Here is a 47,806-nt window from a genome sequence, read left to right on the forward strand (position 1 = left end):
GGCGACCGCGGCCATCCGGGCCGGCCTGGACTTCGAACTGACCCTTCCGGCACCGGACGGTGCGGTGTTCCTGCCGTCCCTGGGCCGGGCCCGCTGCGGCGGCATCGGCCCGGTGACCGTTTCCCGGTCGGGAGACCGGGTGTGGGTGGGGTCGGTGGAGGTTCCCGCGCCCGACGAGGACCTACCGGCGGGCGCCGGTGTCGACCGCGACGGGTGGTCCGGCCTGCACCGGCTGACCAGCAGCGCCGACGGTCTCGGGGTCGAACTCTGGCTCGACGACCTCGACCCGTACCGCGACTGTCACCGGCTCTGCGCGACCGGACGGCTGGACGCGGCCGTGGTCGGGCGGTGGCAGCGGATGCTCGACGACGCCTGGCCGATCCTGGTCCGGCACCATCGTGGGCATGCGGAGGCGATCTCCGAGGGGTTGCGGACCGTGGTGCCGTTGCAGGCGGACTCGGCCAGCGCCGGGGTGAACGTCACAAGCATGGACGCGTTCGGTGCGGTCTCGATGACCCCGCCGGCCGACGGTACGGCGCTGGCCCTCGGCCTGCTGCACGAGTTCCAGCACGCGAAGCTCGGTGCCACCATCGACATCGAGCCGCTGCACCACGCCGAGGACCGGCGGTACTACTACGCGCCCTGGCGGGACGATCCCCGTCCGCTCGGTGCCGCGCTGCACGGGGTGTACGCCTTCGTCGCGGTGACCGAGTTCTGGCGTACCCAACGGGCGGTGCTCCCGCCCGGCCGGAGCCGACTGGCCGAGGTGGAGTTCGCTCGTTGGCGGGACCGGGTCGCCCGGACCTGCGCCGACATTCGGGCGTACGGGCCGCTGACGGCGGCCGGTCGCCGGTTCATGGCCGGGCTGGGTGAGGTGATCGACGGCTGGCGGGACGAGGGGGTGCCGGCCGAGGCCGCCGCGCTGGCCCGGGAGGCGGCCGACGATCACTGGACGGTGTGGCGGCTGCGTAACCGGCGGCCGGAGGCACGGCTGGTGCGCCGGCTCGCCGAGGCGTGGCGGACGGGCGCGGTCTGCCCGACGATCACCGTTCCGGTCGCGGTGCGCCCGGCCGACGGCAGGTGGCTGAGCCGCAGCCCACGACTGGATCTGGTCCGGCTGCGGTTGGCCGATCCGGCGCGCTTCGAGCGGCTGCGCAGCGGTGCCGAACGCCTCGCCGACGCGCTCCCGGAAGCCTCGGACGGCGACCTGGCGTTGGCCGCCGGTGACCACCTCACCGCGCGCGACTGGTACCGGCGGCAACTGCGGCAGCAGCCGGACCAGGTGGCGGCCTGGGTCGGCCTGACGCTCGCCGACGCTCGGCTGCCCGACGCGGACGCGGAGATGCGCGCCGACCCGGAGTTGTGCCGGGCGGTGCTGTGCGCGGTCGCGGAGTCCGGGGCGGTACCGGACCCGCTTGAGCTGTCCCGCTGGCTGGCCCCGGTGACGTGTGCGTCCGCTGCGGACGCCCCGTCACCAGATGAGTCGGTACCGGGCGACCCGCCGCTGGGCGAAGGGTTCCCGGGCGTGGCGTCGGGGACGGCTCGGCAGGGCGGACCGCAGTCGGCTGGACCGGCGCCGGTCAGGTCGGTGGCGGCTCAAGGTCGCAGTTGAGCCGGTTCGCCTCGACGAGGGCGATGGTGTTCGGGTGCTCCTCGCCGAGCACCCGACGGAACAGCGGCATGACCTGCTCCCGTAGCGACCGGGCAGCGCCGTGGTCCCCGGTGACGCTCAGGCTGGTGGCGAGATTGTTCGCCACCGCCAGCGTGTCCGGGTGCCCGGGCCCGAGAATCCGCCGACTGCGTTCGTACGCCTCCCGGTCGCTGGTGAGGGCCTCGGCGAACTGCCGGCGACCGAACCGGCAGTTCGCCAGATTGATGTTGGCCGCCAGGGTGTATGGATGATCCGCCCCGATCCGCTCGCTGAACCGGGCGACCACCTCCTCCGAGACGTCGAAGGCGGCCTCCGCGTCGCCCGCCTTGCGCAGGAAGATCGCCAGATTGTTGGCGTACGCGAGGGTGAACAGGTGGTCCTCACCCATGTTGTCGCGGTACCAGCGGTGCACCGGCCGGGCCCGGCGCAGCGCACCCACGTCGTCGCCGATCGCCGACTCGTCGCAGGCCAGGTTCATCGCGCTGGCCTGCACGTCCGGGTGGTCCGGGCCGTGCCGTCGGCGGGAACGCACCAGCACGTCCGCGCTCAGCGTGTGTGCCCGCTCCAACTCGCCGAGCTTGCGCAGGGTCACCGCGTAGTTCTTCAACGCCCGCAGCGTCTCCGGGTCCTCCTCGCCGAGTACCAGCCGGTTCGCCTCGACCGCCGCCTCCAGCACCCGACGGGACTCGACCAGGTCGCCGGTGTCGCGCAGGTCGCGGCCGTACTGGCCGGCGGAGAAGAGAGTGAACGGGTGCATCGGGCCGAGCGTCTCGCGACGCCGGGCCAGGGTGCGCTCGTTGCGGCTCAGCGCACCGCGCAGGTCACCGACCAGGCGTAGCGAGATGGCCAGGTTGTGCGCCGCGATCAGTGCGCGGGGATGGTCCTCACCGAACACCTCCCGGGCCAGTTCCTCGGTACGGGTGTCCAACTCGCGGGCCCGTTCGAAGAATCCGAGCGCGCGCAGGTCGGCGGCGAGGCTGCCGGCCGCGATCACGGTGTACTCGTGCTCCTCGCCGAGGCTGCGGCGGAGCCGGTCGTAGACGTCGCGGTCGATGTCGTAGGCGTCCTGGTAACGGGCCTCCAGGCGCAGGGCGTTGGCCAGCTGGAACCGCATCATCAGCGTCTGCGGATCGTCCGGGCCGTACCGCCGGTGCCACAGCGCGATCGCCTGTTCGGCGAGCTCGGCGCAGGTGGCGAAGCCCACCCGGATCCACATGTAGCGGGCCACGTCGAGCAGCAGCTGCCGGACCTCCGGCTGGTCCGAGGTGAGGGTTCGCGACGGCAGCAGGTGCGGCCACAGCTCCGCGTAGATCGGCCAGTTCTCGGGCTTGTCGGGGTCCTTGGGGTTGGCGGCGGCCAGAATGGCGTGCACGTGCTGGCGGTTCTCGTCCTTCTCCTGCTCGGAGAGGGACTCCCGAATCAGCTCCTGCACCAGCGGGTGCATGCGCAGGCTGGTCTGGCCGGCCTCGTCGGCGCGCCCTCGGCCGCCGCCACGCACGGTGTCGATGCGGGCCAGCGCGTACCGGCCGATGTCGCGCAGCGTCCGCCCCATCAGCAGCGGATCGCGCAACGACCCGTCGTAGGAGAGCAGCACGTTGATGAACCGCTCTCCGTTGATCAGCGACATCGGGATCGGTTCGCTGGCGAAGAAGGCGCAGACCTCCAGCAGCTTCGCCGCCGCCGGATTGCGCTCCCGCAGGCTGTCCAGCGAGACCAGCCACGGCTGGGCGCCGGTCTGCTGGTAGTCGGCCGGCAGCTCGTCGGCGAGCATGTCCGGCAGGTAGCGCCGGACCCGGGTGAGGTACTGCGCGGGTGTCTCGCCGGTGGTGGCCAGCCACGCGCCGGCCTGTTCGATGGCCAGCGGCAGGTCACCGAGCCGGTCGGCGATCAGGTCGGCGTCGCCGTCCGGCAGATGCCGGGCCCGCCGCCGCAGCAGGGCGAGGCTCTCCTCCCGGTCGAAGGCACCCACCTCCAGCATCCGGGCCGACCGGGCCCAGGCGTGGTTGCGGGTGGTGACCAGGATGTGCCCGGGCCCCTGCGGGATCAGGTCGAGCAGTTCCGAGGGCTCGTCGGCGTTGTCGAGGACGAGCAGCCAACGCCGGAACGGCACGCCACGGCGCAGCACGTCGAGGACCCAGCTGACCCGCTCGCTGACGCTGCCGCTGAGCGGGGCGTCGAGTTCGGCGGCGAGCCGGTCGGCGAGCGCGCCCAGGGCGAGCCGCAGGACGCTCGGTTGCTGCGCCGAGATCCACCAGACGATGTCGTACTCGGCGCGGAACCGGTAGGCGTACTCCAGTGCGATCTGGCTCTTGCCGACGCCGCCGAGACCGTGCAGCGCCAACGGCACATGCCCGGCCTCCGAACCGGACAGCCAGTCGCGCATCTCCTCCAGCAACGGACCCCGACCGACGAACTGGACGTTGCGGGGTAGCGGCACCCGCCAGACCGGCGGCTCGTTGCCTGGGAAGCGGCGGCGTCGCTGGGCGTCCTCCGGATCGGGGGCGGGGCGGGCGGGATGGCCCAGCGCCTCCAGCAACCGGGCCGTCGCCTCCTGCTCGTTGATGCCCACCAGGTCGACCGGTATGCGTTCCAGGAACAGCCCGGGAGCGCGGGAATTGTCCAGCCGCACCGGCACCAGGTAGCTGGTGCCGGTGGTGGGATCGTGGGCGGTGGCCTGGTTCCACAACTCGGCCGCGTTCGGCGACTGCATGTACTCCTGGGACAGCAGCACGACCAGCCGGGCGGCGTCGTTCAGACCGACGGTGGCCCGGTCACCGCCGGACGGGTTGGCGGGGAAGTCGACCTCCCGCATGACCGCCCGCAGGCCGGCGGCGCGAAGCTCGTCGCAGATCCACTCCGCCCAGGCCCGGTCCAGCGCCGCGTAGCTGACGAAGACGTCGGGGGCGGCACCGACGAGCCGCTGCCGCTCGAACTTGGCCAGCCAGGTCCGGCGGAGCCGGTCGTCCAACGGGGGCAGGTCCTCGACCTCGCCGTCGGTGATCGCGCGGGTCAACCGCTCGTACGCGGCGAGCAGGGTCGCCTCGTGGTGAGCCCGGTCCCCGAACGTGGCCAGGATCTCCTCGTAGGCGTAGTAGGGCTGGTAGGGGATCTCGATCTCACCCCAGTACCGGTCAGTCTCCTCGGGCGAGAGCCGGGGCAGCAGCGGGGTGAACCGCCGACGTGCCTGATCCCGGCCGGCCTCCAGCTTGAGCTGCTCGGCGTTGTCGACGCGCATCGGCACCGGCAGGATCCGCACCGGCCGGTCGCCGCGTTGCCGGACGATCGACCGGGCCACCGCGGCGGCGCCGTCGATGCTCTGCTCGTTGAGGGTGAACGAGGTGACGACCGCGTCGGGCAGCCGCACCGTGCAGATGCCGGCGCCGTCGCTGACCCCGGTACGGCTGTCGATCAGCACGTAGTCGTAGTTCGCCCGCATGCTGGCCGCCAGCGCATCCAGGAAGCTGTTGCCGCCGAGCTTCTCGAAGAACGCCTGCCAGTCGAAGGTGCTGACCGCCTTCGTGTACGACGGGTCCTGCCGCCCGGCGGGGAGCAGGTCCAGGAATCCCGGCCGGACGGGGCGGGCACCGCCGGTGACGTCGCGGTGCGGTGTCGGGAAGCGCCACTCCAGCGACACCGCGTGCCGCAGCACGTCGGCCGCCGTGCCGATCCAGTCCGGGTCCTCCGTCTCGTCCATCGGGCGTACGGCGGCGTCGGCGTAGTCCCGGGCCATGTCGATCACCCCGCGCGAGGTGCGCAGGTCCTTGTCGAGCAGGAACGGGTGGAAGTAGCGGTGCAGGCCGGGGGATTCCAGGTCCCAGTCCACGGCGAGCACCCGGTGACCGTTCGCGGCGAGGATCCAGGCCACGTTCGCCAGCGCCATGGTGCGTCCGGTGCCGCCCTTGTACGAGTAGAACGTGATGATCCGGCCTTCCCTGTCGGTGGCCGCCGTGACCGGGTCGCTGCTCGTCACGCTGCTCCTCCCGTTCCACGCTGGTCGTCGTCGCGCGCCCACGGGCCGTCCAGCCGTGGTGGCGAGGTGTCCGTCGACGGGGCCGGCGGCCGGTGCACCGAACCTCGGCTGAAGACCCGGTTCCGGGCGACCTCCAGCACCTCCGGAAGCTCGTCCTCGAAGGCCCGGTGGGTGATGATGTTCGACCGGTAGAGTTCGTCGTCCGAGGTGAACTCGTTGAAGATCTCCCGGCAGGCCCGGGAGAGGGTCTGCCAGTGTTCGCGGGTCTCCGGGTCGTCGCGACTGCTGGGGATGAGGACCGCGGTGGCGGCACGGTGGTCGCCCAGCGCCGCCGAGGCGTGCTCGACCAGGGCCTGCCGCCGTTGCGGCAGGCGGGTCATCCAGGCGTCGACGATCAGCACCAGGATCTGGTTGTAGCGGGCGGCCAACTCGGCACTGTGCGGCAGCCGGTCGATCTCCACCACTGTGGACTGGTAGCTGTGGTCGGCCGCGATCTCCCGGGCGTAGTCGACGAGCGGCTCCGGCATCGGCGGCCGGTACGGCGCCCACTGCAACGGGTCGTCGCCGTACACCGTGACGTGCTGGCGTATCCCGCGCATCTCGTCGCGGTTGGAGGCGGCCACCACGAAATGCACAAGCATCGGGTTGGTGGCGTCCCCGCCGGTGCCGGTGACCCGGTCGGTGCCGTTCGTGGTCTCCTCCGGGTGGAAGGCGCTGTCCACGGCCTGAAGGTCGACCGGGCGGTGCTGTTCCGGCAGGGGATTGGCCTCCACACTGGCCACGATCTGGCTGGCGAGCTCGAACAGGAAGGTGCGGTAGTCGTCGCTGTGCCGCTGTAGCCGCATCAGCTGCCGCACGCCGAGGCGCTGGTAGAGGTCACCGAGACTGTCGGAGGTGTACTGCAACGGATGGGCCACCGGGTGGATCCGCCCCGGCTGCGCGGGAATCCACATCAGCGGTTTGAGCAGCGAGGTGTCCACCCGCCGCTGGCTCTCGAACCGGGCGGTGCGCTCGGCGAAGAGCTGCCACTCCTGCCCGCACACCCGGCTCTGGAAATACCGTGGTGTCATCAGCGCGAGAAAGGACCGGCAGCTGCCGAGCGCCTCGACCAGCCGCTGCGGCCACCGTTCGCCGAGCAGGATGGTCCGGTCGACGAACCCGACCCGTTCGTCCCGGGACAGACCGGCGATCAGCCGCACCTCTGCACTGAGATCCTCGTAGAACTTCTGGACGAGTGCGTCCTCGTCGCCTCTGGCGTAGCTGAGGAAGAAGTACAGCACCGCACCTCCGCGCCTGGGACTCTGGCCATGGGGTGGCTGGGTCGTGGCTGTCGCCGGTGGGCCAGGTGCCAGCGGCCGTGGCGGCGGGAGCTTCACCGCGAGTATAGGTGTGGAAGCGGGGCGTGGCAGCCCGCTGAACTGTCGTATCCCAGGTGGCGGTGACCGGCCGACGGGGCACCGGCATCATGGGGCGATGGATTTCCCGGCGCCGCTGCGTCCGTTGGTCGCCGGCTCCACCTGGCGGCGCGGCGTGTTCCTGTTGCTCGGCGGAGTGCTCGCGCTGCCGTACGCGTTGCTCCTGGTGGCTTTCGGGCAGATGTTCGCCACGTCCGGGGTGCCCCGGCCGCTGGTCCTGGTGCTGCTGGTGCCGGCGGCCACCATCGCCGTCGTACCGATCTTCCTCGGCGGTAGCCGCGCGCTGGAGATAGCCGCGGTCCGTGGGCTGCTCGGGGTCGACCTGCCCGAGCCGCTGCCCGGTCACCGGCTTGACCGGGAGACCCGGCTGCGCGCCGCGCTCTGGATCGGACTGCACCTGACCAGCGGCGCGCTGGTGGTGACCGCGCTGTTCAGTGCGGTGCCGATGGCGCTGGCGTTCATCGCCGCCCAGGCCGGTGTGGACGTCGGGATCACCGGTGCCGAGCGGTTCGGGCCGTTCGACGGTCGGGACAGCGGCTGGTTGACGCTCCTCGGAGTGCTCGTGCTGGTCGCGCTCGGCTACGTCGTGGCCGGGCTCGGTGCGCTTGCCGCGTCGATGGCACCGGCGCTGCTGGGACCGGCGTCGGCCGAGCGGATCGCGGCGCTGGAGGCCCGGGCCGCCCGGCTGGCCGAACGCAACCGGCTGGCCCGGGAACTGCACGACTCGGTCGGCCACGCGCTTACCGTCGCCACCCTCCAGGCCGGCGCCGCCCGCGAGGTGCTCGACGGCGACCCGGAGTTCGTTCGCCGGGCGCTGGCCGCCATCGAGGAGACCGGTCGGCGGGCGATGGACGATCTCGACCACGTGCTCGGGCTGCTCCGGGAGACCGGGGAACCATCAGTCGTCGCGCCCCAGCGGACCCTGTCCGACCTGGCGGAACTGATCGCCGACACCCGGGCGGCCGGCACGTCGGTACGCAGCCGCAGCCGCGGGTCGCTGGACGCCCTGCCGGCGGCGGTGTCCCGGGAGGGCTATCGGATCGTGCAGGAGGGGTTGACAAACGCCGCCCGGCACGGCCACGGGCCGGTGACCTTGCGGGTGGACGTGTCGCCGGACGGTCTGGAGATCGAGTTGGTAAACCCGGTGGCTCGGCCGACGTCGGATGGTGCGGCGGTGCCGGGTGGTGGGCGGGGGCTGATCGGCATGCGGGAACGGGTGCTGCTGCTCGGTGGTCGGATCACCACCGGAGTGGACGGAGAACGATGGCGGGTACGGGTGCGGCTGCCGATCGGGGCGGACGGATGAGCGTGGACGTGCTGCTCGTCGACGACGACGAACTGGTCCGGATCGGGCTGCGGACCATCCTCGACGCCCAGCCGGACCTGCGGGTCGTCGCCGAGGCAGCGGACGGGTCGGAGGTGCCGCCGCTGGTCGCCCGGCACCGCCCGCAGGTGGTGCTGATGGACGTGCGGATGCCCGGGATCGACGGCATTCAGGCCACCCGGCGCCTGCTGGCCACCTCCGCCGAGCCGCCCCGGGTGCTGGTCATCACCACCTTCGCCAACGACGAGTACGTCTACGAGGCGCTGCGCGCCGGAGCCAGCGGTTTCCTGCTCAAGCGGGCCCGGCCGGCCGAAGTGGTGGAGGCGGTACGGGTGGTGGCGCGCGGCGAGTCGCTGCTCTTCCCGGCCGCGATCCGCCGGCTGGTCGGGGCGTACGGGCGGCGGACCGCCGACGGGCTGCGGGCGGCCCGGCTCACCGAACGGGAGGCGGAGGTGTTGCGGCTGATGGCCGCCGGACTGTCCAACCCGGAGATCGCCGCCCGACTCGTGGTGGGTGTCGAGACGGTGAAGACGCACGTCGGCAACGTGCTGACGAAGCTCGGGGTGCGTGACCGCACCCAGGCGGTGATCGCCGCGTACGAGTCGGGGTTCGTCACGCCCGCCGGTTGACGTGTCCCCCACGAGGGGGAGACGGTTCACCGCCGTACGGGAGGGCAGGGCGGGCGCCCCGGCCGAGGCTGGGGTCATGACCAACGTAGCCCTACCCGAACACCGCGAGACGACCCGTCGTCCCGGCCTGCTCGCCCCACTCGCCGCCGGTTGGCTCGGGCTGTGGGGCCTGCTCGCCCTGGTGGCGGCCCGCACCGGCACCGGCTATCCGTTCGGCGCCGACGACCCGCACCGGGACTCGACCCTGCTCCGGCTGCTCCCCTCGGAGGCCGGGCCACCGTTCTTCGCCGGGATGCTGCTCACCGCCGCCGCACTGGTCCTGGTCAGTCGCAGGAGCACGTTGACCGGCCCGCTGCGGGTGCTGCTGCTCGGCTACGGCTGGGCCGTCGCGTTCGTGCTGGCCGTGGTGGTGCCCGGAGTGCACGTGCTGGCCCTGGTCGGGTACGCACCGATGCTGCTGATCGGTGCGCCCTTCGGCTGGCCGCCGGTGGACTACGCCGACGTGTTCACCTGGGCGCTGACCGCCCGCGTCGCCGCGCTGGCCGGCGGTGTGCTGTTGAGCGGGGTGCTGCTGGGGTGGCAGCGGCGTACGGCCGGTTGCTGCGTGGGGTGTGGCCGCGACGGCACCGACCGGGGTTGGACCACCCCGGCGGCCGCCGCCCGCTGGGGCCGGTGGGCCGTCTGGATCGCGGCGGTGATCCCCGTCGGGTACGCGCTGACCCGGTTCGCCTGGCTGGCCGGCATCCCGCTCGGCCTCTCCGGGGAGGAACTCGCCGAGTTGCGGGAGAGCGGCGGCGTCTGGGCGGGGTTCGGGCTGGGTGCCTTCGCCACCGTCGGCTCGGTGCTCACCCTGGGGCTGGTGCAGCGGTGGGGTGAGCGGTTCCCGCGCTGGATGGTGGGGCTGGCGGGTCGGCGGGTGCCGGTGCGGCTGGCCGTGATCCCCGCGACGGCGGTGGCGGTCCTGGCCACCGCGGCCGGCCTGAACGCGCTGAGCGTCCCCGAGTTCTGGGAGTCGGGCCGCGGGCTCAGTGCGGCCGGCGCCCCGCTGATGTTCTTTCCGCTGTGGGGGCTCGCGCTCGGCGCCGCGACGTACGCGTACCACCTGCGTCGTCGGGGTGTCTGCGGTCGCTGCCACCTGGGGTGACCGCGGGGTCCGGTCCGTCGTCCGGCACGGGGGCGGGCGGCGGACCGGACTGTCACGGCAGGTCGCGGGCGTAGCAGACGGAGAGCGGCTCGCCCCGGTACGGCCCGAAGTTGTCGATGCGCCGGTAGCCCTCCCGTTCGTAGAAGCGCATGGCATCGGGCTGGGCGGTGCCGGTCTCCAGCAGCAGGGTGCGTACCCCGGCGTCGCGGGCGGCCTGTTCCAGGGCGCGCAGGATGGCCGTCGCGACGCCGGTGCCCCGGGCCGGCGGGCTGACGTACATCCGTTTGATCTCGGCGGAACCGGCGACGAGGAAGCGCAGGCCGCCGCAGCCGACGGCGGTGCCGTCGGGGTCTCGGGCGATCAGGAAGACGCTCACCGTCTCGGCCGTGGGTTCCTCGCCCGGCTCGTGGTCGTCGCAGCCGTAGCGGGCGTCGAGTTCGGCCCGCTGAGCGGCGCGCAGCCGGGTGGCGTCGGTCGACTCCCAGGGTTCGCGATCGATGGAGAGCACCACGGCCCCTCCTCCTCACCGGCAGAGTTCATGATCATGCCAGGTTGGTGGGGGTCGACGCAGGCGGGTGCGCGCTAGCGTGGGCGGGGTGAGTGAGTCTTCGTCTGTTTCGCCGCTCCCACCGGCCGACCTGCCCGCCACGCTCGGCGCGCTGCGCGCCGCCGGGTACCGGTACCGCACCGTCAAGCAGGAGCTACGCGACAACCTGCGGGCCCGGATGCGCGACGGCGCTGCGCGGTTCGCCGGCATCGTCGGGTACGACGACACCGTGCTGCCGGAGGTGGAGCGGGCGCTGCTCGCCGGGCACGACATGGTGCTGCTCGGTGAGCGGGGCCAGGGCAAGACCAGGCTGATCCGGTCGCTTGTGACGCTGCTGGACGAGTGGACGCCGGTGATCGTCGGCTCGGTGCTCAACGAGCACCCGCTGCACCCGGTCACCCCGGCCTCGCGGGCGCTGCTCGCCGAGGCCGGCGACGACCTGCCGGTGGGCTGGCTGCACCGCTCGATGCGCTACGGGGAGAAGCTGGCCACCCCGGACACCAGCGTCGGTGACCTGATCGGCGACGTCGACCCGGTCCGGCTGGCCGAGGGGCGCACGCTCGGCGACCCCGAGACGATCCACTTCGGGCTGGTGCCGCGCACCAACCGGGGCATCTTCGCGGTCAACGAGCTGCCCGACCTGGCCGAGCGGATCCAGGTGGCGCTGCTCAACGTGCTGGAGGAGCGGGACATCCAGGTACGCGGCTACCAACTGCGGCTGCCGCTGGACCTGCTGCTGGTGGCAAGCGCCAACCCGGAGGACTACACCAACCGGGGCCGGATCATCACGCCGCTCAAGGACCGCTTCGGCGCGGAGATCCGCACCCACTACCCGACCGACCTGGAGCTGGAGCTGGCCCTGATCCGGCAGGAGGCCGACCTGGTCGCCGAGGTGCCGGAGCACGTGCTGGAGGTGCTGGCCCGATTCGCCCGGGCGGTACGCGATTCGCCGTCGGTGGACCCACGCTCGGGTGTCTCCGCCCGGTTCGCCATCGCCGCCGCGGAGACCGTCGCCGCCGCCGCGCTGCGCCGGGCCTGCCTGCTGGGCGCCGACTCGGAGCTGCCGTCGTCCGAGGCGGTGGCGCGGGTGGGGGACGCGGTGTCGGTGACGTCGACGCTGCGCGGCAAGGTGGAGTTCGAGAGCGGCGAGGAGGGCCGGGAGGTCGAGCTTCTCGGCCACCTGCTGCGTACCGCCACCGCCGAGACGTTCCGGGCCCGGCTGGCCGGGCTGGACCTGTCCGGCTTCACCGCGCTGGTGGAGGAGGGACAGGCGGTCGAGACCGGGGAGTTGGTGTCGGCGGCTGACCTGCTGCGTCAGGTGGGCACGGTGCCGGGGTTGGCGAAGGTGCTCGACCGGCTCGGTATCGGCGACGCGCCGAGCACCGGGCAGGCCGCGGCGGCCGTCGAGTTCGTGCTCGAAGGGCTGTATCTGAGCCGCCGGCTGGGCAAGGACGTCACCGACGGCGGGCGGACCCGCTACGGCGGCCGGGACTGAGATGGCCGGCAACCGGTTCCGGTACGGGCAGTGGCGCGGCGGCCCCGATCCGCTCGCGCCCCCGTACGACGTGCAGGCCGCGGTGGACCAGGTCGGCGCGGAGGTGCTTGCCGGCGGCAGTCTCCGGGACGCGCTGCGGGACCTGCTGCGCCGGGGCCCGCAGGGGCGTGGTGGGCTGGACGGGCTGACCGCCCGCGCCCGTCGGCTGCGCCGCGAGGCGTTGCGCCGGGGTGAGCTGGACGGGGCGGTGACCCGGGCGCGGGCGCTGCTCGATCAGGCGCTGGCCGCCGAGCGGGACGAGTTGGCCCGCCGCGACGACGAGGCGGCCCGGTTCGCCGAGACGATGCTTGACGATCTGCCCCGCTCGACCGCGCAGGCGGTGCGGGACCTGTCCGACTACCGGTGGGCCAGCGACGAGGCCCGGCAGACCTACCAGCGGATCCTCGACGGGCTGCGCGACGACGTGCTCGGCCAGCGCTTCGCCGGGCTGCGCGACTCGGCCCGGCTCGCCGGTGACCCGGCGGTGCAGGAGCAGGTCGCCGAGATGATGCGGGACCTCAACGCCCTGCTGGCCCGGCACGCCCGCGCCGAGGACACCGCCGACGCGTTCGCCGAGTTCATGCGCCGGCACGGCGACTTCTTCCCGGAACGCCCGCGCGACGTGGACGAACTGATCGACCTGCTGGCCCGCCGATCGGCGGCCGGCCAGCGGCTGATGAACTCGCTGTCGGAGCGGCAGCGGGAGGAACTGGCCGGGCTGATGCGCGAGTCCCTCGGTGACCGGCTCGCCGGTGAGTTGGCCGCGTTGGAGGGGAACCTGCGGGCGCTCCGGCCCGACCTGCGCTGGGGGCGGGGTGAGCGGACGCAGGGCGGCCGGCCGCTGGGCTACGGCGAGGCGACCGGGGCACTCGACGAGATCGCCGAACTGGACGACCTGCTCGACCAGTTGGGCCAGGCGCACCCCGGGGCGACCCTTGACGACATCGACGTCGACGCGGTGGCCCGGACACTGGGCCGCGACGCGGCCGACGACGTACGGCGGCTGCGGGAACTGGAGCGGGAACTGCGCCGCCAGGGCTGGGTGACCCGCGACGCCGACGGTCTGACGCTGAGTCCGAAGGCACTGCGCCGCCTCGGCGGCACCGCGCTGCGCCAGGTCTTCGCCGAGCTGACCGCCGGCGCGCGAGGCCAGCACGACCTGCGCTCGGCCGGGGCGGCCGGCGAGGTGACCGGGGCGTCGCGGCCCTGGGAGTACGGCGACGAGCAGCCGCTTGACGTGGTGCGGACGCTGACCCGGGCGGTCCGCCGAGCCGGCCCCGGAGTGCCGGTGCAACTGGCCGTCGAGGACTTCGAGGTCGTCGAGACCGAACGGCGAGCGTCGGCGGCGGTGGCGCTCTGCGTCGACCTGTCGTACTCGATGATCTCGCAGGGGCGGTGGGGGCCGATGAAGCAGACCGGGTTGGCCCTGGCGCACCTGATGGCGACTCGGTTTCCGCAGGACGCGTTGCAGATCATCGGGTTCGGCCGGCGGGCGGAGACGCTGACCCAGCAGGAACTGGCCGCCGTCGAGCCGGACATGATGCAGGGGACCAACCTGCAACACGCGTTGCGGCTGGCCGGCCGGCACCTGCGGCGCCATCCGGACGCCGAGCCGGTGGTGCTGGTGGTCACCGACGGTGAACCGACCGCCCACCTGGATCCGGACGACGGTGAGGCGCTGTTCGCGTGGCCGTCCTCACCGGAGACGATCGAGGCGACAATCCGGGAGGTGGACCGGCTCGGCCGCTTCGGGGCCACCCTGAACCTCTTCATGCTGGGCGACGATCCCGGGCTGCGCCGCTTCGTCGACGCGGTGGCCCGGCGCAGCGGCGGCCGGGTGTTCACCCCGGACGCCGACGACCTCGGTGAGTACGTGGTCAGCGACTACCTGCGGGCCCGCCGCGGCCGCCGCTAGGCTCGGCGGGTGGAGGTCGACGGGCTGCGACGGGCGTACGACGCGGTGCTGACCGAGGTCGAGTCGGGCGGGTTCGAGTCGCCCCCGCCCGACCGGTACAGCGCCGAGCAGATCGTGGCGCACCTGATCGCCAGCGACGAGCTGATGCGCGAGGCCACCGAGGCGGTGCTGGCCGGCTCGCCGTACGCCTTCTACGACCTGGACGAGGTCCACCGCCCGGAACTGGACGAACTGGCCGCCGAGTGCGGCGGCCTCGACGGACTCGCCGTCCGGCTGCGCGCCACCAGTGACCGGCTGGTCGCGTTGGTGGCTCAGCTCGGTGCGGCAGCGGACACCCCGGTGGAGACACACCTCCGCGAGGGGTTCGAACTCGTCATCGACGAGCCGCTGCCGTGGGGCCGCACGATCGACCTGCACGCCCGCGTGCACCTGCCCCGCCATCTGAACGAGCTACGCGCCCTGCGCCGCGGGCCCTGACCGGGTACGGCTTGCTGGGCGCCTCCCCGGGGAGGCAAGCGCTTGAGCACTCGGCTACTGAAGCGTCCAGCGCTGGGCCGGGTTGCCGTCGCAGGGCGCCTGGACGATGTCGGTGCCGGCGTCGGCGCCGCCGTCGCGGGCCTGGGCGCACTTGCCGCTGTGTACGGCCACCAGCACGGTGGCGCCGCCGTCGACAGGTTGCAGCCGCCACTGCTGGTTGCCCTCACCGTGGCAGCCGAACTGCTGCAACCGGGCACCGTCGTCACCGCTGACGCCCTCGACGTCGAGGCACTGGTTGTGGGCGGCGTTGGTAAGTGTCACCGTGTCCGGGCCGAAGGTGTTGACCACCCACTGCTGCTCCGGCCCGCCGCTGCAATCGGCCAGCTTGGCGGCGGCCCGCTCGCCGTCACCGTCGAGACCGAGACAGAGATGGGATCCGACCCCACGGAACACCTTCGGCCCGGCGATCGCGTCCGGATCCTCGCTGGGGCTCGGTGTGGGGGACGGCTCGGGCCTGGTCGGGCTCGGTTCCGGTTCGCTCCCGGTGGGGCTGGGCTGCACCGTGCTCGGGCTGGGGGCGGCCACCGTCGGTGCCGCCTCCGGCTCGCCGCCGCCGAGCACGCCGGTGGCGAACAGCACCCCCAGCAGTACGCCGACCAGCCCGACCGCCAGTGCCGTGACAAGCAGCGGATCGCGGGGCGGTCCGGCTCGGCGGGTGCCGTAGACGCTGCCCGACCCATCGGTGTGCGACATGCCGGCATCCTGTCCCACCGCGCGAGGTCCCGGCCAGCCGCCCCCGGTGCCCAGCCTGATCTGGGCGAGAAACGCCTCCGATGGACATCCCGCCAGCCCGCCCCCATGACGCGTAAAGTGATCCCATGCACGCCGTGCGTGATCATGACCAGGCGGTGGCCCAGCTACGACGGTCGTACGCGGCGGTGCCACACGGCCAGCCGGTGCGGTTGGCCAAGCGCACCTCCAACCTGTTCCGTCCGCGCAACGCCCCCGTCTCCGGTCTGGACGTCAGCGGTCTCGGCGGGGTGCTGGGCGTCGACCCGGTCGCCCGCACCGCCGATGTGCAGGGCATGTGCACCTACGAACGGCTGGTCGCCGCGACCCTGCCGTACGGCCTGATGCCACTGGTGGTGCCGCAGCTGCGCACCATCACCCTCGGCGGGGCGGTGACCGGGCTGGGTATCGAGTCGACGTCGTTCCGCAACGGACTGCCGCACGAGTCGGTGACCGAGCTGGACGTGCTCACCGGCACCGGTGAGGTGGTCACCGCCCGGCCCGACGGCCCACACGCCGACCTGTACGCCGCCTTCCCCAACTCGTTGGGCAGTCTCGGATACGCCACCCGGCTGCGGATCGAGCTGCAACCGGTCCGCCGGTACGTGGCCCTGCGCAACCTGCGGTTCACCAACCTGACCGCGTTGACCGAGGCGATGGGCGAGATCGCCGCGACCCGCCGTTGGGCCGGTGAGAGCGTCGACGCGATGGACGGGGTGATGTTCAGCCCCGGTGAGGCGTACCTCGTGCTGGGCAGCTTCACCGACGACGTGCCGGCGGTTTCCGACTACACCGGCCAGGAGATCTACTACCGCTCGCTGCGCCAGCGCCCGCACGACGCGCTGACCGTCCACGACTACCTGTGGCGCTGGGACACCGACTGGTTCTGGTGCTCGGCGGCGTTCGGCGCGCAGCATCCGGTGGTGCGGCGGTTGTGGCCGGCGCGGTGGCGGCGCAGCGACGTCTACCACCGCATCGTGCGTCTGGAGCACCGGCACCGGGTGGCCGCCCGGATCGACAGGTGGCGCGGCCAGCCGGCCCGGGAGCGGGTCGTGCAGGACGTGGAGATCCCGCTGGACCGCACGGCCGAGTTCCTGCACTGGTTCGCCACCGGCGTCGGGATGACGCCGGTGTGGTTGTGCCCGCTGCGGCTGCGGGAGCCGGCGGGTCCGGGATCGGCCCGGTCCTGGCCGCTGTATCCGCTACGGCCGGGGCAGGACTACGTAAACATCGGGTTCTGGGGGAGCGTGCCGATCGCCGAGGGCGCCGCCGACGGCGACGTCAACCGGGAGATCGAGCGCGCGGTGTCGGAGGCGGGCGGGCACAAGTCGCTCTACTCCGACGCGTACTACGACCGGGATTCGTTTGACCGGCTCTACGGCGGCGGGACATGGCGCGCCGTGCGGGACCGGTACGACCCGGAGCACCGGCTCACCGGACTGTACGAAAAGGCGGTAGCACGCGCATGAGTCTCACCGACCGTAGCCAGGGAGCGGCAGGCGCTCCCGCCCCGCCGCCCCCGGGGGGCCGGCGGCGTGGGTCGACCGTGGCGGACATCGTCCGGGCGGTGACCTCGGGCCCCCTGCCGGTACGCGTCACCGCGTACGACGGCAGCTCCATCGGCCCGGCCGACGCCGGGATCACCCTGTCGATCCGCTCCGAGCGAGGGCTGTCGTACCTGCTCACCGCGCCGGGAGATCTGGGCATGGCGCGTGCCTACGTCAGCGGCGACCTGAGCCTGGAGGGAGTGCACCCGGGCGACCCGTACGAGGCGTTGCGGGTGCTCAGTGGGCTGCGGATGCGGGCCCCGGCACTGGCCGACGGGCTGGCCCTGGTGCGTGAGCTGGGCTGGGAGCGGCTGCTGCCGCCGCCGGCTCCGCCGCAGGAGGCCCGGCCCCGTTGGAAGCGGATCGTGGGTGGCCTGCGGCATTCGCGGACCCGCGACGACAGCGCCATCTCGCATCACTACGACGTGTCGAACGCGTTCTACGAGAGGGTGCTCGGCTCGTCGATGACGTACACCTGCGCGGTGTACCGCAGCCCGGACGACACGTTGGAACAGGCGCAGGCGAACAAGTACGACCTGGTCGCTGGCAAGCTCGCGCTGCGGCCGGGGATGCGGCTGTTGGATGTGGGCTGCGGTTGGGGCGGCATGGTCCGGCACGCGGCCCGGGAGTACGGCGTCAAGGCGATCGGGGTGACGCTGTCGCGGGCGCAGGCGCAGTGGGCTCAGGCGGCGATCGAGCGGGAGGGGCTGACCGGGTTGGCGCAGGTGCGGCACCTGGACTACCGCGACGCGCCGCGCGAACAGTTCGACGCGGTCTCCTCGATCGGCCTGACCGAGCACATCGGAGTCCGCAACTATCCGGCCTACTTCGGGTTCCTGCGTGACCGGCTGCGCCCGGGGGCCCGGCTGCTCAACCACTGCATCACCCGGGCGGACAACCGGGCGCCGCACCGTTCCGGGGCGTTCATCGACCGGTACGTCTTCCCGGACGGCGAGTTGGCCGGCCCGGGTCGGGTAATCAGCGAGATCCACGATGCCGGGCTGGAGGTGCATCACGAGGAGAACCTGCGCCAGCACTACGCGCTGACCCTCGCTGCCTGGTGCCGCAACCTGGTGGAGCACTGGGATTTCTGCGTCGCCGAGGTGGGTGCGGGTACGGCCCGGGTGTGGGGGCTCTACATGGCCGGTTCACGGCTGGCGTTCGAGCGCAACGGCATCCAGCTGCATCAGGTGGTGGCGACGCGTAACGGCCCGGACGCGGTGAACGGCTATCCGCTGCGCCCGGACTGGCTGCCCTGACCGGGTACCTCGGGACCGAGCGGGGCCGCGCCGGAGCTGCCGGCGCGGCCCTTTCTCGAACCCATTGACAAGGAAGTTTTTTACGTACAAACTGATTTTGCCATGAGAGATGTCCTGTACCTGGAGCAGATCGAGCAGGCCGAGGTGCTGCTGAAACCGCAGCGTGTCGAGATCCTGCGGCAGCTGGCCGAGCCACGCACCTGCACCGAGGTGGCCGCCCGGCTGGAGCAGACGCCACAGCGCGTCTACTACCACGTCAAGCAACTCGTCGCGGCCGGGCTGGTCGAGCAGGTCGACCAGCGCAAGGTCCGTGGCATCACCGAGGGCATCTACCGGGCGGTCGCCCGGTCGTACTGGCTCTCACCGCGTCTGGTGGGCCGGATCGGGCTGCGCCGCGCCCGCGACGAGCTGAGCCTCGGCTACCTGCTGGACCTGATGGAGGAGGTCCAGGCCGACGTCGCCGCCCTGGACCGCACCGCTCCGGAGCTGCCGTCCATCGGCGTCTCCGGCGAGATCCGTGTGCCGGCCGAACGCCGGCAGGAGTTTCTGCACGATCTGCAGTCCGCGCTGCAGGAGTTGTTCACGCGCTACGGCGGCGCTGAGGGAGACGCCTTCAAGCTCGCCGTGGCCTGCTACCCGAAGGGAACCGACAGTGACTGAACCGATGACCCTCGCCGTCCGTCTCGCCGCGCCGATCGCGCGGGTGCGCCAGGCCCTGACCGACCCTGCCGAGCTGCGCGTCTGGCTGGCTGAGCACGCCGAGGTCGAGCTGCCCGAGCGGTACGAGTTCTGGGGCCGCTACACGCCCGAGGGCGACGCTCCACATCAGCGGGTGCTGCACACCGACGACGACCGGCTGCGCTTCGCCTGGCTGCTCGACGGGGTGGAGACCACCACCGAGATCACGCTGAGCGCGGACGGGTCCGACGCCACCGTGCTGCGACTGTCACAGACCCACTTCGACTTCAACGACGTGATCAACGGCACCAGCATCCGGGGTGTCCTACAGACCTACTGGGCGCTGACCATCGCCAACCTGGAGGCCCACCTCGCCGGCCAGCCGCTGCTGCCGAAGGTGGACTTCACCGGCACCGACTTCCGAGGCGAGCTGGAGATCGCCGCACCGGCCGACAAGGTGTGGGAGTCCCTGACCGACTCCGAGCAGGCCAGCGCCTGGTTCGGCTACCCGATCGGCATCGAACCCTGGGTCGGCGGCCGGTACGCCATGGGCGGCTTCGACAGCGGGTTCGCGGCCAAGGTGGTCGACCTGGAGCCCGGGCGGCGGATGTCCGTCGACTGGGGTGCGCCCGGCGTCACCAGCTGGGAACTGACCGAGTCCGAGGGTCGGACGAAGCTCACCTTCGTGCAGAGCGGCTTCGACGAGCAGAACCCGCCGTACGCTGCCTGGGCGGGGTCGGTCTCCGGGCTGGCCGAGCTGCGCCGCTTCCACGAGGTGCCGGATTGGCAGCCGATCTGGCTGCCCGAGGAGACCGCCGCCACGTCCGGCTGAGCCCTCCGGCACGGGCGGTCACCGGGACAGTCTGGTGACCGCCCGTGCCCGGCGGGTGTTGGTGCCGCCTCGACGCCCGTGACGGGCCGGGATTCGCCGGCACGGCTATCGTGGCCTGTCGTGACGGACATCGAGCAGCGACTGGCCGCGATCCGGGGCGACGCACCGCCGAAGCGACACAACGCCCGCACGATCGCCGCGCTTACCGGCAACCCGGGCTGCACCCGGCGGGCGGTCCTCGACGGTGCCGGGGTGGACAAGCCGGCACTGGCTGGACGGGTCGGCTTTCCCGCCCGGTTCGGGCAGTCCCGCTTCGCCATCACCCGGGGCAACATCTTCGAGGCGCAGGTGAAGGCCGACGGCGGGGCCGAGTTGCTGCGACTGGTCGCGGAGCGGCTGGGCGTACCGGTGCCGACGGCGGCCAGCTGGACGGACCTCGGCGACGGCGACGACCCGGCCACCCGGGCCCGACGCTCGGCGACCCTGCTCACCGAGGCGGTGTCGCCCGTCGATACCGACGCCGACGCCGACGAGCCGACCGGTGCCGGGGAGTCGCGGTGTGCCGACGAGCCGGCGGCGCTGTTCGACCATCCGATGCTCGGCCTGGTGGTCGCCGGGCAGCGGGTACACCTGGAACCGGACCTGGTGGCCGCCCGGCTGGGCGGCCGGTTCCACGTGGTCGAGATCAAGTCGTTCCCCGTGATCGACGGCCAGGCCGACCCGGCGAAGGTAGCCGCCGCGGCGGTGCAGTCCGCCGTCTACGTGCTGGCCCTACGGGAGCTGTTCACCGCCCGGGGCCACGACCCGCACCTGGTGTCGCACGAGGTGGTGCTGGTCTGCCCCCGGGACTTCAGCAACGAACCGGTCGCGCACCTGCTCGACGTCCGCCGGCAACTGCTTGTGGTACGCCGGCAACTGGACCGGATGGACCGGCTCGACACGCTGCTGGCCGACGTACCGGCCGACTTCACCGCCGATCCCGCCGCCGACCCGGCGATCCTGGCCGGTTCGCTGGCGCGGGTGCCGGCCCGGTACGCCCCCGATTGCCTGGCCAGCTGCGAGCTGGCGTACTTCTGCCGGCACGAGGCACGCGGGCAGACCGGGGCGCTCGGCCGCCCGGTCCGCGAGGCGCTCGGCGGAATCGCCGACGTCGGCGAGGTGCTGGCGCTCGCCGGTGGGGAACCGGCCACCGAACCCGAGCGGGCGGAAGCCGCCGCGCTGCTGCGGACCGCGGCCCGCCTCCGCGCCGACGCCCTCACCACCGCATGACCGAGCGCATCACGCACCGTGCCGCGGCGTCTCCGGCCGGCACCCGGTGCAGCGGAGTGCCGGCATGAGTACGTTGCGGGCGCTGGCGGCGGCACAGGCAGTAGCCTCCGGGGTGGCCCAACCGGTGGCCACTGTCCGGCATCTGCACCTGTCGAGGCGGCCGCTGGTGCTGGTGCCGCTGGCGATGGCGGGGGAGGCCAACGCCCCCCTCGCCGCGATGGTCGGCTCGGCCCCCGGCGAGGGGCGGCTGTTGATCGTGCCGCAGCCACGGAACCGGGACCAACGGTTCGCGTTCGCCGCCGAGCTGGCCGCGATCGTCCTGCCGTACGTGGACGGGCACCGTACGGCGAACGAGACGGTCTCCGTGGACCGGGGTCGGGACGTCCGGTACCGGTACCTCGACGCTCCGCAGCTGCTGGTGCCGAATCCGGCGGGGGTGACGTTCCTGCGGCTGCTCGGGCGGTCCACCCGGTTCCGTCGGGTCGACGGCGAGTATCCGGTGCCGCCGCAGGTGCCACTGCTGGGCCGCTGGCTGACCTTCTTCGCCGAACGGGCCGAGCATCCCGGCTCGTCGGCGCTGCTGGCGATGACGCAGGCGTTGACGCTGCACTGGGCGACCGGGCAGAGCGCGGTGGAGGATCTGCACCTGCCGGCGCTGCTGGGCTGGATCGCGCCGCCGGCCGGGCTCTCCGGCACCGAGGCGGCGGCCCGGGCCGAGGACCCGTCGATCTGCCCGCCGGCCGGCCCGGCCACCGATCCGGAGTTCGACAACCGGCTGCTGGCGCCGGCCATCGAGGCGTACGCCGCCGCCGGCGCCGACGAGGCGACGCGCGTCGAGGCGTACGCGGAGCTGGAGCTGCTGCTGCGGGACCAGCTGACGCCCACCTGGGAGCTGATGTGGCGCGGCCTGGGGTTGTTGCGTGCCCTGCCGCCCGGCGCCCGGGTGGCCGGGCGGTGGGACGGCGACCGGGACGCCTTCACCGCCCACACCGAGCACCTCGACTCCGACGGTGCGCCGCAGCCGCGCCGTGACGGTGCGGTGGCCGCGGCGGCCCGGCTGCACCGCCTGGAGCGGGCCGCCGCGACCTACGCGGTGCAGCGTGCCTACGACGACCCGCTGGTGATGGCGGAGTACCGGCTGACCGGGGAGGCTTTCGTCGGCGAGGTGCTGCTGGCCGACCCGACCCGGGTAGACGACAGTGGCCGACGCCCGGTGTTGCGCCCGCGTATCCAGCTGATGACCACCGACCCGGTGCTGGTGCCGGTCGGCGCGACCCTGTCCAGCCCGTCCCGCCCCGGGCAGAAGGCGCGGCTGGTGTTCGTCACCCCGACGGCCGACGGCAAGACCGAGGTGGTGCTGGAGCTGTCCGGCAGGATGGGACGCGGCCTGACGGCCAGCCCGGGCAGCGTGCCGGAGGTGGGGGAGCGGCTCTGCTACACCACGCTCAGCGACGCCTACATGCCGGGCGCGGCGTTCCCCACTGTGGACGAAACCCCGTGGACCCACGGCGGTCCCCCCGCGGCCGGAGTCGCGGCACCCGACGAACAATGGGCCTGAGCGCAGCGTCCGCGCCCGATTGACCACCCGCCCTGACAAACCCACACATCGCCGAGCCGGACCGCCGACCGCCGCCAGGACCGCCAACCGCCGCCAGGACCAGGTGACCGCCGCCTGGACCGAGTGACCGCCGCCTGGACCGGTGACCGCCGACCGCCGATCCCGGACGGTAACCATTCCCCGGCAGGGACACTGTGACCTTTGGACGCTTTGCTCTGCTTACCTATACGCACAGGTTGCGCTGCGTGACTGGCGCGAAAGCCGCGCCTTCCCGATAAGGCCAGCTCAACGTTGGGTTGCGTATAGGTAAGCAGAGCAAAGGTGGAAGACAGCATTGTCGGTGGTGGGCTGGCCGGTCACGTTCGGTGATGCATCGTTATGGTCACGCAGGGTCATGGCCGTGTTGCGGCGGGTCGTGGTCGGCGGGTGGAGTGGGAGGCCCCGCCCCGAGGACACCTCCCCGCCGGTGCGGGTGCGACAGGCGCGACAGGGCACTACGGGGAGCCCGCGAGCGGGTCGTTGCCCGCGTCGCCGCACCGGGGGCCATCAGGTTGTGGACTTGCGTACCCCGTTGGATCTGGCGGGGCGGCTGCGGGCGTGGCTAGGCTTTCGGGGTTTGCCAGGGCAGGACCTCGCCGTCGAGGGTGTACGCACGAGAGAGAGCCGGAGCGATCGCTGTGTCGCGGAAGGACGTCGAGCGGGCTGCCGCGCGCTCACCCGGAACGGACCGGGTCGGCCGTGTGGGGCTGGTCGGTGCCGGTGTCGTCGTCGCGATCGAGGCGCTCTGGTTGGTGCTGGGGCTACCCGCCGGCGCGCTGGTAAGCGATCTGGGCGCGCTCACCGTGGCAGGTTGGGCGGCGGTGGCCTGCGTCGCGGCGGCCCGACGGCATCCGGCGACGTTGCGCCGGTTCTGGCTGCTGTTGGCCGCCACCATGGCGTTGTCACTGGCTGGACGGGCACTGTGGACGTCCCAGCGGCTGCTCGGTGAGAGCCTGCCACACACCCTGCCCATCGGGTTGATCTTCGCGGCCAGTCTGCTGACCGGCACCGCCGCGTTGTTCTGTTCGGTCACCGCGCCGCGTACCACGGTGGGTCGGGCCCGGACCCTGCTCGACGGGGTGATCGTCGGGCTGGCGCTGATCCCGATCGGCTGGCTGCTGATCTTCCGCAACGTCAGTCTGGCCGACCTGGACGAGCCGCTGCGCACCGCCGGCCTGCTGTACCCGATGTTCGATCTGATGCAGCTGACCATCCTGGTCGCGGTGGTCGGCCCGGGCCGGCCGGTTTGGCGGCCGATGGCGCTGCTCGGCGTGAGCCTGACGGTACGGGCGGTGGCCGACACGTTCTACGTGTCGCTGGTGGCCGCCGGCACCTACCAGCCCGGCACCCCGGTCGACGTGCTCTGGCCGCTGAGCTACCTGCTGATCGTGGTGGCGACCCGGATGCCCCCACCTCGGGACCATGGCGCTGCCGAGGAGGCCGGGGAAGCGCCGTTGCCGCCGTGGTGGCGGGTGGTGCTGCCCTACCTGCCGGTGGGCGGGGCGATCGTGGCGACCATGCTGGCCCGCGACGCCAGCGGCCACACCCCGATGCCGATCTTCCTGGCGATGATGGCGCTGTTGGCCACGCTGGCGCTGCGGCAGGGCTTGGCGGCCAACGAGAACCTGCGTCTGGTGCTGCAGCTACGCAAGCTCGCCTACGTCGACCAGCTCACGGGGCTGCCGAACCGACTGGCGTTCATCCGCCGGCTGCGGAGTGCGTTGCGCGGCACCAACCGGGTCGCCGTGCTGCTGTTGGACCTGGACGGGTTCAAGCAGGTCAACGATCGGTTCGGGCACACCACCGGCGATACGCTGCTGTCCGGTCTGTCCCGGCGGATGCGCCGGGCGGTCGGCGACGACGGCATGATCGCCCGGATCGGTGGTGACGAGTTCGCCGTGCTGGTCACCGACGGGCGGCCGTTGGCACCGGAGCGGCTGGCCGAGCGGTTGCTGGCGGCGCTGCAACCGTCGCCCGGCGAGGAACTGGTCGGCGTGCACCCGTCGGCCAGCATCGGCATCGCCGAGTACGGGCCGCAGCACATCTCGCACACGGATCTGCTGCGCGACGCGGACATCGCCATGTACGCGGCGAAGGCGGCCGGCAAGTCCGCGTACCGGCGGTGCACGCAGGGGTTGCGGGAGTCGGCGGTGAGCCGGGCCGAGCTGATCGCCGACCTGCGGCGGGCCGTCGACGAGGAGCAACTGCACCTGGAGTTCCAACCGATCGTGGACCTGGCCACCGGGGTGGTGCGCAGCGCGGAGGCGTTGGTGCGGTGGCGTCACCCCCGGCTGGGCGTGCTCAGTCCGGCCCGGTTCCTGCCGCTGGCCGAGGAGACCGGGCTGATCCTGCCGATCGACAGGTGGGTCATCCACGAGGCGTGCCGGGCGGCGGCCACCTGGCAGGACCGGATTCCGTCGGCGACGGTGGCGGTGAACATCGCCGCGTCGCACCTGCGCCGGCCCGACCTGATCGCCACCGTCACCGAGGCCACCGCGGGTGCCGGGCTGGCGCCCCGCGCACTGACCCTGGAGCTGACCGAGTCGGCGTTGATCGAGGGCAGCGACGCGGTGCTGGACCGGCTCGGGCAGCTACGCGAGTTGGGCATCCGGATCGCCATCGACGATTTCGGCACCGGGTACTCGTCGCTGAGCTACCTGCACCGGATCCCGGCTACCGAGTTGAAGATCGACCGATCGTTCGTGGCCCGGATACCCGAGGACGCCCGGGCGTACGCGACGGTGGAGATGGTGACCCGGCTGGCCGGCGCGTTCGACCTGAGCGTGGTGGCCGAGGGGGTGGAGACCGAGCGGCAGCACGAGGCCGTGGCCGCGATCGGCTGCGTGCAGGGGCAGGGCTACCGCTACGGTCGCCCGACCGCCCTGGCCGAGCTGCGTAGCCTGCTTGTCAACTCCGACCCGCAGAGGGTGTCCGGCGTCGCAGAATCGGGTTTGACCCTCACGTAGCGGCAGGCGGGACCGTGGTTCCGGAAAGGGGGAACCATGGCTCACACGGTTGGTCAGGTGGCGAAGCTCGCCGGCGTGACGGTCCGGACGCTGCACCACTACGACGAGATCGGTCTGCTGACGCCGAGCGGGCGTAGCGGCTCGGGCTACCGCCGCTATTCCGAGGCGGACCTGGAGCGGTTGCAGCTGATCCGGTACTACCGCGAGCTGGGGTTCCCGTTGGACGAGATCGCCGTGATCCTCGACGACCCGGCGAGCGGCCCGGGAGCGCACCTGCGCCGCCAGCACGAGCTGCTGACGGTGCGGATCAAGCGCCTTCAGGAGATGGTCGCGGCGATCGAATTCGCGATGGAGGCGAGCAAGATGGAGATCCAACTGACCCCGCAGGAGCGGTTCGAGGTCTTCGGGGACTTCGACCCGGACGCGTACGCCGAGGAGGCGGAGCAGCGGTGGGGCGGCACCGAGGCGTACCGGGAGTCGAACCGGCGGACGTCGAGCTACCGCAAGCAGGACTGGCAACGGTTCAAGGCGGAGACCGAGGACTGGGGACGGCGGATCGTCGCTCTGCTGGCCTCGGGCGCGCCGGCCGACGGGCCGGCGGCCATGGAGTTGGCTGAGGAACACCGACAGCAGATCAGCCGGTGGTTCTACGAGTGCACGTACGAGATCCACACCGGGCTGGCCGACCTGTACCTCGCCGACGAACGGTTCACCGCGCACTATGAGGCAATGGCCCCCGGGCTGACGGAGTATCTGGCCGAGGCGATCCAGGCCAACGCGATCAGCCGCGCCTGATCGATAGCGTGCGGACGGTGGCGGATCGGGAGAGTATGACGGCGTCCGCTCTCCCGATCTTCGGAGGTTGCATTGCTGATCGTCGCCGGCACGCTACACGTCGACCCGGCCGAGCGGGACGATTACCTGGCCACCTGCGCCGAGATCGTCCGCCAGGCCCGCGAGGCGCCCGGTTGCCTCGACTTCGCCATCAGCCCGGACCTGATCGAGCCGGCACGGATCAACGTCTACGAGCGCTGGGAGTCCGAGGAGCAGCTGCTGGACTTCCGTGGCTCCGGCCCGGAACCGGAGCAGCAGGTGGCGATCGTCGAGGCCGAGGTCCACAAGTTCCTGATCAGCGCGGTCGAGTCACCCTGATCGCCGGTTGGAGTGGGCGCGGGGCCGGACGGGTCGGGGAGAACCCGTCCGGCCCCGCGGTCAGCGGCCGGGGGTGCGGGGCGTCGCGGCCGGAACGCTCCCGGTAGGCGCACCGGGGACGGTCACGGTCGGGACGCCACCGGGCCGCTTGGTGGTGGGCGTGTCGGGGTGGCTGGTCGGTGTGCCGCCACGCGGGTTCGGGGTGGGTCGGGTGGTCGGCCGGCCGGCACCGCTCGGTGCGCCCGTGGGGCGGGCGCGGTCCTCCGACGTGGCGTCGGTGCAGTACTCGTCGACCTGTTCGGCACCGCCGGCCGCCTCGACCAGTTCGGCGAAGGCCGGGTTCTCCGACGCCTTGCCCGGGTTCGTGGCGGCGCCGGCCGCATACGCCTGGCACAGGCCCACCAGCGAGGGCGACGGACCGTCGCCCGCGCCGCCCCGGTCGGCCGGTCCGGCCGGATGCGACGGGGTGACGGTAGGTGCTGCCGGGGCGTGGGTCGCCGGGCGCGTGGTCGGGTCGACAAGCGGGTTGGGTAGCGCGCCGGTACCGGCGGCCAGCGCCACACCACCGAGCCCAGTGGCGGCGACGACGGTCGCCGCCTTGACGGTGAGCAGCTTCGCCAGCGTGATCTTGAGCATTGAGTCTCTCCGTGGTCGAGGTTCGGGGGCGAGATCAGCGGCAGCCCGGAACGCGGCCACCGCCAGCTGCTCCCCAGCCATCTCGTCGTGTCGTGCCGGCCCGCGCGCCACGCGTAGTGGCGCGGCGAGCGGACCGGCCTGGCTCAGGGCGACCGGGTCGGCGTTCAGCAGCCGCTCGGCGGTCTTCCTGTCCATGCGTCGAGGTGACGGTTTGCTCATCTCGTCTTCCCTGGCGTCGTCCCGGATCATTTGTGTCACTCACCCGCCGCGAGTCGCCGCATCGTGGGCGTGGGCGGGCGTAATTCCTGTTCGGGCGCGATGACCCCGTCCCGTACGGTCTGCGAGTCGAGGCGCGCGGCCAGCCGGCGCAGACCCCGCCAGGCGGCGGTACGCACCGCGCCGGGACGCTTGCCCAGCACCTGGGCGGTGGCCCGGGCGTCGAGTCCGACCACCACCCGGAGCAGGATCGCCTCGGCCTGGTCGCTTGGCAGCGTGGCGATCAACTCGATGGCCGCGCGGGTCGCGGTTGCCTGGACGGCCTGGTCGGCGGTGTCCTGAGCGGCGGGCAGGTCGACCAGCGCGTCGGGCGACAACGTCGCCGCGGGCCGCCGTCCCTGGCGGCGTAGGTGATCCAGCGCCCGGTGTCGGGCGATCCCGGCGGCCCAGGCCCGGAACCCGGCTCCTTCGTCACGGAATCGGCGCAGGTCGCGGGTGATCTGCAACCACGCCTCCGAGGCCACGTCCTCGGCGTCGGCGCCGACCATGCCTCGCAGATAGCGCAGCAGGCCGGGTTGCACCTGCCGGTACATCAGCCGGAACGCATCCTCGTCACCATCCTGTGCGGCCCGTACCAGCGCGGCGAGGTCCGATTCGGTGTGGCCGCCGGTGCCGCTCGTCACCGACACCACCGGCAGGGATCCACCGGCACGACCGCCAGTTCCGGTATCGCCAGCACCTCGCCACCAGATTCGCCATCATGGGCCACGCCATTGGACGGCAGCCCTCGTCAACCCGTACGACTGATCGGCGTACCGGTGGCCGGTTACGTCACAGCCGCGGGAACGGAAAGCGAACGGCGCGGAGCGAAACCACCGTCCCGTCCATGTTGCTCCACCGATCGGGTAATTCGACCACTTCTGGCCGTGTCCATGCCGGTGCTCGCAACCGTTAACACTGTGACACCCCATTAGGTGGCCTGCGGTTGGTGGCATGCGCGGCGAAGGAGTTCGGCGTGGCGAGGACTGATTCGACGGGTTCGACATGGCGGTACCGGTGGGCGCGCCGGCAGAACGAGCGCCGGCTGCGGCTGTTCCGCAGCGCCGAGGGGACCTGGCGGCGACGCGACGACGAACTGCGTCGCCTACGGACGCTCGCCGAGCAGTGCCAGGGCTCGGCCACGGCCGGCGACGGCCTCCCGTTGGAACTGGCCCCCGACGAGGTCGTACTCCGGGTGGTGCCGGCCGCGCAACTGGTCGAACTGCGACACAACGGCGTGCTGCCCGCCCCGGACCTGACCGTGGGCGCGCAGACCGGTCGGCTGCGCCGGCGCCTTCCCGACGGGGTACGGGTCACCGACGCCGGCATGGCGGTGATCACCAACCGGCGGCTGGTGCTGCTCGGCGGGCGGGGCCGGCGCGACTGGGCGTACGGCAGGATGACGGGTCTGGCCCACGACCCGCACGCGTCGGTCACCCTGATCCAGGTGCTGGACCGGCGGCGGACCTCCGGCGTGCTGCTGCGCCCGGACGTGGCGGCCGAGTTCCGGTTCGTGCTCACCCTGGCCTTCGCCGACGCCATCGAGCAGCGCCAGGCGGTCATCGATCAGCTCGACGAGCTGATCGGCGAGCACGCCCGGCTGCGCCCGTCCCGCCCGGGCATCGCCACCCCCGGGCAGGCCCGGCTGTCGACCCTCATCCCCGGTGGCCGACGGACCGCCGTGGTCGCCGCCGCGCTCGCGGTGATGGTGCCGGTGGCTCTGGCCAACTCCGGCCCGTCCGACCCGACCAGCACCGAAACCGCTGTGGCCGCCGCCCCGGCACCTGTCGCAGCCAGCGCCTCGACCACACCGCGCGCCACTAGCTCAGCCACACCCCGCGCCACCGGCTCGGCCAAACCGCGCCCGGCCAGCCCGAAGCCCGAGCGGCGCTGCGGGGCCCCCGAGAACCCGATGAGGTACGACTTCTGCGGCGGCGAACGAATCCGCGAACCCGCTCGCGAGGTGTGCGACCACTTCGACTGCGTGCCCGGCTTCTGGGAGGGACGCGGCTACCTGGTGCAGTGCGAGAACGGCAAGGTCAGCCTGGCCGGCGGCAGCCCTCGGGCCTGCGGCCTGCACGGCGGCGTACGCCGCACCGTCTGGGACTGACCGGCCGCCTAGCCGGGTGCGTGGCAGACCGCTTCGACGTTGTTGCCGTCCGGGTCGCGGACGAACACGCCGAAGTAGTCGGCGTGGTATTCCGGCCAGACGCGAGGCTCGTGCAGCACCCGCGCCCCGGCGGCCACCGCCGCGTCGTGGAATGCCCGCACCGCGCCGCGGTCGGGTGCGGTGAAGGCGATGTGGCTCTCCTGCCCAACCGCCTCGGCGGGGGCCGGACTGAGCCAGAAGTCCGGCTTGCCGCTGCCGTAACCGACGGCCTCGGGATACTGCAACATCCGGCGGGCACCGAGCGTGGCCAGGACGGCGTCGTAGAACGTGATGCTGGCGTCGAGGTCACGGACCTGAATGCCGAGATGGTCGAGCATCTGCTGCCTCCGGCGTACGGGAAGGGCTCGGACGAAACAGAGGCTAGGGCCCGGGTGCGACAGGAGCCGAGGTTCGCCGTCGAGTCACCCGACCGCAGTGGGGCGCGGCCAGGGACGGCCGCGCCCCGCCCGGCAGGCGACGGGACACGATCAGGACGCGGCCGCCGCCTCGGCGGCCAGCCGCTCGGCCCGGCGCTGCCCCCACTCGCCCAGCGGGCCGAGCGCCTCGTTGAGTGACCGGCCGTGCTCGGTCAGGGAGTATTCCACTTTGGGCGGGACCTCCCGGTAGACCTCGCGGTGGACCAGACCGTCCTGCTCCATCTCCCGCAGATGCTGGATGAGCATCTTCTCGCTGACGCCGGGCAGACCACGTTTCAGCTCGCCGAACCGCCGGGTGCCGTGGTTGTCCAGCTCCCACAGGATCAGCGACTTCCACTTCCCCGACACCACGTCCATCGCGGCGTCGATTCCGCAGATGTACGGGCCGCACCTGTCGCCCGATGCCATGGGTCCGCCTCCTCGGTAGCCGAGCTTCAATACTTACCTGCAGGTAAGTATTGAACAAAATAGTGGGTACTTGCCCGCTCGATTGTGGTCGCCAACCATGGTGATCGGCGCGCCCGTCGGATCATCGGACAGAGCAGGGGACCACCGAATGACAGTCAGCACCACCTTCCTGGGACTGGGCGCGATGGGCAGCGCGCTCGCGAGAACGGTGTCGGACGCCGGCCACCGGATCGTCTGTTGGAACCGCACCGGTCACCGGGCGCAGAGCCTCGGCGAGCAGGGCGCCGTCATCGCCGACAGCGTCGAGCAGGCGATCGTCGGTACGCGCACGGTCGTCGTCTGCCTCTTCGACGCCACCTCCGTACGGCAGGTGCTCGAACCCGTGGCGACCGGCCTGTCCGGTCGTACCGTGATCAACCTGACCACCACGACGCCGAACCAGTCCCGTGATCTTGCCCGCTGGGCCGGCGAGCGGGACATCGACCTCCTTGACGGTGCGATCATGGCCGTCCCGGAGACGATCGGCGGCCCCGAGTCGGCGATCTTCTACAGCGGATCGGCGGAGGGCTTCGCGCAGCACCGACAACTGCTCGACCTGTGGGGTGAGAGCAGCTACCTCGGGCCGGACGCGGGCATGGCGGCGCTCTACGACACGGCGATGCTGGCCGGCATGTACGCGATGTTCGCCGGCTTCCTGCACGGCGCGGCCATGGTCGGCTCCGAGGGAGTGCCGGCCGGCGAGTTCGTCCGGCGGCAGGCACCGTTCCTCGCCGCGATGACGGAGCAACTGGCCGACTACGCCGCGACGATCGACCAGCAGGACTACCTCGGGCCGGGCCAGCAGAGCCTGCGGTTCACCGAGACGGCCCTCAGCACGGTGATGCAGGCCAGCACCGGGCAGGGCGTCACCGACGAGGTGCTCAAGCCGGCGCACGACCTGATCCGTCGGCAGCTCGCCGCCGGGTTCGGGGAGCACGGCACCGCCCGCATGTTCGAGGAACTGAGGAGTGTCCGATGAGCGGGAACAGCGATCTCCGACCGGTCACCGTCATCGGTCTCGGGCCGATGGGACAGGCGATGGCCGCCGCCCTGATCCGCGCCGGACATCCGGTCACGCTGTGGAACCGCACCCCGAGCCGGGCCGACGCCCTGGTCGCCGCGGGAGCCACCCTCGCGCCGACGCCCGCAGCCGCGGTGGCCGCCAGCGAACTGACCATCCTCAGCCTCACCGACTACCCGGCGATGTACGACATCCTCGGCCCGCTGGCGGACGAACCCGGGGCCCTGGCCGACCGCACCCTGGTCAACCTCAGCTCCGACACCCCCGACATCTCCCGACAGGCGGCGACGTGGGCCGCGAGCCACGGTGCACGGTTCGTGACCGGCGGGGTGATGGTGCCCGCCCCCATGGTCGGCACCAGCGAGGCGTACGTGTTCTACAGCGGAGCCGGCGACGCGTACGACCGCAGCGAGCCGGTGCTGAGGATCATCGGCGAACCGAGGTACGTGGGCGCCGATCCGGGGTTGGCGCAACTGTTCTACCAGGCGCACCTCGACGTCTTCCTGACCTGCCTGTCGAGCCTGCTGCACGCCACCGCACTCGTCACCGCGGCGGGTGTACCAGCGGCCGACTTCCTGCCCGGCGCGCTCACCACCCTCACCGACATCCCTGCGATGATCGGCAACGGGTTGGAGTTGGCGCGCGCACTGGAGGCCGGCGAGCACCCGGGCGCTCTGAGCACGTCGCGGATGATGGGTGCCACGGCCGAACACATCCTGCGGACCAGCGAGACAGCCGGCGTCGACGTCGAGTTGCCGAAGGCGGTCAGGTCACACTACGAGCGGGCGGTCGCGGCCGGGCACGGCGACCAGGACTGGACCGCCCTGTACGAGGTGATCAGAGCGAGGCGCTGACCCCGCTTGCGGCTACACCCGGCGGGCGTCCGGGGACGGTGGTCAGGGCGGGGCGCTGACCCGCTTGCGGCCGCATCCGTCGGGCCGTCCGGGGACGGGCGGTCAGGGCGAGGGGTTGACCGGGCTTGCGGCCGCACCCGCCTCGGGCCGCCCGGGGAGACGGAGGTCAGGGCAGCTCCGCGGCGTGGTCGGCCAGGCGGGACAGGGCGGGCGCGGCGGCGCGCAGCCGCTCGCGGTCGGTCGCGTCGAGGCCGGCCAGGGCGGCGGCGAGCAGCTCGCGGCGGTACTGCCCGTAGGCGGCGATGCGCTCGTACGCCACGTCGGTCAACTTCAACCGGACGGTACGCCGGTCGGCCGGATCCCGGTCCCGGCGCAGCAGGCCGGCGGTGGTCAGCTCGCCGACCAGGGTGCTCACCGTGTTCGCGGCGGTGCCCAGACGCTCGGCGGTTTCCCGGACGCTGATCCCCGGCTGGCGCTGCACCAGCCGCAGCACCTCGACCTGCGCGTCCGGCAGGGCGGCACGTCCGGTCCGCTGGATCGCCCGACGGCGGAGTACCCGGTGCAGGTCACTGAGGGCGGCACCGAGCTGGTCGAGCGTCTCGTCGGTCACAGTGCCGCCCTTCCACGCTGCAACACCTCTGTAGGCAGAGCTATCGTAGCCGGACGCCCCCGGCAGCCGGCCACGCCGTGGTGGCACCGACCGCCGAGGGGACCACCGATGCCGCAGACCGACGTGCCCGTACGCCCGCCGGAGCGCATCAACCTACCCACCGGCCGCGCCGCCCTCGCGCTGCTGGTGCTGCTCGGCTCGCTCACCGCCATCGGTCCGCTGTCGCTGGACACCTACCTGCCTGCCTTTCCCGGGATGACCCGTGACCTGGCCGCCAGCCAGGCGCAGATCCAGCTCTCCCTGACCACCTGCCTGATCGGCATGGCGCTGGGCCAACTCGTCACCGGCCCGCTCAGCGACCGCTGGGGGCGGCGCCTTCCGGTGCTTGTCGGCGTCGCCGCGTACACCGTGTTGTCGCTGGTCTGCGCCCTCGCACCGTCGGCGGAGACGCTCGCGGTGGCCCGCTTCGCGCAGGGCTTCGCCGGTGGCATGGGTACGGTCGTCGCCCGCGCCGTGGTGCGTGACCTGTACTCCGGCCGGGCCGCCGCCAAGTACTTCTCCCGACTCGTCCTGATCTTCGGCATCGCGCCGATGGTCGCCCCCGCGCTCGGCAGCCTGGTACTCAACGTCGGCGACTGGCGCACCATCTTCGTCGCCCTCGCCCTGGTCGGTGCCCTGCTCGCCACCGCCGTCGCGCTGCGGCTGCCGGAGACCCTGCCCGCCACGCGGCGCAACACCGGTGGCCTGGCCGCGACCGCCGCCGCCGGCCGCGCCCTGCTCGCCGACCGCGTCTATCTCGGGTACGCGCTGACCCAGGGCCTCGCCTTCGCCGGACTCTTCGCCTACCTCTCCGGCTCCTCGTTCGTCCTCCAGGACGTCTTCGGCCTCTCCGCCGGCACGTTCAGCCTCGTCTTCGGTGCCAATGCCCTCGCCTTCGTCGCCGTCGGCCAGCTCAACGCCCGCCTGCTCGACCGCTACGATCCCCGACCCTTGCTGGTCGCCGGCCTCGGTCTCGGTGTGCTCGCCGCCCTCGGTGTGCTCACCGGGGCACTGCTGAACAACCTGCCAGTGGTCATCGCCGCGCTCTTCGTCTTCCTCGGCTCGCTCGGCCTGGTGATGCCCAACGGGACCGCCCTCGCCCTGGACCGGCACGCCGCCCGCGCCGGCACCGCCGCGGCGCTGCTCGGCGGCATCCAGGCCGTCATCGCCGCCAGCGCCGCACCACTTGTCGGGCTCGGCGGGGAGGGCAGCGCGATCCCGATGGCCGTGGTACTCAGCGCCGCCGCTGCCGCCTCCCTGCTGATGCTGCTGACCCTCGCCCGCTCGGGCCGCGCCTGATAGCTCCGGCTACCTCGGCTGCGCCGGCTGTTGGGCTGCGTCGGCTGTTGGCCTGCGTCGGATGTTGGGGCTGCGGCTGCTCAGCCTGCGCTGGCTACTCGGGCTACTCGGGCTGCGGTAGGTGCGGCTGCGGCTGTTCGGGCTGTTCCGGGTCGTTGGCGAGGGCGGCGGCGAGCCGCTCCAGGAAGGCGTCGACCTGCCCCATGTCGTAGCCGCGCAGCGCGACCTCCAGTGTCCTCCCGTCCAGCTTCGCCCTGACCGCCTGACGCTGTTCCGCCGGTCCCGAGGCGAGCGCGTCCAGACCTCGCTGGATCAGATCGTCCACCATCCGCTTCTCATAACCGCGCAGCGCCGAGTCGAAGGCCGGCTCGGAGAGAATCCGCTGGCCTTGCCGGGCGTAGGTCCGGTCGTGCCGGGCGTCGATTCGGCCTTGCCGGGCGTCGGTGAAGCGGCCACCGCTGACCCGGTTCAATTCGGCGGCCACCTCGTCCGCGGACTCCCGCACGTCGGCGAGGCTGAGCAGCACCAGGGCGGGCCGGTCGTCGACCGGGGTCCGACCGACGAGCGGACGGTCGATTGCCGAGCCGACGCCCGGGACCAGCAGCAACGACGGAGCAGCCGGTCCCGCAGCCGCTGCCCGTGCGGGTTGGCCCAGCACGATCGTGTCGATCTCGGCCCACGGCACCAACCGGTTGAGCCCGGCGACCCTCAGGTCCAGCCCGTCGGGGCCGATCCGGAACCGGAACGGCCGCAGCGACGGAGCGCTGATCCAACCACCCGTCAGCAGTGCGGCTCCGGCGAAGATCGATGCGCCCATCCCGGGAGAGCCCAGCAGGACGGACACCCCGAACGCGAGCAGCAGCACCCCGAGCGCCAGCGACCGTCGATTCCTGCGCAGCTCCATGACGACACCTCGATCATCTAAATGGCGTGCAGAGCATGCCACGCCGACGCAGTCAGCGCTGACCCTGTCGACGTCGGCCGCCGCTGATCACTGACACTCAGCCGGGCGGGTTGCTCGGGTTGCTCTGGCTGGACGGGTGGCTCGGGTTGGACGGGTTGTGCCGGTCAAGCGGGACGGCCTGGTCGGGTAAGCGGGCGATCAGGGTCGACAGCTCGGTCAGCATCGAGTCCACCTCGGTGCGGTCATAGCCCAGCTCGCTGGTGGGCAACTCCGCCCGGATCCGATCGACGAACGTCTTGACGTCCGAGCGCAGCCGCGACTGTTCGCTGAGAAGCACCTGCTGTCCAACCTGGATCAGCTCGTTGACCCGGGCGGGCTCGTACCCTCCCGACCTCATGGTGAACCGCGGCGAGTCGAAACGAGCACGGCGTAGTTGGCGGACGTCTGTGAAGCGGCTCCCGGCGTAGCGGGCCAGCACCGACGCCACCTCGTCCACCGGCTGCTTGACGTCTACGAGATCGACCAGGACCAACGCTGGCCGTCCGTCGAGCGGGCTCCGACCGTCGAACGGGCCGCCGATCGTCGAACCCGCCGCCGGCACCAGCAGCAGAAAGGTGGAGATCTGGTGCTTCTCGCCCACCGTCGGCACCTGCGGGTCGAGGATGATCGCGTCGACCTCGGCCCACGGCACCGCCCGGCTGAACCCGGTTACCTGGACGACCAGCCCGTTCGGCCCGATGTGGAACGTGAACGGCCGGCGTTGGGCGAAGACCATCCCGCCGCCTATCAGCAGGGTCATGAGGCCGAAGATCCACCCGAACACGGTGAGACGCTCGATGCAGCCCAGCACGAGCGCGCCGGTCACGAAGAGGAACAGGCCGAACACCAACAGGGTGCGGTCTCTACGCAACTCCACATCGATCCCCTCGGATGCGCGAGTCGTTGGGGAGAGCATGGCACGGCGGATACCCGGACGGCGGCCCACCGACGGGTAGGCGACCCGCCGTGGTTGGCGATGATGCGGCCGTTTGTCAGGGTGCGCCGAAGTCGGGGATGGTGATGGTGCCGTCCGCCGCGATCGGGAAGCCTGGATTCCAGGCGATCTCCCAGAGGTGACCGTCCGGGTCGGTGAAGTAGCCGGCGTACCCGCCGAAGGGGGTGTCGCGGGCCGGTTGGGTGACCTTGGCACCGGCCCGGGCGGCGGCGGTCATCAGCTGATCCACCTCGGTGCGCTCGCGTACGTTGTGGGCCAGCGCGACCCCGGCGAAGCCGCCCGCGGCCCGGTCGTCGACACCGGCGTCCTCGGCCAGTGACTGGCGCGACCACAGTACGACGGCGAGCCCGCCGGCCTGGAAGAAGACGGTGTGTTCGACCTCCTGGCCCTGCCAGCCGAGCTGCCGGTAGAAGTCGCGGGACCGGGTCAGGTCGGCGACGCCGAGCGTGATCAGACTGAGTCGCTGTTCCATCGCAGCAAGGTAACCCGGATCTGCGGCAGCTACCCGAGGGGGACCTGGACGGCGACGTCGTGTTTCGGGTAGAGCGAGGCGATCTGGTCGGCACCGTACTTGTCGCGGAACATCGCCACGACGTGGTCGACCCGGTCGGCCTCGGTGATCGGGGTGGCGCTCGAACTCAACGCGGTGCCGTTGACCGCCAACTGGACCATCGGGGTCTGCCGGACGTTCTTGTACCACTGGCTGTCCGAGCCGGTCACCGGCACCAGGAAGACGTTGTCGTCCTCCTGCACGAACCACACCGGATGGGTGATCTGCCGTCCGCTCCTGCGGCCGGTCACGGTCAGCTCTACTTCGCGTACGCCATCAAGTGCGTCACCGATCGCGTTGGTCATGGTGTCCCCCGCTGCTTGCCCCCGACGATGCCTCTGCTGGCCAGGCTAGGGACCGACGCCGGGCCGCGTCTTCGGATCCGGCAGCTTCGCCCGGCGGAACAGAAAACTCCCGGTGCCGCGTGGCGCGGCACCGGGAGTTCCTGTTCAGGTCAGCTCAGCGGAGCGCCGCCGGGCTGTACCACGTTGTTCACCGTCAGGGTGTACGGCGCGTACTGCGTGACCTGCTCGGTCGGCTCGTCGTAGGCGACGATGGCGACCACCTTCGGGAAGGCGCTCAGCAGGGCCGTCTGGATCAGACCGAGGGTGAAGTTGGACTTGCCGTCGGCCTCCACCTGGTAGGCCAGCTTGAGCTTCTCGTTGATGCCGACGAAGCGGACGTTCCAGTTCGCCACCGGCGTCGGGTTGATCTCCGACGGCGAGTCGAACGGCTCCAGGCTCGAACCGTCGCTGACCAGCGTGCCGCCGACCGCGATGTCGTCGACAAGCAGACCGCCCTCGTTGACACCGCCGTCGCTGACGTACCGGAAGCTGACCAGCACGTCCTGCCCGGCGTACGCGGACAGGTCGAACGAGTGCGGCTGGAAGCCGTCGGTGGTGCCGTTCAGCGCCGGGCCGAGCGGACCGGCGACGGTCTCCTCACCGGGGATGACGGTGTAGGTCTCGCCGCCGTCGGTGGAGACGCTGACGTAGCCGTAGTCGTAGCCGGTCTCGGCACCGTACTTCGCCAGGAAGGTAAGCGTCGGGTCGGCGGCCGGCACGGTCACCGGGGTGACCGCGGCGACGTCCAGGCTGTTGCCGTTGCCGGACCACAGCACCGGGTTACCGCTGCGATCCGGGTCGTCGCTAACGATCTGCCAGGCCAGCGGGACCGGCGGCAGCGTCTTCGCGCCCTGGAACTTGATCGAACGCAGATCGCCCAGGCCCAGCGGCTTGCCGTTGGCCTTCTGCAAGGTGACGTAGTCGGCGCCGTTCGGTGCCGCGCCGCCGGCCGCGTACGAGGCGGGGTTGGCCAGGTTCACGGTGGCGTCGAGGCTGGCCGTGGTGACCCGGCGCTTGTCCACCCCGAGCATGATGCCCAGCTTGGAGTTCCCGACGATCCGGTCCACCAGGTTCATCGTCTGGTAGTCGTGGATCACCTTGTACATGTCCTTGACGCCCTCGGCCTTCAGCGCCGCCTCCAGGCTGGCGAAGCCCTGCAGCTCACCGTCGCGGTGCAGCCGCGAGATGAAGTCCAGGCCGTAGCGGTCGTACAGGAACAGCACGAACGAGTAGACGTTCCCGTAGTCGGCCAGCACGCCACTCGACGTACTGCCCTCGTTCCACAGGTTTATCGAGTTCTCCGGGCCACCGCAGTCCCGTGGATTCGTGTTGTAGTCCGTCTGGACGATGCCGAAGCCCTGGAAGCAGTAGATGTGGCTGTCCGTGCCGGGCTCGTCGACCCGGGCCGTGGCGTCGACGTACCCGGCGAGCGTCTGCACGAAGTCGGAAAGACCCTCGTTCAGCCAGGTCGTCTCGAACGGGTCGGTGTAGTAGTGCGCCAGGTGCTGCCACTCGTGGATGAACGTGCCCTCGTACAGCTGCGGGCGGGCCGGCCGGCTGGTGCACAGGTCGTCGGTCGGCTCGTTCGGCGGGTTCGCGCCGGTGCGGTGCGCCCAGTCGAACGCGTCGACAGTCATGATGTTGCGGTCGAGCAGCTCGTTGAAGAGCGAGAAGTGGAACCCGGCGATGTAGCTGGGGGCGGCCGGGAAGTCGTAGAAGTTGTCGTCGCGTACGTTGTCGACGAGCGTGACCGTCCGGTTACCGGCACCGGTGAAGTCCCCGTCGATCTGCGCGTTGCTGCCGTCCCGCTCCGGCGGGGTGCTGAACGCGGCAGTTGACTTCGGGTACATGTTGGTGTCGAACTCGTGGACCAGGCCGGCGACCTGCTCGTCGGTGACCACCGTGGAGTTCGGGATCTGCCGGCGGCAGTCACCCTCCGGGAACTCCGTGTCGTTGGCGACCCACACCTCGATGTTGTCGCCCACGCCGCGCAGCGTGTAGTCCTTCAGGTAGATCACACCCTGGTAGTCGTCCAGGGCGAGCCACTGCCGCACCGTGCCGACCGGCGGCGTGTCGGCCGCAGCCGCCTTCGACCGGGCCTGGGTGCGCGGCTGATACTGGGTCGGGGCCTCCAGGCGCTGACCGTTGAAGGTGAAGTCCTTGCGGGTCAGCTCGCGGACATCGCTGGCGAGCCCGGTGGCCGGGGCCGGCACCGGCTTGACGGTCGCGGCCTCCGGGGTGGCCGAGGCGGCGGTCGGCTGAGCGATGACGAGTAACGGTAGGACGATGGCGCTGGCTGCTATCCCCGCGAAGCGGCGTCGTGCCACGAAACCTCCTCATAGGTGGAAGACCACCGGCCCGGGGTGGCCCGGGCACCGGTGGATCTACGCACGCTGATCGAGCGTCCCCGTATCCTGTGCACGTCGCCCCCGATCAGGCAACCCTTCACCGGAATCAATCGAGGCGGTGAGGCTTTCGCGCCAAGCGCCCGATCAGCCGCAGTTACCCCAGCTGTACCGGCCGGCGCTCTGCCAGCTCGTGAAATACAGAACCTCGCCGTTGTACATGACGCACTTGTCCCGGGCGGAGCGCTGAATCGCCGCGTAGTACTTGTAGTTGCCCGGGTCGTAGGCCCAGGAACCGCCCTGCACCCGGATCCCGGCGGAAACCCCGGTCGTCGAGCCCACCGCCACCCGCTTGAGGGTGACGACACAGTTGTACCCGCTGGCGCTGTTGTACATCAGGTAGACATCGCCCACCTTGGTGCCATCCGGTGCGGAAATCGACCGGTGGCCGTCAGTGGTGTGGGCCCACGAACCACCGAAATCGTTGTTGCACGCCTGTGCCGCGGTGAACGGATTCGTCGCGGCCTGTGCCGGCGACGCGAGCGTCACCGCCGCCACCGTCGCCGAGACAATCGAGATGGCCAGTCGTCGTGCCAGTCCCCGCATTACGCCCTCCTGATGCTCCGGCGCGAAGATCGCGCACATGCGCTGGCATCCTCCCACATTGGAGGCTCACCAAGATCCATGGGCCGCCGATCGCCCGGACGCGACCGTACTTCGTCAGACCGGCTTACCGAGCTGGGCCAGCACGGCGTCCAGGTGGGCCAGGGCCTGCTGCCGGATCGGCGTTGAAATAGCCGTCGGTGAACTCGACGACGTCGCGCAGCTCGACCTGCGCGCCCAGGGCCTGCCGCAGCAGGCCGGCGATCTCGTCCCGGGACAGATCGCGCTTGGTGATGCTCCGCACGCCGGTCCGGGCTGATCCGGTGGTGCCGACCTGACCGGAGGCGGTTTCAGTCGAGTTCGACGAAGGGGCGGTTGAGGTGCGCGGTGGCGAGCACCGCGCGTTCGTGGCGGGCCGTGTCGAGCAGACTGCGGCGGGTCAGCCGGGCCAGGTGCTGGTCCGCCTCGTACCGGTAGGCGACGTCCGGGTCGGCGATCTGGACGGCGTGCACGAGCACGTCACCGGTGACCACCACCTGGTCGTGGCGGCCACCCTCCACCAGTACCGACTGGTGCCCCGGGGTGTGGCCGGGGGTCGGCACCACCCGGATGCGGTCACCGCTGCGGCCGGTGGGGGTACGACGGCCGGCCCCCGCCGGGGCGCCGCTGAGCACCACGGCACCGTCCACCGGGTGCAGTTGCCCCGCCGCCCGCAACGGCCGCACCACGTACCTGAGCATTTCGCTGCCGCCGGCTTCCAGCGCGTCGAGTTCACGCTGCTGCACCACGTACCGTGCGTTCGGGAACATCGGCACGCCCTCGGCCGTGACCGCCCAGCCGGCATGGTCCTCGTGCAGGTGCGTCAGCACCACCGTGTCCACCCGACGTACGTCGATCCCGTTGCCGGCCAGCACCTGCGGCAGCGCGCCCGGCACCGGCGCCCACGCCGAAGCCGGGCTGCCCTCCGGCCCGATCCCGGTGTCCACAAGCGTGTACCGGTCGCCGGGACGGCGGATGGCGTAGCAGCGGAAGTCCAGGTGCCACGTCCGGTCCGGCCCGAACGCGGCCGGGTCGATACGCCGAGCCGCCGCCCAGTCATTTCCCGACGCCCCGGAGAAAGCATCGTCGTAGCTGAGGAAGAACGGGCCGGCGGCGTCGCGTAGCGCGAGAACGTCGAAGCAGCCCACTGACCGGATCTCTGAGCAGCCGGACCTCGCCTTCCCCTGCGCAGGATGACCATCCGCCTGCGCGGGCCGGGCGGCGAGGACACCGCCACCCACGGCCGCCGCCCCCAGCAGCAACGTCCGCCGGCTAACCCCTTCTCGCGAGTACGACACAGCACTCTCCTCCATCCACGTCCACGCCGACCGCCGTAACAGGGCCGGCTGGGTGTCAGGAGATCAGCGGGTCGAGGGCGGGTGCCAAGGATTCGAGGGGGTTCTAATGTTGGCGATGTGTTGACTCTGCACGTCGACGCGGAGCGGCTCGTCCGGTCACGGTTTGCGCTGTCGCGGCTGACGGAGGTCACAAACGCGCTGGAGGTGCTCGCCCACCCCGAGCGGGCACCGTACGCCCGTAGTTGGGTGACCCAGACCCGGCGTACCCTCGCCCCCGGCTCGGTCGACGTGCTGTTCGCGCTGGTCAACGGTGCCGCCGCGTACATCCCGGATTTTCTGTCCCCGCTGCCCGGCAGCTACCAGCCCACCCTCGACGAGGAACTCGCGGCCGTGGCGGCGACCACCGCCGAGGACGTTCACCGACAGCTACGGACGGCGTTCCGGATCGGCCCACCCCCGCCGGTCCTGTTGGAACGCAGCCCGACCGGACGCGACCCTCGGCCACCACTGCCGGCCACGGTCGCCGAGCTCCTCGCCCGACGTGGCGAGGAGGCGCTGCTCACCCGCGTCGTCGACCAGCTCGCCCGTTTCTGGCGGCATACGCAGGTCGACCTGTGGCCGACCCTGCACCGGGTACTCGACGAGGACATCCGCCACCGCGCCACACTTGCCACCCGGACCGGGCTCGCCGACATCGTCCGTACCCTCGACCCGAGGCTCACCTGGGACGGCCGCCGGGTGACCCTCGACTCGCCCGCCGAGCTGTCCCTCGACGCGGCCCGAGGGCTCATCCTGTCCCCGTCGGCGTTCCTACCCCGCCCAGCGGTGTACCTGGGCGCACCCGGCCTGGTCATGGTCGGCTACCCGGCGCGGGGGCGGGGTCAGGTGTGGTCGCTGCCCGCCCCGGCCGGCGAGGAGACCGGCATTCTCGGCGCGCGTCGGGCCGCGCTGCTGACCGACCTGGCTACGCCGCTGACCACCACCGAACTGGCGGCGCGGCACGGGATCAGCCCGGCCACCGTGTCGTACCACCTGGGGCGGCTGCGCCGGGCCGGGCTCGTCGTGTCGCGGCGGGAAGGGCATGAGGTCCGGTACGAGCGGACGCGAGCAGCGGTGGAGCTGTTACGGGCGCTCCGCGGCGACAGCCGCCACGGCTGACGACCGGTGAAGCCGCGCGGTGTTCTCCGCCCAATGTCGGCGAGCAGCAGGTAGACAGGGTATATAAGTATTACCGAGGGAGGTGGGTAATGCTTATATCGACGTCCGTCTGGCAGGCGCTGACTGAAGCGGGGGTCGCGCTCGTGCCGCGTTCGGCTGACCGGGTTGAACTGAGCTACGCCGATGTCCGCGCCACGTTGACCGTCATCGCCTCCCCTACTCCGCTGACCCGGCGCGACATCGCCATGTCGATCGACCGCCACGCCGGACCGTGCCTGATCATCGTTCCGTCAGCGACGGCCGCAGTGCGGGAAGCAGTCGACGCCGCCGGCTGGTCCTGGTTGATCGACGGCGAGCAGCAGGTGACGGGTGTGCTGCGCCTCGACGGGGAACAGGTTGCGCTGCGACCCCCAACGGAGGCAGTAAAGCGATCAGCCAAGCGCGGTCGGGTGCCCTGGGGCACCTTCACCCTGGTCCGCCGGCTGATTCAACAGCCGTACGCGACCCAGCAGGAACTGGCCGTCCTTGTCGGCGTCTCCCAACCACGGATTTCCCAGGCGCTGGCTGCGTTGGCTGACGATGACCTCGTGCGCCGCACGTCGAGCGGCTGGGTCGTGCGGAACCTCGATGAGGCGATCCTGTGGTGGCTGTCGACCTATCCGGGACCGGGGGGCATCAGCACCTACTGGTACAGCCTGGCTTCAGTGGTCGAGCAAGCCCGGGCGGTCGTCGAACTGGTCGCGGGAAAAGATGCTGCTGGCGTCGTGGTGTCCGGGGACGTCGCGGCCGACGTCATCGCCCCATGGCGTGCCCCGACACGGGCGATCCTCTACGCCCGTGAAGGAGTGAACCTGGCCGACGCGGGCTTCCTGCCCGCTGGCGACGAGGAGGCGACGCTCGAACTCACCGTGCCGAGGGATCCGGGTCTGTGGCCAGCCTCCGGCCAGGCGGTGCCCGGCCTCCCACTCGCCGATCCGCTCCAGGTCCTCTGGGACATCCGGCGCTCGCCCGGTCCCGACAACGAAGAGGCGGCACAGCGCGTGTGGAACACGCTGCGCCAACGCCACCATGATCGGAGGTACGCGGCGTGACCGGATCGACCCCAGTGCCATCGCGTTCCGTCTCGCTCGTCTCGACCAGCCGAGCCGCGGACGCAGGATTCCTCACCCTTGCTGACCTGGCGGAGATCACCACCGCGCTCGAACTCGACCATCGGATTGTCGGCGGTCACATGGTCACTCTGCTCGTCGCGCTGCACGGCGTATCCGCACAGGTGCCACTGCGCGAGACGGCGGACGCCGACTTCGCCGCCCTGCCCACCGTCATCGCTGACCCTCGCCTACCGGCCGAACTCGTCGAGCGCGGTTACACGTCTCGGGAGGCAGCCAACCGGTTCACCCGCGAGGTCGAAGACTCCCAAGGGCCGCTGACTCTGGTGGTCGACATCCTCGCCCCGTCGTACCAAGGTGCGTTGGTGCCAAACCAACGACACGGCGAACTGGTGGTCGACGAGGTACCCGGCCTCGTGCTCGCGCTACATCGGCCTGCCAAGTTACTCGACGCCCACGTCCAACTCACCGGCGGCGAGGCGCTCAACCTGCGCGTCATGCTTCCGGACGTGGCCTCCGCGCTTGTCTGAAGGCGCTCGCTTACCGCGGACGATTCGCGGCCAAGGACGCGGTTGATCTGTGGCGACTCATCAACGCGGGCTATGAGGCCGGGCTGCGGGTGGCGGACTGGCCGGGCAGCGTTACCGGCCGCCAGGCAGCAGAGGTGCTGCACCGCTTCTTCGGCGCCCCCCAAGCGGCCGGCCTGAAGCAGATGTCGGCCAGCACGGCAGACCGCATCCGGATGCGGGCGCTGCTGAGAGAAGTGGTGCCGGTTCCATAGCTACGTGGGGGTCAGGCGGCGATGGCGCGGGCGGCGGCGTACATGTCGGCGGGCAACGGGTGCCTCAGCTCCCAGATGATCCGCATCGGCCGGTCGCCGGTGTGCTCCTGGTACGTCATCGGGCCGGCGTACAGGTAGGCCGGCGCACCCAGGTCACGGTCCGGCACTCGGGTTTCCCGCACGAAGAGATGCACGGTGGAGCCGCGTGCGGCGTGGTGGATGTAGCGCTGCCCGGTCGCCGACGCCGACGACGTGGTGCTCTGCGACTCCCACTGGAAGAGCGTGTCGGTGATGGCCCGGTCGGCGTACATCGTGGTGGGGGAGTAGTGCTGCTCGGACTTGACCAGGGTGACGAAGAAGATGTCGGCCTTGGCCTCCGGCAGCCACTTCACGCCTTCCCGCAGCGAGCCCGGGTTGGGCATGCCGAAGGCGGCGCACGCTTCGTTGCGGCTGTACCGGGCGTGCACCCGCAGCGGCAGCCCGTCGACCGGCTGCGTGACCCGGTGGATGCGGTCGCGGAGCACCTCGGCGACCTGCCGCAGCTCCGCGCAGCGCGCCGGCTCGCCCCAGAGCCGCGCCAGCCGTTCCCCGCGTTGGCTCAGTGGTGCGTTCGGCCCCCACAGGTCGAAGTGCAGCATGTCCCAGAGCCGCCCGGTCTCTGGCCGCTCGCCGGCCGCTACCCGGGCCAGCAGGTCGAGCCGTTCCGGGTCGTCCAGGTGCAGCATCCGCCCGATGGCCCGACCCAACTCGCGGTCGTCCTGTCCGCCCGGCGCGGCTTCCAGCCCGGCGAGCCGCCGCAGCCCGGTCCACCCGCCGACGCTCGCCGACCGGTAGACGTCCTCGATCTCCACGCCGGCCTCGTGCAGAAACACATCCAGGCCGACGTCCCCGAGCAGCCGTAGCTCCTTCGTAAGCCCGGTCTTCGAGGTCGGCATCGCTGACTTCAGGTTGGCCAGCACGATGTCCTTGGCCACCCGGTCGAGTTGGATGTGGCAGCCGCTCGGCAGGGACGGGAAGTCGTCGCGTACCGCCTCGGTTATCGCGTGGCGGCTGACCCCGGTCAGAGCGCGCCACCGTAGGTCGAAGCGGAAGTTGGCGTGCTGCCCGCCGATGAAGTCGAGCACGGTCAGGCACGGCTTGTCGTCGTCCAGGCGCAGGCCACGGCCGAGCTGCTGAAGGAAGATCGTGGCACTCTCGGTGGGCCGCAGCATCAGGATCGTGTCGACCATCGGCAGGTCGACACCCTCGTTGAACAGGTCAACGGTGAACAGCACCTTGAGAGTGCCGTCCTTGAACTCCTTCAGCAGCGCCTGCCGGCCAGCGGCGTCGACGCGGGACGTGATCGCCGCCGACCGCACACCATGCCTGCTGAACCAGCCCGCCATGAACTCGGCGTGCCCGATGCTCACGCAGAACCCGAGCGCCCGCATCCGGTCGACGTCGACGCTGTCCCGTACCGCCCGCAGCACCATCCGCGCCCGCGCGCCGTTGCCGGTGTAGACGCCGTCCAGCTCCGCCGGGTCATACCCCTGCCCGCGCTTCCAGCGAAGCTGCGACAGGTCGACATCATCGTGCAGCCCGAAATACTGGAACGGCGCGAGCAGTTGCCGCTCCAGCGCCTCCCACAGATGCAGCTCCACGGCGGCGCGACCCTCGAACCACCGCCGCACGTCGCCGCCGTCACTGCGGTCGGGGGTCGCCGTCAACCCCAGGAGTACGCGCGGCCGTAGCCGCTCCAGCAGCCGGGCGTACGTCGGCGCTTCCGCGTGATGGAACTCGTCGACAATCACCATGTCGTACGCCTCGGGGTCGATCTCCCGCCGGTGCAGCGACTGGATCGAGGCGAAGACGTGCCGCCAGTGCTGCGGCTCCCGGCCCCCGACGAGCGTCTCGCCGAAGCTACCGTCCCCCATGACCTGCCGGAACGTCGCCAAGCTCTGTCGCAGGATCTGCTCCTGATGCGCCACGAACAGCAGCGAGTCGACGGCCTTCTCCCGGTGCAGCCGGCGGTAGTCGAGTGCCGCCACCACCGTCTTGCCGGTACCGGTGGCCATCACCACCAGATTCCGCCAGCGGCCGTGGACCTTCCGCTCGGCGTCCAGGTCAGCCAGGACCTCCGCCTGGTACGGGTACGGCCGCACGTCCAGGTTGGCGATCTCGGTGGGCGTTTCCTCGCGCCGCTCCCCGCGCAGCGCTGTGCGCAGCCGGTCGGCGTCCCTGCGGGGGTCGTAGCCCTCGAACGCCGGGTCGTGCCAGTAGTCCTCGAACGTGGCGGTGAACGTGTCGATGACGTACGGCTGCTCGACGTTGGAGATCCTGACGTTCCACTCCAACCCGTCGACAAGCGCCGCCTTCGACAGGTTCGACGAACCGACGTACGCGGTGGTCATGCCGTTGTTCCGGCGGAACAGCCAGGCTTTGGCGTGCAGGCGGGTGGTCCTGGTCTCGTAGGAGATCTTGATGTCAGCGCCGAGTTCGGCGAGGCGGTCGAGGGCGCGCTGGTCGGTCGCGCCGAGGTACGTCGTGGTGATGACCCGGAGGCGACCGCCTCGGTCGATCAGGTCGCGGATGGCCGGCTCGATGATGCGCAGACCGTGCCACTTGATGAACGCGCAGAGCAGGTCGACCTGGTCGGCGGAGGCCATCTCATGAGTGACCTCGTGGCCGATGCGCGGTTGATGGCGACCGTTGACCAGCAGCGTGCCTGTCGAGAGCGGGGTGGTGGGGCGTGCCGGGAAAACGGGCTGCGCGGGTGGGGCTGGTGGGGCTGCGATGGCGTGCAGGAGGTGCTCGGCGTCGGCGACCTGGTCGCTCGGCCTGGTCGCGTTCGGGTTAAGTGCGGCGATGCTGTCGGCGATGTGGTTGGCCATCTCGACCTGATGGGTGAGCTTGTCATCGCCGCCGGGGAGAGCGTGCAGGGCTCGACGGGCCAGGGTGGCGATGTGCCAGGCGAGGGCGTTGGGGGCGTCGGCGGGGTCGAGGTCGGCGTGCTGAATCAGCGCGGGGTCGAGGCGCTGGAGGCGGTCGGCCAGCTCACGGGTGATCAGGTGCTCGTAGATGCCCTGCTCAAGATCCGTCACCCCGGCAACGTAGCTGGTTAAAGCCCTAGCTTGATCTTTAACCTGTGCGGCGTGGTCGGGGATTGGTCGACTTCTTTTTGGAGGAGGTTGTCCTGCCGGTCGCGTTGCTGGTGATGATGTGGACGTCGTGGCGGCGGGTGGGGTGGCGGTTGGGTCGTC

At 71.5% G+C, this 47,806-nt stretch carries 41 protein-coding genes (1 of these 41 cut by a window edge); 23 read left to right on the top strand and 18 right to left on the bottom strand.

Annotation, left to right across the window (positions count from 1 at the left end; all coding sequences use genetic code 11):
* Positions 1 to 1,612, top strand: partial view of an aKG-HExxH-type peptide beta-hydroxylase gene (locus ACFY2A_RS10980; protein ID WP_387170641.1) — the 3' portion only. 392 nt of this gene lie to the left of the window's left edge; only the last 1,612 of its 2,004 coding nucleotides appear in the window; its start codon lies beyond the left edge, outside the window; its stop codon occupies positions 1,610 to 1,612.
* On the opposite strand, the gene fxsT is transcribed toward ACFY2A_RS10980, so the two are convergent.
* Complete coding sequence (gene fxsT / locus ACFY2A_RS10985; RefSeq protein ID WP_387170643.1) at positions 1,581 to 5,621, bottom strand: FxSxx-COOH system tetratricopeptide repeat protein; 4,041 nt, start codon at positions 5,619 to 5,621, stop codon at positions 1,581 to 1,583. The genes ACFY2A_RS10980 and fxsT overlap by 32 nt on opposite strands.
* Entirely contained in the window at positions 5,618 to 6,901 is a 1,284-nt protein-coding gene (locus tag ACFY2A_RS10990; RefSeq protein WP_387170645.1) for a TIR-like protein FxsC, read from the bottom strand. The genes fxsT and ACFY2A_RS10990 overlap by 4 nt, the downstream gene beginning before the upstream one ends.
* A gap of 193 nt (positions 6,902 to 7,094) precedes the next feature.
* Here ACFY2A_RS10990 and ACFY2A_RS10995 point away from each other — a divergent pair, with 193 nt between their 5' ends.
* From ACFY2A_RS10995 to ACFY2A_RS11005, 3 genes are all read left to right on the top strand, one after another.
* Positions 7,095 to 8,342 (top strand): sensor histidine kinase, encoded by a 1,248-nt coding sequence (locus ACFY2A_RS10995; RefSeq protein ID WP_387170647.1) that lies wholly within the window; start codon positions 7,095 to 7,097, stop codon positions 8,340 to 8,342.
* Positions 8,339 to 8,989, top strand: coding sequence for a response regulator transcription factor (locus tag ACFY2A_RS11000; RefSeq protein WP_387170649.1), 651 nt, complete (start codon positions 8,339 to 8,341; stop codon positions 8,987 to 8,989). Before ACFY2A_RS10995 ends, ACFY2A_RS11000 begins: the two co-directional genes overlap by 4 nt.
* Positions 8,990 to 9,065: 76 nt before the next feature.
* A complete protein-coding gene (locus ACFY2A_RS11005) occupies positions 9,066 to 10,133 on the top strand; it encodes a hypothetical protein (RefSeq protein ID WP_387170651.1) in 1,068 nt (355 codons plus the stop codon).
* Positions 10,134 to 10,185: 52 nt separating this feature from the next.
* On the opposite strand, the gene ACFY2A_RS11010 is transcribed toward ACFY2A_RS11005, so the two are convergent.
* On the bottom strand, positions 10,186 to 10,644 hold the full coding sequence (locus tag ACFY2A_RS11010; protein WP_387170653.1) for a GNAT family N-acetyltransferase: 459 nt from the start codon (positions 10,642 to 10,644) through the stop codon (positions 10,186 to 10,188).
* Between the two features lie 85 nt (positions 10,645 to 10,729).
* On the opposite strand from ACFY2A_RS11010, the gene ACFY2A_RS11015 reads away from it, so the two are divergent.
* Genes ACFY2A_RS11015 through ACFY2A_RS11025 form a run of 3 tightly spaced genes read left to right on the top strand, consistent with a single transcriptional unit; the run spans position 10,730 to position 14,606 of the window.
* Positions 10,730 to 12,175: a magnesium chelatase gene (locus ACFY2A_RS11015; protein WP_387170655.1), complete on the top strand. Its 1,446-nt coding sequence runs from the start codon at positions 10,730 to 10,732 to the stop codon at positions 12,173 to 12,175.
* Between the two features lies 1 nt (position 12,176).
* On the top strand, positions 12,177 to 14,129 hold the full coding sequence (locus ACFY2A_RS11020; protein ID WP_387170657.1) for a VWA domain-containing protein: 1,953 nt from the start codon (positions 12,177 to 12,179) through the stop codon (positions 14,127 to 14,129).
* A 9-nt stretch (positions 14,130 to 14,138) separates the two neighbouring features.
* Positions 14,139 to 14,606, top strand: a complete 468-nt coding sequence (locus ACFY2A_RS11025) for a hypothetical protein (RefSeq protein ID WP_387170659.1) — start codon at positions 14,139 to 14,141, stop codon at positions 14,604 to 14,606.
* A gap of 54 nt (positions 14,607 to 14,660) precedes the next feature.
* Here the strand turns inward: ACFY2A_RS11025 and ACFY2A_RS11030 are convergent, their stop codons facing one another.
* A complete protein-coding gene (locus ACFY2A_RS11030; protein ID WP_387170661.1) occupies positions 14,661 to 15,359 on the bottom strand; it encodes an RICIN domain-containing protein in 699 nt (232 codons plus the stop codon).
* Positions 15,360 to 15,484: 125 nt separating this feature from the next.
* On the opposite strand from ACFY2A_RS11030, the gene ACFY2A_RS11035 reads away from it, so the two are divergent.
* The 9 genes from ACFY2A_RS11035 to ACFY2A_RS11075 all read left to right on the top strand — a co-directional run bounded on the left by ACFY2A_RS11035 (position 15,485) and on the right by ACFY2A_RS11075 (position 26,695).
* Complete coding sequence (locus ACFY2A_RS11035) at positions 15,485 to 16,864, top strand: FAD-binding oxidoreductase (protein ID WP_387170663.1); 1,380 nt, start codon at positions 15,485 to 15,487, stop codon at positions 16,862 to 16,864.
* Entirely contained in the window at positions 16,861 to 18,201 is a 1,341-nt protein-coding gene (locus ACFY2A_RS11040) for a class I SAM-dependent methyltransferase (RefSeq protein ID WP_387170665.1), read from the top strand. The genes ACFY2A_RS11035 and ACFY2A_RS11040 overlap by 4 nt, the downstream gene beginning before the upstream one ends.
* Before the next feature lie 102 nt (positions 18,202 to 18,303).
* Positions 18,304 to 18,861: a helix-turn-helix domain-containing protein gene (locus ACFY2A_RS11045; protein ID WP_363921934.1), complete on the top strand. Its 558-nt coding sequence runs from the start codon at positions 18,304 to 18,306 to the stop codon at positions 18,859 to 18,861.
* Entirely contained in the window at positions 18,854 to 19,711 is an 858-nt protein-coding gene (locus ACFY2A_RS11050) for an SRPBCC domain-containing protein (protein WP_387170667.1), read from the top strand. The genes ACFY2A_RS11045 and ACFY2A_RS11050 overlap by 8 nt, the downstream gene beginning before the upstream one ends.
* Positions 19,712 to 19,840: 129 nt before the next feature.
* A complete protein-coding gene (locus ACFY2A_RS11055; protein WP_387170740.1) occupies positions 19,841 to 20,980 on the top strand; it encodes a hypothetical protein in 1,140 nt (379 codons plus the stop codon).
* Positions 20,981 to 21,044: 64 nt separating this feature from the next.
* Positions 21,045 to 22,538 carry a hypothetical protein gene (locus ACFY2A_RS11060; RefSeq protein WP_387170669.1) on the top strand — a complete coding sequence of 498 codons (1,494 nt, stop codon included), beginning with the start codon at positions 21,045 to 21,047 and terminating at the stop codon, positions 22,536 to 22,538.
* A 677-nt stretch (positions 22,539 to 23,215) separates the two neighbouring features.
* Positions 23,216 to 25,543 (top strand): putative bifunctional diguanylate cyclase/phosphodiesterase, encoded by a 2,328-nt coding sequence (locus ACFY2A_RS11065; RefSeq protein ID WP_387170671.1) that lies wholly within the window; start codon positions 23,216 to 23,218, stop codon positions 25,541 to 25,543.
* 36 nt (positions 25,544 to 25,579) lie between these two features.
* Complete coding sequence (locus ACFY2A_RS11070; RefSeq protein ID WP_387170673.1) at positions 25,580 to 26,338, top strand: MerR family transcriptional regulator; 759 nt, start codon at positions 25,580 to 25,582, stop codon at positions 26,336 to 26,338.
* 72 nt (positions 26,339 to 26,410) lie between these two features.
* On the top strand, positions 26,411 to 26,695 hold the full coding sequence (locus tag ACFY2A_RS11075; protein WP_363921944.1) for an antibiotic biosynthesis monooxygenase family protein: 285 nt from the start codon (positions 26,411 to 26,413) through the stop codon (positions 26,693 to 26,695).
* A gap of 60 nt (positions 26,696 to 26,755) precedes the next feature.
* Here the strand turns inward: ACFY2A_RS11075 and ACFY2A_RS11080 are convergent, their stop codons facing one another.
* Together ACFY2A_RS11080 and ACFY2A_RS11085 are read right to left on the bottom strand one after the other, a co-directional pair.
* Positions 26,756 to 27,526 carry a hypothetical protein gene (locus ACFY2A_RS11080; RefSeq protein WP_387170675.1) on the bottom strand — a complete coding sequence of 257 codons (771 nt, stop codon included), beginning with the start codon at positions 27,524 to 27,526 and terminating at the stop codon, positions 26,756 to 26,758.
* A gap of 59 nt (positions 27,527 to 27,585) precedes the next feature.
* The gene (locus ACFY2A_RS11085; RefSeq protein WP_363921948.1) at positions 27,586 to 28,230 is read right to left on the bottom strand and encodes a sigma-70 family RNA polymerase sigma factor; all 645 of its coding nucleotides are present in this window, start codon (positions 28,228 to 28,230) and stop codon (positions 27,586 to 27,588) included.
* Between the two features lie 332 nt (positions 28,231 to 28,562).
* Here ACFY2A_RS11085 and ACFY2A_RS11090 point away from each other — a divergent pair, with 332 nt between their 5' ends.
* Complete coding sequence (locus ACFY2A_RS11090; protein ID WP_387170677.1) at positions 28,563 to 29,696, top strand: hypothetical protein; 1,134 nt, start codon at positions 28,563 to 28,565, stop codon at positions 29,694 to 29,696.
* 8 nt (positions 29,697 to 29,704) lie between these two features.
* Here ACFY2A_RS11090 and ACFY2A_RS11095 read toward each other — a convergent pair whose 3' ends face one another.
* Positions 29,705 to 30,073 carry a VOC family protein gene (locus ACFY2A_RS11095; RefSeq protein ID WP_093401989.1) on the bottom strand — a complete coding sequence of 123 codons (369 nt, stop codon included), beginning with the start codon at positions 30,071 to 30,073 and terminating at the stop codon, positions 29,705 to 29,707.
* Positions 30,074 to 30,223: 150 nt separating this feature from the next.
* Complete coding sequence (locus tag ACFY2A_RS11100; RefSeq protein WP_093401988.1) at positions 30,224 to 30,580, bottom strand: helix-turn-helix domain-containing protein; 357 nt, start codon at positions 30,578 to 30,580, stop codon at positions 30,224 to 30,226.
* 148 nt (positions 30,581 to 30,728) lie between these two features.
* On the opposite strand from ACFY2A_RS11100, the gene ACFY2A_RS11105 reads away from it, so the two are divergent.
* Positions 30,729 to 31,598 (top strand): NAD(P)-dependent oxidoreductase, encoded by an 870-nt coding sequence (locus ACFY2A_RS11105; protein WP_387170679.1) that lies wholly within the window; start codon positions 30,729 to 30,731, stop codon positions 31,596 to 31,598.
* Positions 31,595 to 32,494, top strand: a complete 900-nt coding sequence (locus tag ACFY2A_RS11110; RefSeq protein WP_387170681.1) for an NAD(P)-dependent oxidoreductase — start codon at positions 31,595 to 31,597, stop codon at positions 32,492 to 32,494. The genes ACFY2A_RS11105 and ACFY2A_RS11110 overlap by 4 nt, the downstream gene beginning before the upstream one ends.
* Positions 32,495 to 32,660: 166 nt before the next feature.
* Here ACFY2A_RS11110 and ACFY2A_RS11115 read toward each other — a convergent pair whose 3' ends face one another.
* Positions 32,661 to 33,104, bottom strand: coding sequence for a MarR family transcriptional regulator (locus tag ACFY2A_RS11115; RefSeq protein ID WP_387170683.1), 444 nt, complete (start codon positions 33,102 to 33,104; stop codon positions 32,661 to 32,663).
* Between the two features lie 108 nt (positions 33,105 to 33,212).
* On the opposite strand from ACFY2A_RS11115, the gene ACFY2A_RS11120 reads away from it, so the two are divergent.
* Positions 33,213 to 34,442, top strand: a complete 1,230-nt coding sequence (locus ACFY2A_RS11120) for a multidrug effflux MFS transporter (RefSeq protein WP_387170685.1) — start codon at positions 33,213 to 33,215, stop codon at positions 34,440 to 34,442.
* 103 nt (positions 34,443 to 34,545) lie between these two features.
* Here the strand turns inward: ACFY2A_RS11120 and ACFY2A_RS11125 are convergent, their stop codons facing one another.
* The 8 genes from ACFY2A_RS11125 to ACFY2A_RS11160 all read right to left on the bottom strand — a co-directional run bounded on the left by ACFY2A_RS11125 (position 34,546) and on the right by ACFY2A_RS11160 (position 41,519).
* Positions 34,546 to 35,346: a DivIVA domain-containing protein gene (locus ACFY2A_RS11125; protein WP_387170687.1), complete on the bottom strand. Its 801-nt coding sequence runs from the start codon at positions 35,344 to 35,346 to the stop codon at positions 34,546 to 34,548.
* Between the two features lie 97 nt (positions 35,347 to 35,443).
* A complete protein-coding gene (locus ACFY2A_RS11130; RefSeq protein WP_387170689.1) occupies positions 35,444 to 36,262 on the bottom strand; it encodes a hypothetical protein in 819 nt (272 codons plus the stop codon).
* Between the two features lie 115 nt (positions 36,263 to 36,377).
* The gene (locus ACFY2A_RS11135) at positions 36,378 to 36,812 is read right to left on the bottom strand and encodes a VOC family protein (protein WP_387170691.1); all 435 of its coding nucleotides are present in this window, start codon (positions 36,810 to 36,812) and stop codon (positions 36,378 to 36,380) included.
* A 29-nt stretch (positions 36,813 to 36,841) separates the two neighbouring features.
* Positions 36,842 to 37,195 (bottom strand): nitroreductase/quinone reductase family protein, encoded by a 354-nt coding sequence (locus ACFY2A_RS11140; protein ID WP_363921967.1) that lies wholly within the window; start codon positions 37,193 to 37,195, stop codon positions 36,842 to 36,844.
* Positions 37,196 to 37,344: 149 nt separating this feature from the next.
* Positions 37,345 to 39,561 carry a choice-of-anchor J domain-containing protein gene (locus tag ACFY2A_RS11145; RefSeq protein WP_387170693.1) on the bottom strand — a complete coding sequence of 739 codons (2,217 nt, stop codon included), beginning with the start codon at positions 39,559 to 39,561 and terminating at the stop codon, positions 37,345 to 37,347.
* Between the two features lie 165 nt (positions 39,562 to 39,726).
* Entirely contained in the window at positions 39,727 to 40,224 is a 498-nt protein-coding gene (locus ACFY2A_RS11150) for a hypothetical protein (protein WP_363921971.1), read from the bottom strand.
* An 85-nt stretch (positions 40,225 to 40,309) separates the two neighbouring features.
* On the bottom strand, positions 40,310 to 40,486 hold the full coding sequence (locus tag ACFY2A_RS11155; protein ID WP_387170695.1) for a hypothetical protein: 177 nt from the start codon (positions 40,484 to 40,486) through the stop codon (positions 40,310 to 40,312).
* 46 nt (positions 40,487 to 40,532) lie between these two features.
* Entirely contained in the window at positions 40,533 to 41,519 is a 987-nt protein-coding gene (locus ACFY2A_RS11160; RefSeq protein WP_387170697.1) for an MBL fold metallo-hydrolase, read from the bottom strand.
* Between the two features lie 117 nt (positions 41,520 to 41,636).
* On the opposite strand from ACFY2A_RS11160, the gene ACFY2A_RS11165 reads away from it, so the two are divergent.
* The 3 genes from ACFY2A_RS11165 to ACFY2A_RS11175 all read left to right on the top strand — a co-directional run bounded on the left by ACFY2A_RS11165 (position 41,637) and on the right by ACFY2A_RS11175 (position 44,316).
* Positions 41,637 to 42,677, top strand: a complete 1,041-nt coding sequence (locus ACFY2A_RS11165) for a helix-turn-helix domain-containing protein (RefSeq protein ID WP_387170699.1) — start codon at positions 41,637 to 41,639, stop codon at positions 42,675 to 42,677.
* An 89-nt stretch (positions 42,678 to 42,766) separates the two neighbouring features.
* Positions 42,767 to 43,768 (top strand): hypothetical protein, encoded by a 1,002-nt coding sequence (locus ACFY2A_RS11170; RefSeq protein WP_387170701.1) that lies wholly within the window; start codon positions 42,767 to 42,769, stop codon positions 43,766 to 43,768.
* Positions 43,765 to 44,316 carry a hypothetical protein gene (locus tag ACFY2A_RS11175; protein ID WP_387170703.1) on the top strand — a complete coding sequence of 184 codons (552 nt, stop codon included), beginning with the start codon at positions 43,765 to 43,767 and terminating at the stop codon, positions 44,314 to 44,316. The genes ACFY2A_RS11170 and ACFY2A_RS11175 overlap by 4 nt, the downstream gene beginning before the upstream one ends.
* A 262-nt stretch (positions 44,317 to 44,578) precedes the next feature.
* On the opposite strand, the gene ACFY2A_RS11180 is transcribed toward ACFY2A_RS11175, so the two are convergent.
* The gene (locus tag ACFY2A_RS11180; RefSeq protein ID WP_387170705.1) at positions 44,579 to 47,647 is read right to left on the bottom strand and encodes a DUF3427 domain-containing protein; all 3,069 of its coding nucleotides are present in this window, start codon (positions 47,645 to 47,647) and stop codon (positions 44,579 to 44,581) included.
* Positions 47,648 to 47,806: the final 159 nt, after the last annotated feature.

The organism is Micromonospora sp. NPDC000442, from assembly GCF_042898635.1.
Lineage (GTDB): Bacteria > Actinomycetota > Actinomycetes > Mycobacteriales > Micromonosporaceae > Micromonospora.

What these genes read in the sequence shown, in the direction of transcription:
- ACFY2A_RS10995 (WP_387170647.1), top strand. Translation starts at nt 7,095, where the DNA reads ATGGATTTCCCGGCGCCGCTGCGTCCGTTGGTCGCCGGCTCCACCTGG.
- ACFY2A_RS11000 (WP_387170649.1), top strand. Translation starts at nt 8,339, where the DNA reads ATGAGCGTGGACGTGCTGCTCGTCGACGACGACGAACTGGTCCGGATC.
- ACFY2A_RS11005 (WP_387170651.1), top strand. Translation starts at nt 9,066, where the DNA reads ATGACCAACGTAGCCCTACCCGAACACCGCGAGACGACCCGTCGTCCC.
- ACFY2A_RS11020 (WP_387170657.1), top strand. Translation starts at nt 12,177, where the DNA reads ATGGCCGGCAACCGGTTCCGGTACGGGCAGTGGCGCGGCGGCCCCGAT.
- ACFY2A_RS11030 (WP_387170661.1), bottom strand. Translation starts at nt 15,359, where the DNA reads ATGTCGCACACCGATGGGTCGGGCAGCGTCTACGGCACCCGCCGAGCC.
- ACFY2A_RS11035 (WP_387170663.1), top strand. Translation starts at nt 15,485, where the DNA reads ATGCACGCCGTGCGTGATCATGACCAGGCGGTGGCCCAGCTACGACGG.
- ACFY2A_RS11040 (WP_387170665.1), top strand. Translation starts at nt 16,861, where the DNA reads ATGAGTCTCACCGACCGTAGCCAGGGAGCGGCAGGCGCTCCCGCCCCG.
- ACFY2A_RS11045 (WP_363921934.1), top strand. Translation starts at nt 18,304, where the DNA reads ATGAGAGATGTCCTGTACCTGGAGCAGATCGAGCAGGCCGAGGTGCTG.
- ACFY2A_RS11060 (WP_387170669.1), top strand. Translation starts at nt 21,045, where the DNA reads ATGAGTACGTTGCGGGCGCTGGCGGCGGCACAGGCAGTAGCCTCCGGG.
- ACFY2A_RS11070 (WP_387170673.1), top strand. Translation starts at nt 25,580, where the DNA reads ATGGCTCACACGGTTGGTCAGGTGGCGAAGCTCGCCGGCGTGACGGTC.
- ACFY2A_RS11080 (WP_387170675.1), bottom strand. Translation starts at nt 27,526, where the DNA reads ATGGACAGGAAGACCGCCGAGCGGCTGCTGAACGCCGACCCGGTCGCC.
- ACFY2A_RS11095 (WP_093401989.1), bottom strand. Translation starts at nt 30,073, where the DNA reads ATGCTCGACCATCTCGGCATTCAGGTCCGTGACCTCGACGCCAGCATC.
- ACFY2A_RS11100 (WP_093401988.1), bottom strand. Translation starts at nt 30,580, where the DNA reads ATGGCATCGGGCGACAGGTGCGGCCCGTACATCTGCGGAATCGACGCC.
- ACFY2A_RS11105 (WP_387170679.1), top strand. Translation starts at nt 30,729, where the DNA reads ATGACAGTCAGCACCACCTTCCTGGGACTGGGCGCGATGGGCAGCGCG.
- ACFY2A_RS11110 (WP_387170681.1), top strand. Translation starts at nt 31,595, where the DNA reads ATGAGCGGGAACAGCGATCTCCGACCGGTCACCGTCATCGGTCTCGGG.
- ACFY2A_RS11120 (WP_387170685.1), top strand. Translation starts at nt 33,213, where the DNA reads ATGCCGCAGACCGACGTGCCCGTACGCCCGCCGGAGCGCATCAACCTA.
- ACFY2A_RS11125 (WP_387170687.1), bottom strand. Translation starts at nt 35,346, where the DNA reads ATGGAGCTGCGCAGGAATCGACGGTCGCTGGCGCTCGGGGTGCTGCTG.
- ACFY2A_RS11135 (WP_387170691.1), bottom strand. Translation starts at nt 36,812, where the DNA reads ATGGAACAGCGACTCAGTCTGATCACGCTCGGCGTCGCCGACCTGACC.
- ACFY2A_RS11140 (WP_363921967.1), bottom strand. Translation starts at nt 37,195, where the DNA reads ATGACCAACGCGATCGGTGACGCACTTGATGGCGTACGCGAAGTAGAG.
- ACFY2A_RS11150 (WP_363921971.1), bottom strand. Translation starts at nt 40,224, where the DNA reads ATGTGCGCGATCTTCGCGCCGGAGCATCAGGAGGGCGTAATGCGGGGA.
- ACFY2A_RS11170 (WP_387170701.1), top strand. Translation starts at nt 42,767, where the DNA reads ATGCTTATATCGACGTCCGTCTGGCAGGCGCTGACTGAAGCGGGGGTC.